Here is a 56,494-nt window from a genome sequence, read left to right as displayed (position 1 = left end):
GATCGAACGACGAAAACGACTGTGTCCCATGATGTCATGCGCCTCCTTTGTCGACGCCGAATGCGTCGTGTTCATTGGACGCACAGAATCCCCGAACGGATCCATCGGATTTCGCGCACAGTCCGGGTGACCGTCCGCACCGCCGGTCACAGCACCGTCGCGGCCAGGCCGATCACGACCGGCACGATCCCCAGACAGACGAAGGCGGGCAGGAAACACAGTCCGAGCGGACCGCTGATGGCCACACCTGCGCGTTCGGCGGCCGCCACCGCGTCGTCGTGCGCTCGCCGCCGAGTGCCGTCGGCCAACTCGGAGAGTCCTTGCGACAGTGATGAACCCGAGCGCGCCGATCGTCGCGCGAGCGTCGCGAGCGCATCGAACCGCTCGACCTCTGCGCGGGCAGGCCGGCGGCCTCCCGAACCGGTGTCGTCGGCGAATCGTCGCCACGCGCGTTCGGGATCCGCACCGAGCGACAGCAACTCGGCGGTCGATCGGAGCGGCCGGGCCAGGCCCGGTGGCGCGGTGTGGGCAACGATATCTGCCGCGGCACCGGTCGGTAGCCCGGCTCGTAGACACACGGCGAACAGGTCGAACGAGGCCGCGACCGCGAACGGGTCGTCGCGCACACCACCGCGCCGCCATCGGCGTTCCGTATCATCCGGCGGGACAACCGTGTCGGCGATGCGCTGCAACGTCCACGCGGGGCCGGGCCAACACCACATCGCCGCAGCGACCAGCAACAACGCACACAGCGTCGGCCCACTCATGGCTGCGCCGCGCGACCGGTGATCCGCTCCGCCCAGACCAGTCCCGCAATCGACAACCCGGTCCCGGCGACCAGGAGAACGCCGCCGAGCCCGGTGTCCGTCAACACACCGAGGGGATGGGCTCCCATGGCCTCGCCCAGCAGGATGCCCAGCACCGGCAGGCCGGCCAGAACAGCGGCCGTTGCGCGAGGACCCGCGAGGCCGGCGCGTGTCCGGTCGGCGAACTGACGTCGGGCAAGCAGGTCGGCCCGCACCGATTCGAGCAGTTCCCCCAACGGCAGACCGTGACGTTCCGCGGACTGCCAGGCGACCCCGATGCGGTGGGCAACCGGCCCGTCGTCGGCGGCGGTCAGTACTTCGCCACCCAGTTCGGCACGTCCGGCCATCGTCGAGAGTTCCGCAGCGACCGGAGAATCCGCGCGCTGCGCGGCGAGCTCGCGGGCCGCCGATCCCGCCGCACGCGCGGGCGGGGCGCCGACGGACAGTTCGGCGATCAACACCGCGAGCGCGAGCAGCAGATCGCGGTCCCTACGGTCGTCGACCTCACGCCGGGCAGTTGCACGCCACCGCCAGCCGAGGGTCGCCGCGACCATGGCGGTCGCCGCCGCCGACGGCGCTCCGATCATCACCAGAGCGGCCACCGGTGCCGCCCACAGCCCGACGACGCGCATCGAGAGGTGACGCGAACGCGTCCGGTGACCGCCCAGTACCGCGAGCCGGTACTCGGCGCGCGTGGTCGGCCACCAGGTGAGGGCGACCGCCAGCGACATCAACACCGCACTCACTGCGCGCCCCGCTGCCGCAGCAGGAGTTCGAAGTCGCCCATCGCATCGGTGAACCCGGTGCTGCGCAACCACAGGGGACGGACTCCGACAAGCCCGTCGAGACCGCGGACCACCAGACCGATCTCCACCAGTCCGCGAGCACCGCCGGGAGTCCGCGCGACGCCGAGAACCAGATGCACAGCGGCCGAAAGCTGACTGTGCAGGGCGGCCCGGTCCATGCCGCCGAGCGCGGCCAAGGCCTCCATCCGGGCCGGCACCTCCATCGGCGAGTTCGCATGAACCGTGCCTGCGCATCCCTCGTGCCCGGTGTTGAGGGCGGTCAGCAGGTCGATCACCTCTGCGCCCCGCACCTCGCCGACCACGATCCGGTCCGGCCTCATCCGCAATGCCTGGCGCACAAGCGCCCGGACCGGGACTTCCCCGACGCCCTCGACGTTCGGCGAGCGGGCCACCAACCGCACCACATGCGGGTGTGGCGGATCGAGTTCCAGCGCATCCTCGACGATGAGAATCCGCTCGCTCGCCGCCATCTCGCCGATCAGGGAGCCGATCAATGTCGTCTTTCCCGATCCGGTTCCGCCGGTGACGAGGAACGCCAACCGTGCTCGGAGCATGGCCTGCAACAGATCCACGATCTCCGCCGGAATCGTGCCCAGTGCCACCAACTCGTCGAAATCCCTGGTGGCCGTGCGTAGTACACGCAGTGAGATGCAGGTGCCGTCGGTGGCCACGGGTGGGATGATCGCGTGCAGCCGCACGGTGAGGCCACGCTTGCCGAGATCGGCGAGTTGGCCGTCCACCCACGGTGCAGCGTCGTCGAGACGCTTGCCCGCCCCGGCCGCCAGCCGTCCGGCGAGTCGCCGCACCGACGCCTCGTCCTCGAACCGGATCTCGGTCGGCTCCAAGCCGTTCCCACGGTCCACCCACACCCGTTTCGCTCCCACGACGAGGATGTCTGCGATGTCGGGTTCCGCGAGCAGGTGCTCGAGCCGCCCCGCACCGACGAGCTCGGTCTGCAGGAAGCGCAAGGCGGCCAGCACATCCGTGTCGCCGAGCATGCCACGCGATTCGGCCCGGATGGCGTCTGCGATGACCTCGGCCGTGGGCTCCGACGCCGAAGCGGCCAGACGATCCCGCACTCGGTCGAGCAGAACCTCCTGGTCGGCGGCGGTCATCCGACGCGCCCCGGGCCATCGCCGAGACGGCGCCCGACGGCCCGCGCCGCGCGGCGCAGACCGCTGCGCGCGGACATCGGCAGCCGCCCGGAATCCATGCGCGTCGGCAGACCCGGATCGGATCGATAGCCGACGATCAGTGGAGCGCCGACCGCAGCTGCGATCTCGGTACACCGCAGCCCGCTCGGCGCCGGACCACGCACGGCGACGCCACCGGTCGCCGCATGTCCGGATACCCAGGTGTGCACCGTGCGCGACGCAGCGACACCGGAAACGGTTGCCGTGGTGACGATCACGACGAGATCGACGGAATCGAGGACGGCATCGGCGACCGCCCCGGTGGCGCGGGGCAGGTCCACCACGACGATGTCGCCGTGGACGCGTCCGGCGTCCATCGTCGCGAGCACCGCGTCCACACCGATCCGTCGTGCACCGTCGCGACGGGGAGCGAGCACCGACAATCGGTCGTGGACATGCGGCAACGCGCTGTGCAACGTGTCCCCGCGGACCGCGCCACCCTCCAACGTCAGGTCTTGCCAACGCAATCCGCCGGTGTTCTCGATCCCGAGCGCGAGGTCGATGCCCGCACCGAATTCGTCGACGTCGAGGAGCAGGACCCGACCGGCGCGGTCGGCGCACTCCAGGGCCACCGCCGCGGCGAGCGTGGTGGCCCCGGCGCCACCGTGTCCACCCACCACCGCGACCGCACCGGCGGGATTGCGCTGCGGCGCACGAAAGTCGGTGAGGATACCGACGAGTCGCGCCTCGTCGTCGGGTAGCGCGACCACGTGTTCGGCGCCGAGGTCGACCGCCGACCTCCAGATGGCCGTGGGCGGTTCGGCATCGGTGATCACCACGACCCCGTCGCGGCGCGGCGGGCGTAGGTCGCGCAGGAGCTCGAGCGCATGGAGGTCCACGGCGACGGCGTCGGACCGCAACCATTCCCGTCGACACCGCGCGGGCTCCGCGGTCACCAACCGGTAGCCGGCGGCCGCGGCGCATCGGGCGACGTCGTCGTGGCGACCGGGGCCCACGAGCGCGAGGAGTTCGTCTGTCACGGTCACATCGTGACTGCGTCCACCGTCACGAATGCACCGTCACCACACCGTCATCGAGATCTGGGGATGGATCCACCACTTGTGGACAGCGACCTGCGCGTCACCCGGTGAACGGAGGTACGACCTCACAGGGCACGGTCACCGGATGCTGCGGATCGAGTGCGTTGAGCACCATGTGAGCCGCCCTTCGCGAACCCGCGATCGCCAGGTGATCGCTGTAATCCTGTGCGCACGAGTCCTGTACGACGATATTGCGTACGTGCTGACCGCGCCCCCCTCGAACCTGTCCACTCGTGTACGGGAGCACGAGCTCGTCATACCGGGTGGAGATGTTCGTGTAGTCGATACCGGGGACGTAGGGACTGCCACCGCGCCACAGGAGTTCGTTCATCGCACTGCCCCCGGTCATCTGGGTGCAGGCGGCACAGATCGGCAGGTCGGCACCGCCGAGCAGCGCCTTGCTGATCGGGAGGATGGGCGAACCGTCTAGGGTGCCCCGCCACAGCGGCGCGAGGGAGACGTACTTCGAGACCTTCTGCGCGCCGCCGAGGTATTTCACGTAGTACGTGGGCATGTAGGTGCCCTGCGAGTGCCCGACGATGTCGACCTTCTCGGCGCCGGTGGCCGCGAGCACGCGGTCGACGAAGCGGGACAGTTGCGCCGCACTGGATTCGATGCGGCCCATACCGCCGATCGCGGACACCGGCCATGGCGCGCCGGGCAATGCCCCATAGGTCAATGCGAAGACGCAGTACCCACGGTTGGCGAGCATCGGCACATACGCACCCCAGTTGGTCTGCTGCGAGCCGCCCGTGCCGTGCACGAGGACCACCGGACGCGGATGTTGCGCAGTCGGTTTGCAGGAGAAGTCGTTCGACCCGGGCAGAGATCCGCCCGGGTGGGTGAGTTCGCCCGGGATTCCCGAGAAGAAACCGTAGGTCTCGGGCAACGGTTGTGGCGCGCCCTGGGCGGTTCCGGCTCCGACGAACGCGACCAGGCATGCAACCAGGACGGCGGTCACCCCGCCGACGAATCCGATCCGTCGACTCCCGACGACTGACATTGCAGACCTCCCCTGCGCTCGGTATCCGATACGTCCGCACGGAACCTAGCAAGTGCTTGGTCAAGCGTCCCAGTTTTCGACAAACTGTGCCCGAGCCGCAGGCAGAGCGAGGATTTCGGCGACAAAACGCCTGTAGACAGAGGACGACCCCGGCCAGGGGGGGGAGGAGGCCGGGGTCATCGCGTTTCAGCCCCGGGGGGTCGGGCTGAAAGGCACCGGTCTAAACCGGTTACTGGCGACTATACACAGCGCTCTCAAAGCTTCGCAACCACATGAAAGAGGGTCGGCAGGTCACGTTTTCATATCGCTGCCTGCACTTTCAGGCTGCAATGACGTTGCATCGGAGCCTACACCAAGGTCCGCCCAGGCCGTAGTCTGACTGCGTGACCCACACCTCACCGGAGGACGTCTCGACACTTCCGTCGGCCTCCCCGCGGTCGGATCGGCCCACACGTGTCGCCGCATTCTTCGATCTCGACAAGACCGTCATCGCCAAATCCAGCGCCCTCGTCTTCTCGCGTCCGTTCTTCGACGAAGGGCTCGTCAACCGCCGGGCAGTGCTCAAGTCGACCTACGCCCAATTCCTGTTCCTGCTGACCGCCGCCGACCACGACCAGGTCGAGAACCTGCGACGGCACATCACCGACATGTGTCGCGGCTGGGACGTCGAGCAGGTGCGCGGCATCGTCAACGAGACGCTGCGCGACATCGTCAATCCCCTGGTCTTCTCCGAGGCCGCCGAGCTGATCGCCGGCCATCGCGCCCGCGGTCACGACGTGGTCCTGATCTCCGCGTCCGGTCTCGAGATGGTCGAACCGATCGGCGAGCTGCTCGGCGTCGACCACGTGGAGGCGAGCGTCATGAAGGTCGCCGACGGCCGCTACACCGGTGAGATGGAGTTCTACTGCTACGGCGAGAACAAGGCCGCAGCGATGACGGCTCTGGCCGAGACCCACGGCTACGACCTCACCGAGAGCCACGCGTACTCCGATTCGATCACCGATCTGCCGATGCTCTCGGCCGTCGGCCACCCGGTGGCGGTGAACCCGGACCGACAACTGCGCAAGCACGCCGTGGCACAGGGATGGCCGGTGCTGAGTTTCCATCGGCCGGTGCCGCTGCGCGAGCGGATCCCCACACCGTCGGCACGGATGGCGGCGGCACTGGCGCTGGGGGCGGGAGCCGCAGCGGCAGGCGGAATGGGCGTGTACTCGCTGCTGAGTCGTCGAAATCGGCCATCACGCGGCTGATCGGAACTCCACGGACCCCACGACGCAGGCCGACAAATGTTGGCACAAGAGACCCTTGATGTGACCGCGGTCACGGTGTACAAAAGGGGTTACGGAATCTCGGAAGGCAACGTCCGATCCGGAAGAGAAGGAACGGACCCCCACGCCGAGCACTTCCCAGCACGGGCGGCAAGCACCCACGCGGAGCGCGCCGCAATAAGGCAAAAGCGTTGTGCGCCTGCGACATCGTAGGTCGGCACGGAACGATCCGGTGGAGACACACGGGCCGTAGACGGAGAACCCGAGGAGTTCTCAGTCGAGCCGGACGAATCGATCCGATCAACAACGAACCATTGTTTGTTCGCGAGACGGAACGAATCGATCCGAACACGCTCGATACGACTGCACGGCACCGACATTCGATACTGTGTCACACCGAGGAGAACCGACCGGCAGACGGTCCCTCGCCGAGGCGATCCCCACAACCCACCAAGCACGCTTGGTAACTTGAGTCCGTGCTTCGCGGGCGGCAACCCGACCAGCAATGGTCGAGGGGCCGCCCGCAGTACTGTGTCCGGACGCTCGAAATTGCTTGCGCCCGTGTCAGATTCAGCCGGCCCGCGCCGCATCCGCGATCGAGCGGGCCTCGGCGGCACCCGCCTCGAGCGCCTCACAGCACAGCAGGATCCAGTCCCGGACGCCGTCGGCGGCGCCCGTGCCGAACTGCGTGGACAGCGCACGGTAGTCGTCGACGCGGCGCAGCCACGTCACCTCCGGCACGCCGAGATTGTGCGGGTCGAGTCCGGACGCCGCGCACACCAGCCGCGAGGCCGCACGGGCCACCACCCCGTTGGCGGACCCGAACGCCTCGAGCGCGAGCAGTTCTCCGTGCACCACCGCCGCCAGCACGGGCGCAGGCACCGATGTCGCACCGGTGATCAGCTGACCGAGGAGATCCAGACGTCCGGCCACCCCGGGCCTCGCGCTCGGTCGGCCCAGTGTGTCGGGATCGGTCACCAGATCGGCGGCGGCCAGCATGTGCAGCCGGGCGAAGGCCTGCGCGGGTGCCCGGCGGAACACCCCGGTGAGTTGCTCCAGAGAATCGCCGTCGAGAGCCTGGGCCACCCGCATCGCGCCGGCCAGGATCGGATCGTCGTAGTCGCCGTCGCGACGCAACTCCACACTTCCACCGTCGATCGCCGCCGAGGATCGTCCGGCACGCCACGACGCCTCCGTCGCGGTCTTGTCCCAACCACGCAGGTTCGCGGGATGTCGGTGCACGGCACTCAGGGCGTCGCGCGCCCGGTCGGCGGCATCGGCGACACCGGGTAGATCGAGCAGCGGCGCCAGTGGATCGTCGGTCACGTCCTCCCACGATAATGACCCGACCATCGGTACATGTGGTCGGTGAGGGTTTCGCCGCTCGTCGCGGCTGGGCAACCATTCGCCGCGGATACGCGGTGGCCGGGCGGACCGGCACCTGCAACGAGCTTCCAACGTGACTACCCTCACAATGTGTAACCGGCCTGACCATGCGTCACGCCGCTTGTCCGTCGATCGTGAAAGGCACTGCTGACCGATGTCTCCCGCCACCACCCCGTCTGCACCAGCCCAGGGTTTCCCGCCGTCGGAAGAGTTCGTCGCGCAGGCCAATGCCGGTGCCGAGTTGTATGACCGTGCCGCTGCCGATCGTCTGGAGTTCTGGGCCGAACAGGCTCGGCGTCTGGAGTGGGAGACCGATTTCGACCAGGTGTTGGATTGGTCGGATGCGCCGTTCGCGAAGTGGTTCGTCGGCGGCAAGCTCAATGTGGCGGTGAACTGTGTGGATCGCCATGTGGCCGCCGGTAAGGGTGATCGGGTGGCGATCCACTGGGTCGGTGAGCCCGGCGATTCGCGGGACATCACCTATCGCGAGTTGTTGGCGGAGGTGTCGCGTGCGGCCAATTATTTCGCCTCGATCGGGCTGCAGGCCGGGGATCGGGTGGCGATCTACATGCCGATGGTGCCCGAGGCACTGATCTCGATGCTGGCGTGTGCCCGCCTCGGGTTGACCCATTCGGTGGTGTTCGCCGGGTTCTCGGCCGGCGCGCTGCGGTCACGGGTCGACGACGCGCAGGCCAAGCTGGTCATCACCACCGACGGCCAGTACCGTCGCGGCAAGCCGGCACCGCTGAAGGCTGCCGTCGACGAGGCGCTCGGTACCGGCGCCGATGCCGCACAGTCGGTGCAGAAGGTGTTGGTGGTCAACCGCACCAACGCCTTCGACGATCTCAACTGGGTGCCGGACCGCGACGTGTGGTGGGACGACACCGTCGCCGAACAGTCCGACGTCCACGAACCCGAGGCCTTCGATGCCGAGCACCCACTGTTCCTGCTCTACACCTCGGGAACGACCGGAAAGCCCAAGGGCATCGTGCATTCCTCCGGTGGTTACCTCACGCAGACGTCGTACACCTTCCACTACGTGTTCGACCACAAGGAGGGCTCGGATGTCTTCTGGTGCGGCGCCGACATCGGGTGGGTGACCGGCCACTCCTATCTTGTCTACGGGCCGCTGTCCAACGGTGCCACCGAGGTCGTCTACGAGGGCACCCCCAACTCGCCAAACGAACACCGCCACTTCGAGGTCATCGAGAAGTACGGCGTCACCATCTATTACATCGCCCCCACGTTGATCCGCACCTTCATGAAATGGGGCCGCGAGATCCCCGACGCCCACGACCTGTCCTCGCTGCGCCTGCTCGGCAGCGTCGGCGAGCCGATCAACCCCGAGGCATGGAAGTGGTATCGCGAGGTCATCGGTTCGGGCACCGCACCCATCGTCGACACCTGGTGGCAGACCGAAACCGGATCGATCATGATCTCCCCGCTACCCGGGGTCACCGTGGCAAAGCCCGGTTCGGCGATGACACCGCTGCCCGGCATCTCCGCGAACATCGTCGACGACCAGGGCAAACCCGTCGGCGCAGGCGAACAGGGCTACCTCGTCCTCGACCAACCGTGGCCGTCGATGCTGCGCGGTATCTGGGGCGACGAGGACCGTTTCCGCGAAACCTACTGGTCCCGATTCGCCGAACAGGGCTGGTATTTCGCCGGTGACGGCGCCCGCTACGACGACGACCACGCCCTGTGGGTCCTCGGCCGCGTCGACGACGTCATGAACATCTCCGGACACCGCATCTCCACCGCCGAGGTCGAGTCCGCACTCGTCGGTCACTCCGGTGTCGCCGAGGCCGCCGTCATCGGCGCCGCCGACGAGACCACCGGCCAGGGCATCGTCGCCTTCGTCATCCTGCGCGAAGGCGTCACCGACACCGGCGAACAACTCATCGCCGAACTGCGCCAACAGGTCTCGGTCGAGATCTCACCGATCGCCAAACCCCGCGAGATCAACGTCGTCCCCGAGCTGCCCAAGACCCGCTCCGGCAAGATCATGCGCCGCCTCCTCAAAGACGTCGCAGAAGGACGCGAACTCGGCGACACCTCCACCCTCGTCGACCCCTCGGTCTTCGAAGCCATCCGCGCACGCAAGGCCTGACCACCAGCCGAGTGGGTGCCGTCGCCGGCCGACCGGGCGCGAGTCCGTGTCGACCGGAATCGGCACCCACTCGGCCGGTGCGGGACCCGCCCGGCGGGTGGCCACCGCCCACTGGGGGTCGGGCATGGCAACATAGGCTCTCGACACCGAGCTACGGAGGATGCTGTGAGCCGCAACGAGCACGGCCAACCCGAACACGGCACGGGATCGGTCCCGTCGATTCCGCTGTCGGATCCGAATCTCGGCCGGGACGGCGAGCCGACCATCGGCAATCTGGTGAAGGACGCCACGGCGAGTGTCTCCACCCTGTTCCGGTCCGAGGTCGCTCTGGCCAAGGCCGAGATCGTCGGGGAGGCGAAGAAGGCCGGTGCCGGTACCGGCATGCTGATCGTCGCGGGCGTGATGGCGCTCTACTCGAGTTTCTTCTTTTTCTTCTTCCTCGCCGAACTGCTCGACTCCTGGCTGCCGCGGTGGTTGGCCTTCCTGATCGTGTTCGCGATCCTGGTGGTCCTCACCATCGCCGTCGCCATCGGCGGATACGTGCTGTTCCGCAAGGTACGTGGGCCCAAGAAGACGATCGCGAGCGTCCAGGAGGTGCGCACCGTGCTGCCCGGCAGCCATTCGACCGGTGGCGCGTCGTCGGCGGGCGCATCGGGCTCCGATCACCCGGAAATCCCCCGGGCGCGCGATCCGCGTCGAGGCTGAGCCGAGCCTTGGCGGCACCGCCTGACCCCTCGAGCGTCCGGATACCCGGGGCATGGCACCACTTCGACGTCCGCGCCAACGGGATGCGGTTTCACGCGGTCGAGGCGGACGGGCGGTGGCATGGCGACCGCCCACTCGTTCTGCTCCTGCACGGTTTCGGCGAGTTCTGGTGGAGCTGGCGTCATCAGGTCACGGCGCTGGCCGAGGCCGGGTTCCGTGCGGTGGCCGTCGATCTCCGCGGTTACGGCGACACCGACAAACCGCCGCGCGGCTACGACGGTTGGACACTCGCGGGCGACACCAACGGCCTGGTCCGCGCGCTCGGCCACACCGACGCGACGCTGGTCGGCCACGCCGACGGTGGGTTGGTGTGCTGGGCGACCGCCACGCTGCACCCGCGGGTGGTGTCGCGGATCGCGGTCGTCGCCTCGCCACATCCCCGGGCCTTACGACACGAGGTGCTCCGCGACCGGGCACAGCGATCGGCATTCCTCGGCGGGTTTCTGCACAATCAGTTGCCACGCATCGGTGAGCGCCGACTGACGCGCCGCGACGGCGCCTTCATCGAAGAGTTCTTCGCCGAGCGCGCCGCTCCCGACTGGCAGCTGACCGAGGACTATGCCGACACCGTCCGCCGCAATCGGTCCGCCATCCAGATCCCCTATGTCGCCCACAGCAGCCTGGAGTACCGGCGTTGGGCGTTCCGGTCCCAGTTCCGGCCCGACGGTGCGCGCTTCATGGAGTTGATGAACCAGCGACTGCACATCCCGGTCCTCGCCCTGCGAGGTCGCGAAGACCCGTTCATCCTCGATCACCTGATGGCCGCGAGCCATCGCTGGGCCGCGCACATGGACTATCACCAGATCGACGGCAGCGGTCATTTCGCACACCAGGAACGGCCGGATGACGTGACCGCGCGGCTCGTCGAACTGTTGGCCACCGACCTCGTCTGACCATCGCCGATCAGGCGTGTACGCACGCCTCGGTGCTGACCCGCGAGGACCGACCTTCCGAGTCGGCCAGATTCGGTTGAACCTGCTTGGCGGTCAACACGAATCCGGTCTGGTCGGTCGTGTCCTCGGCGGCACCGAAGACCACACCGAGCACCTCGCCGTCGGCGTTGATCATCGGACCGCCGGAGTTGCCCTGCCGGATCGAACCCCGGACGGTGTACACCTGCCGCAGGATCTGTCCGGTCCGGTAGATGTCCTGGCCCGACAGGTTGATCACCTCACGAACACGAACCGCGGTCGCCGAGAACGGTCCGGCCTCGGGGTATCCGAGCACCACCGCGTCCTGTCCGGTGTCGGCCTGTCCGTCGGCGAATCTCAGTGCCGGGGCGTCCAATCCGGGCACGTCCAGGACAGCGATGTCGTTGGACGGGTCGAACAGCACGACCCGTGCGGTGAGGCTCTGACCGTCGGGCGAGGACACCACGAGCTGACGGGTGCCGGCCACCACGTGGGCATTGGTCATGACCCGTTCCGGCGACACGACGAACCCGCTGCCCTCGAGCGCCTGCCGACAACTCGGTGCGGTGCCCTCGATCTTCATCACGCTCGACTCGACCTGTTGCACCACCGGCAGTTGCAGCACCGCGGTGTCCGGCGGCCCGACGTCGGTGATCGGAGTGCGACCGAACGGGCCGATCACCTCCGGAAGCCCCGAGTTGTCGAGCAGCGCACTGAAATCCTTGGGCAGGTCGCGTAGCCACTGCGGCGCCACCTTGTCGACGCCGCCGAGCACCGCCGAGCCGCGGACCGCGGACGCGACCTGAGTCTCGGTGGCGCTGCTCAGCGGGATCGCGAGCAGCCACGCGGCCGACAGGACCGCGATCACCTGCAGCGCCGACCCAATGACGCTGTCCACCCGTCGCACCCCGGCCGACCGGATACCGCTGCGCGCGGCACGTCCCAGGATCATGCCCGAGACCTCGCCGACGACGATCAGACCGACCAGCAGCACCACACCGATCAGCAACCGCGCCGTGCGGTCGTCGAAGTTCGAGATGAGGTGCGGTGCGAGCAGGATTCCGGCGACGGCACCGAGGATGACGCCGAGGAACGCCAGCGCGGAGGCCACCGCACCCTGCCGGAAGCCGCTCGCGGCGGCCAGCACCGCGACGACCACGACGATCAGATCCACCCAGGCGGACCCGCTCACCGACGATGATCCTGACGCCGGTCACGCTCCTCGATCGGTGCGCGGATGGCCTCGGGGAGCACCGACGCGACACCGATCTGCTGATTGCTGCCCGCGGCCTCGATGGCTTCTTCCAGCGGCCGGACGTCCGCCTTGTCCCAGTCGATCTCCCACCCGGCGGCCTCGCCCATCGCGGCGATGATGCCGGCGGTGAAGCCCCAGACGAACAGACCGTCGACCATGAAGGCGGGCCCGCGGTAGGCGTTCGCCCCCAGCACGTTTCGCTGGACCTGGAATCGGTTGGCCGGGTCGAACAGGGTACGCAGCGACACCCGCGCCACACGCGCGGTCTCACCGGTGTCGACCACCCGTACGGCTCCCGGTCGGCGCCAATGCGCGAGGACCGGCGTGACGTCGAAACCCGACACCGGCACCGGGAACGACGGCAGATTCGCGAGCACGTCGACGCCCTCGACCTCGAGACCGGTTTCCTCGGTCGCCTCACGCAGGGCGGTGCCGACCGGATACTCGTCGCCGGGATCCATCGCGCCACCCGGAAAGGCCACCTGGCCGCTGTGCTGACGCAATGTGGGTGCGCGTTCGGTCAGCAGGATGTCCGCGTCGGCGGGCAACCCGCCGGGATGATCGAGCGCCGCATCCCAACTGCCCGCGATCAACACCAGCACGGCTGCGTCGCGCTTGCGCCTGCCCAGCATCGACGCCCATCGGGTACGGTCCCCGCCCCTGTTGAGCACGGCTTCACGCACGGCCTCGACGTCGTCGGTCAGGGTGCGCATCCACGGCGGGATGTGTGCGGTGGGAACCAGCGGTCCCGGGGTCACCGCAGGCAGGTCGTCACGGCCCTCGTCGGTCATGTCGCGACCCCCAGATACTGCTGAACGGCCGCGGCGACCTCGTCCGGGTCGTCGAAGATCTGCGGGAGCACCTTGGCGACGGTGCCGTCGGCGCGGACCAGAATCGTCGACGGGAAGACGCGCGGCGCGCCGAGCGCACCTGCGACTTTCGCATCGGTGTCGAGGACCACCGGCAAACGAACTCCGTTCTCGATGAGGAACTGCAGCACCAGGTACGGATTCCGGGCGCCCTCCTGAGCGTGCACGGCCACCACGTCGAGCTTGTCACCGGCCCGCTCGGCGTACGCGGCCATCTCCGGCAGTTCATGCCGACAGGGCAGACACCAGACTGCCCACATGTTGATCACCAGGGGCTTACCGGCAGTGGCGGCACCGATGTCGTAAGCGCTGCCATCGGAGAGACACGGGACGGTGATCCCCGCCAACGCCGACTGCGGGGACACGGGCGCACCGGTCGTCGGGCACGCAGGCAGATCCGCTTCCTGACGGGCCTTGGCCAACTGGGCATCGTCGACCTGCGCATCGGTGGCCCGTGGACCGGTCGCGGTGACACCGTCATCGGCGCCGCTGGGGGCCGGGTCGTCGCCGCGCGGCCAGATCGCCACCACCATCGCGATGATCACGACGATGAAGACGAGCGTCCAGCGGGCGGTGGCCGGAAATCTGCTGTGCCGACGGTGCGGCGGCTGCGGGGGGTCGGAGCCGGCGTCGGGTGGACTGGAGCCGGCACTGGTCGGGGTGGGATTCACTTCGTCGGGAGTCCTGCCAATTCCAGGAGATGGTCGGTCTCGGGCCCCTTCACCAACTTCGCCGCCTCCGCCTTGTCCATCGGCCCGGTGCCCACCGACGGGCAGTCCTTGGCCAGGACGCAGACACCGCACGCCGGCTTACGGGCGTGACAGACACGGCGACCGTGGAAGATCACGCGATGCGACAGGTCGGTCCATTCCTTGCGTTCGATGAGTTCGCCGACCGCGTGCTCGATCTTCACCGGGTCCGTCTCGTCGGTCCACTTCCAGCGTTGGACAAGACGTGAGAAATGCGTGTCGACCGTGATGCCAGGCACACCGAAAGCGTTGCCGAGCACCACATTGGCCGTCTTGCGCCCGAATCCGGGCAATGTCACGAGTTCCTTCAGTGTGTGGGGTACCTCACCGTCGAACCGCTCCACCAGCGCCTGTCCGAGGCCGATGATCGAGGTCGCCTTGTTCCGGTAGAAGCCCGTCGAACGGATCATCTCCTCGAGCTCGACTCGGTTGGCCCCCGCGTAGGAAGCGGCGGTCGGGTACTTCGCGAACAATGCCGGGGTCACCTGGTTGACGCGCACGTCGGTGCACTGCGCGGACAGGATCGTCGCCACCGACAGCTCGAGCGGTGTGGTGAAGTCCAACTCGCAGTACACATGCGGGAATGCCACCTGCAGCGAACGGTTCATCCGTCGGGCGCGACGGACCAGACCGAGGTGGGTCTCGCCGGCCCGGTCACGACGAGAACGGGCCCTCGACGCGGGAGGCTGGATCTCCGTGGACTTACGTGCGCTCACCTGATTCAGGTTAGCCAGATGTCGTCGGGAAGTGCCGCCGGTGTCGCGGAGACCGCATGCCCGAGGTCAACTCGCGACCGTCGAACGGCTTGGTAACAAGTCGGTGAAGGGGGGCCCTCCGGTTGGCGACGGGTCCCGCGGATTGTGTTTACTGTTCCTCATGCAAGGTCTTGCCGCGTTGCTGTTCCCGGCTGTCCTGATGCTTTTCGCTCTCGCGATGGAGAAGGTTCAGGCCCGGATCGACCGCCTCGCCGTCTCCCGTGATCACGTCGAGGAATTCTTGGAATCCGCTGATGCCAGCCATGTCGACACCCTGGCCAAACAGGGTTTTCCGGCAGCGCTCGACGAGTTCCGCAATCGACGCGACAAGAGCGACCCGACCGTCGCCGACGACTCCTCGATGTTGTCGACCTCGCCGCAGCGTGCCAGCTGAGCAGGGACCGATCATCATGCACCGACCATCGGCGACTCGCCGCCATTGGTGCGGTCAGTGACCCATTCAACACTTATGCTTGACGCGAGAGTAGCGTTGCACAGGGCAACACTGCTGTCGATGGCACCGCAGCGCGGGTGAACCTGTGCAGATGAGCCGGTGTGAGTGCGGACGGCGGCAGTAGTTGTCACGCGAGTGTGGTTTGGACGAGAAAGGTTCCTAGGTGGAAGACGTACTGGCGCGGGCGGGCATATTCCAGGGCGTCGAGCCCTCGGCCGTCGCGGCTCTGACCAAGCAGCTTCAACCGGTCGATTTCCCTCGCGGGCACGTCATCTTCCACGAGGGCGAACCCGGTGACCGGCTCTACATCATCCTGTCGGGCAAGGTGAAGGTCGGACGGCGTTCTCCCGACGGTCGGGAGAACCTCCTGACGATCATGGGCCCGTCGGACATGTTCGGTGAGCTCTCGATCTTCGACCCCGGTCCGCGGACGTCGTCGGCGACGACGGTCACCGAGGTCCGCGCGGTGTCGATGGATCGCGACGCCCTGCGTGCCTGGATCAAGGACCGTCCCGAGATCGCCGAGCAGTTGCTGCGCGTGCTCGCGCGTCGTCTGCGTCGCACCAACAACAACCTCGCGGACCTCATCTTCACCGACGTGCCCGGCCGTGTGGCCAAGCAGCTCCTGCAGCTCGCACAGCGCTTCGGCACCCAGGAGGGTGGCGCACTGCGCGTCACGCACGACCTCACCCAGGAAGAGATCGCGCAGCTCGTCGGCGCCTCACGCGAGACCGTCAACAAGGCGCTCGCCGACTTCGCGCAGCGCGGGTGGCTGCGACTCGAGGGCAAGAGCGTCCTCATCGCCGATTCCGAGCGGCTCGCACGCCGCGCTCGCTGAGTCGTCCCTACGTGACGCTGACCCCTCGGGCGCGTGGCGCGAGCGCCGCGAACCCGGGGGGTCAGCTGTTGTGTCGTAGGTATTCGAGCTGCGCCTTGACCGACATCCGGGCGGCAGGCCAGAGCTTCTTGTCGACGTCGGAGTAGACGCGTCGAACCACCTTCATCGGTTTCGCCTTGTGCGCCGAAACCCCCATGTCGTCGAGCGCCGCCCGGATCTGGTCGATCCGTTCCTCCCGATGTGACTTGTAGTAGCGCGCGACCGGGATGAGCTCGGGATGGTCGGGCCCGTGCGCCGGCAGCAGCGCGCAGTCGTCGCCCTCGACGATGAGCCGGTTGAGCGAGTTCATGTAGTCGTTGAGACTGCCGTCGCTCGGGTCGAGCACCGTGGTCCCGCTCCCGAGGATCGTGTCGCCGGTCAGGATCGCGCGTGCTCCGTCGTGTTCGACGAGGAAACTGACCGAGTCACCGGTGTGGCCGGGCGTGAACAACACCGTGATCCGCAGTCCGGCGACCTCGATGACCTCACGATCGTGGAGCGGCCGTGCGTCGCGTGAGTACGCGCGATCGCGGGCGCGCACCGGAGCCCCGGTGCGCTTGTGCAACCGGTTGATGCCGCCCGTGTGGTCGAAATGGCGGTGGGTGATCAGGACCAGCGCCACGTCGGTGTCGGCGAGCAACCTGGCGTGTTTCTTGTGCTTGGGCGGGCCCGGGTCGACGATCACGCATTGCTCGCTGTCCGGCGCACGCAGAATCCACGTGTTGGTGCCGTCGAGCTCCATCACACCCGGGTTGTCGCACAACAGCACCGACGCGAACGGCGTGACCTCACGGACCATGCCGTAGGCGGGGTGGGTGGGGGCGGCCACCGGACTGTCCATGGCAGAACCATTGTCGGTCATGGGATCCGACCCTACCCACCGCCTGCCGACGACCGATGGTTGCGGTCACCGGTGTGCGAACACCGATCAGGCCGAGCGGTCCACGCCGTCGACGACGTCCTCGACCACCTTGGGTGCGAACTCCGACTGCAGACTCTTGAGCAGGGACGCACCCTGTGTCACGACACCGGTCATCAGCTCGTTGACCCCCTCGGCACCATTGAAGACGGTGAGGTTCGACGACCCGAGTCCCTTGGCGATCTCACCGACGAGGGCAGGCAGCTGCTCGATGATCTGCTGGTCGAGTGCGATCCGGTTGTTCTTCGCCGCCGCCTCGGACTGGATCTCCACCGCACGTGCGTCCGCCTCGGCGATGATCTGGGTGCGCCTCGCCTCGGCCTCGGCGGGCTTGACCACCTCCGAGATCAGCTGCTGTTCACGCAATTCGGCCTGCGCCTGCGCCAACAACGACTGCTCTCGGGTGATCTCCTGGTTCACCCGGGCCTCGGCGAGCGGCCCCGCCTGCGACGCCTCGGCGTTCGCCTTGTCGGTCTCGCCCTTGATCTCGGCCCGCTTGATCGCGGTCTCCCGCTCGTAGTCGGCCTGGTTGCGCAGCGACTCCTGCTGCGCCTTTGCCGATTCCTGGTCGGCGCGGGCCTTTTCCACCGCGGCCTCCCGCTGCACCTTGGCGATGTTGGGTGCGGCCAGAGCGTTGATGTAGCCCGAGTCCATGTCGTCGATGGACTGGATCTGGAACGAGTCCACGACCAGACCGATCGACCCCATCTCCCGTTTGGAGGCCTCGAGCACCTGCCGTGCCAGGGTGTCGCGTTCGCGGATGATCTCCTCGACGGTCATCGAACCGACGATCGACCGGAGATGACCCGAGAAGATCTGTCCGGTCAGCTGATTCATCTCGGTCTCCTGTTCGGAGATGAAACGCTGCCCTGCGTTCACGATCGACCCCTGATCGCCACCGACCTTGTGCGCGATCACCGCTCGGACGTCGAGTTGGATGCCCTGCGTGGTCACGCAGACCTCACGAATCGACGCCTCGTGCATCGCCATCGACAGGAATCGCACCTTGCGGAAGAACGGCATGACCCATTTGCCGTGGCCCACGACGACGACGAACGGGGCACCGCCCTCGGCGGCCTTCTTTCCCGAGATCAACATGGCTTCATCGGGTTCGGGGACGTTGTAACCGAGCATGGGTTCTCCTCAGATCGCCTCGTGTCGATACGACTCGACTGTCGAGGCCACATGCTACGTGGTCGTCGACCCGTGTCACCCGGCCGAACGACAAGCTCAGCGCGGCATCGCCACCCAGCGTTCGACGTCGACGACCCGGCCCGGCCGCACCCCCACCACCAGCACCGTCTCGTCGATCGCGATCGGCTCGGTGGCGACGGCGAGGAACCGCTCACTGCCACCGGCCAGGCTCAGCTCGACCTCGCCCATCGACTCGCCACCGCCGATCGCGAGGGTGACCACCCCGGTCGTCCCGATCACGCGCGTCCCTCTCGTCACCCGCGAGCTCGCGGTCAGTCGGTCACCATGTCGTACCCCAGTTTGCCGACCATCACCACCACCACGGCCAGCAACACCCACCGGACGAACCGACTGCCGCGTCCGATGGCCATGTGCGCTCCGAGCTGGGCGCCTGCGACGTTCGCCACCGCCAGGCCGAGACCCAGCAACCAGAGGATGTTCCCCTGCCACGCGAACACGGCCAACGCGCCGAGGTTGGTGCCGGTGTTGATGACCTTGGCCATCGCCGAACTCTCCAGGAAACCGGTGCCGACGAGCGCGGTCAGACTGATGATCAGAAAGGTCCCGGTGCCGGGACCCATCACACCGTCGTAGAACGCGATCACCACGCCGGCCAGACCCAGCCCGAGCAGCACCGACCATCGGGGTCGGGACACCGCTGCACCCGAACCGAACCCGGGGTTGAGCGCGACGAACAACCCGACTCCGACGAGCAGGCACAGCACGATCGGCGTGAAGATCTCGGCGGGCAGACGACTGGCGGTGTACGCACCCAGCCCCGAGAACACCACCGCGCAGACGAACACCGGCGCCAGCCGACGCACGTCGAGCCGCAGGCGCCGCACGAACGCGAATGCCGCCGATGCGGTGCCGCAGACCGCGGCGAGTTTGTTGGTACCCAGCGCGGTCGCGGGCGCCATCGACGGGAAGACGATCATCAGCGCCGGGATCATCACCAGTCCGCCGCCACCCACCACGGCGTCGACCCAGCCGGCCGCCGCCGCAGCGGCGATCAAGACGGCGATGTCCATCAGCGAACCGCGGGGAGGCGGTGCGCCGGATCGCTCACCGAGTCAGACGACTTCGACGATGAGCTCGACCTCGACCGCTGCACCCATCGGCAGCTCGGCGACGCCGACCGCGGAGCGCGCATGCCTGCCTGCCTCGCCGAAGAGCTCGTCGAGGAGGTCAGACGCGCCGTTGATCACCCCTGGCTGTCCGGTGAACCCGTGTGCGGAGGCCACGAATCCGACGACCTTGACGATCCGCACCACCGAGTCGATGCCGACGAGGGCGTCCACGGCGGCGAGCGCATTGAGCCCGCATTTGCGGGCCGCCTCGTAGGCCTGTTCCGGATCCACCACGCCCTCGGCGCCCTCGTGCACCTTGCCTGCGACATCGAGAGTTCCGTCGACGATGGGCAGCTGCCCCGCCGTGTAGACCAGGTTGCCGGTACGCACCGCCGGGACGTAGCTGGCGACCGGGGCCACCACCGGAGGTAGCTGGATACCGAGTTCGGTCAGCCGCGCCGACCATGTGCCCGCCATCAGCTCAGACCTTCGGACGCTTCAGATATGCGACATGCTGTTCACCGGTCGGACCAGCCAGAACACTGACCAGCTCCCATCCGTCGGCGCCCCACTGATCGAGGATCTGCTTGGTGGCATGGGTCAACAGCGGCACGGTCACGTACTCCCACGCGGTCACTTCAGTCATGGACTCAGACTAACGGTTGGATCGTTGTCGATAAGGTGATGCCGTGGTGAACGAGACACCGCCCGACGACACCGGGCACACCAACGAATGGCCCGACGCCGCCGGACGGGCACGCCTACACTTCGTTTCCGGCAAGGGCGGGACCGGCAAGACCACCGTCGCCGCCGCCCTGGCACTGGCGTTGGCTGCCGAGGGCAAGAAGGTCCTGCTGGTGGAATGCGAAGGCCGCCAAGGCATTGCGCAGATCTTCGACATCCCGCCACTGCCCCCGACAGATACCCGGATCGCCACCTCGTCCGGTGGCGGCGAGGTCTCGGCGCTCGCGCTCGACATCGAGCACGCGCTCCTGGAATACCTCGACATGTTCTACAACCTCGGGTTCGCGGGCCGGGCGATGAAGCGGATCGGCGCGATCGACTTCGTCACCACCGTGGCGCCGGGTCTGCGCGATGTCCTGATCACCGGGAAGATCAAGGAACGCATCATCCACACCGACAAGCAGGGCAACCGGGTCTACGACGCCGTCGTCGTCGACGCCCCGCCGACCGGACGCATCGGCAATTTCCTCGACGTCACTCAGGCGATGGCCGATCTGGCCAAGACCGGCCCGATCCGCAACCAGAGCGACGGCGTGGTGAAGCTGCTGCACTCCGAGGACACCGTCGTCCACCTGGTCACCCTGCTCGAGGCGATGCCCATCCAGGAGACCGTCGAGGCGATCGACGAACTGCGCGCCAAGAACCTGACCATCGGCACGCTGATGATCAACCGGGTCAGCCCCACCCACCTGCCCGTCGGCTCGATCGACGACATCGCCGAGGGCGTGATCGACGCACCCCGCGTGATGGAGAATCTGGCCGCAGCCGGGTTGAAGGTGTCCCAGGACGACCTGGCGGGCCTGCTCACCGAGACCATCGAACATGCGTCACGCCTGCAGGCCCAGCAGGTCGCCAAGGCCCAGCTCGACGACGTCGAGCTGCCCACACTCGAACTCCCGACGCTCGGCGAAGGCATCGACCTCGGCGGCGTCTACGAACTGGCCAACCTCTTGCAGAAGGCAGGTGCCTGAGCGATGCCGCTGGACCTCAAGATGGGCTCGGTACTGACCGACCCGGCCACGCGCGTGGTGATCTGCTGCGGCGCAGGCGGCGTCGGCAAGACCACGACGGCCGCGGCGATGGCGATGTACGCCGCCGAGCACGGCCGCACCGTCGCGGTGCTGACGATCGACCCGGCCCGCCGGCTCGCCCAGTCCCTGGGCATGTCGGAACTGACCAACGATCCGCAACCGGTCGAGATCGACGGATCGGGCTCGCTGGACGCCATGATGCTCGACATGCGTCGGACCTTCGACGAGATGGTCCTGGAGTACTCCACACCCGAGCGGGCCGCCGCCATCATGGAGAACTCCTTCTATCAGACGATGGCGTCGTCGTTCTCCGGCACGCAGGAGTACATGGCGATGGAGAAGCTCGGCAAGCTGCTCGAGCGCGACCACTGGGACCTGATCGTGGTGGACACCCCGCCGTCCCGGAATGCGTTGGACTTCCTCGACGCCCCGCAGCGACTCGGGTCGTTCCTGTCCGGTCGGCTGATGAAGGTGCTCGTGGGCGGTGGCCGCGGTGTCGGGCGCGTGGTCACCGGAGCGATGAGTCTGGCGATGCGCGGGGTCTCGACGATCATCGGCGGCGACATGCTGCGCGACGTCGCCACCTTCGTCCAGTCGTTGGACTCGATGTTCGGCGGCTTCCAGGACCGCGCGCTCAAGACCTACGAACTGCTCAAGCAGCCCGGTACCCAGTTCACCGTGGTGGCGGCCGCCGAGCCGGATGCCTTGCGGGAGGCCGCGTTCTTCGTCGATCGCCTGTCCGAGGAATCGATGCCGCTGTCCGGCCTGATCCTCAACCGCACCCATCCCAATCTGACGAGCATCTCGGAGTCATCCGCGCGTGCGGCGCTCGAGACGGTCGAGGACGAGCTGACGCGTGGCGTCCTGGAAGTCCACGCCGATCGGGCGGCCACCGGCAAGCGGGAACTGCACCTGCTGCAACGCTTCACCGCCGCACACCCTGCGGTTCCCATCGTCGGGGTGCCGTCGTTGCCGTTCGAGGTGGCCGACGCGGTCGCGCTGCGGGCGGTGGCCGAGCAGATCACGAGCCGCGGCTGACCGCCACGCTCGCCGATCCGGTCCGCCGCCTCTGCCGATCGAGTAGCCGCCGAGCGCAGCGAGGCAGCGTATCGAGATCAACACACGGTGGCCGGGCGACCGCTCGACGCCACCCGCTCCGATCGAGTAGCCACCGAGGCCCTGGCCGAGGCAGCGTATCGAGATCGACGGAGATCACCCTGGACCCCTGAGCACGACGGTGGCCGACCCACTTCGGGTCGGCCACCGTCGTCATGTATCGCTGTTCACCCGCGAAGGCTCACACCGCGTCGGCACGCTGCCTGCGACGTTGCGCATCGAAGAACTGTGCCCACGAGGTGACCTCGGGATGCTGGCGCAGCAGAGCCCTGCGCTGACGCTCGGTCATACCGCCCCACACCCCGAACTCCACCCTGTTGTCGAGGGCATCGGCACCGCATTCGAGTTGTACCGGGCAGTGCCGGCAGATCGTCGCGGCCTTGCGCTGGGCCGCTCCGCGAACGAACAGGTCGTCGGGGTTCCCTCCCCGGCACCGAGCTTGTGACACCCACGCCAACCGAGCTTCTTCTCCGGAGGAAACTGCCGCCATCGCCATCCGCCGACCCCTGTCTGTCGTTGTGTCCCGCCGAGCCGCACGGTGTTCCGCGCTCCCGACGCTTCTGACGGTGAATGCGCTCGCCTTTGACGTGTTCACGACCTCAACTCGTCATCTGTCGGTCAAGTGTGATTCACATCGCGTACAGACTGTTAGGTGAGTCACATTCTGCACTCAATTTAAGGATCTGTGTATGCGCGCGCAACCCCTGCGGCGAAGAAAATGGCACCACCGTGCAAACACGCCGTGTTAACGCAGGTCACGGCGTTTGATACGTGAATGCAACCCTCCCGACGTCACGGTCGGGCGATGTTGCGTCGCGCACACGTACTCTGTGCGTGTGCCGATGTCCAAGAAGTTGTGGCCACTCGCCGGCGCCTGCCTGCTGGCCGGTGTGCTCGTCGCAGGTCTGCTCTACCCCGTCGCCAGTGGACTGGGCGTGGTGTCCAACCGTGCCGCCGCGGCCGTCGAGAACGTGTCGTCGGAGCTGCTGAACGGAACGTTGCCCGAGGTCACCACCATGACCGACGCCAGCGGTAAGCCGATCGCGCAGCTGTTCGACCAGTACCGCTACCAGGTGGGCTACAACGACATCTCCCCGGACATGATCCGAGCGATCATCTCCATCGAGGACCGTCGGTTCCTCGAGCACGACGGCGTCGACTGGAAGGGCACGATCCGCGCGGCGCTGAAGAACTCGTCGTCGGGTGAGGTGCAGCAGGGCGCATCGACACTCGACCAGCAGTACATCAAGAACTACCAACTGCTGGTGCTCGCCCGGACCGAGGCCGATCGTCAGGCCGCCATCGAGACCACCCCGGCGCGCAAGCTCCGCGAGGTGCGGATGGCGCTCACGATGGAACAGTCGTTGATCGATCAGGCCAAGCGCGACAAGGGCCTCAGCGATGCACAGGCCAAGCAGGAGGCCAAGAAACAGATCGTCACCCGGTACCTCAACGTCGTCCCGTTCGGCAACAACGCGTACGGGATCGAGGCGGCCGCCCAGACCTATTTCGGCATACCCGCGAAGGACCTGAAGGTCGAGCAGGCTGCCCTGCTCGCCGGCATGGTGCAATCGAGTTCGGCGCTGAATCCCTACGCCAACCCCGAGAACGCCACCAAGCGGCGTAACACCGTGCTGGACACGATGATCGACAACTTCCCGGATCGTCGGGCCGAACTGGTGGCCGCCAAGGCCGCCCCGCTGGGTGTGCTCCCGGAGCCGCGCACACCCACCCAGGGCTGCATCGCAGCCGGCAACAACGGGTTCTTCTGCGACTATGCACTGCAGTTCCTCGCCGAGAACGGCATGTCTCGCGACTCGGTGCTGCGCGGTGGATATCTGATCCGGACCACCCTCGATCCCGAGGTGCAGGATTCGACGACCCGCGCCGTCCACGCCCAGGCCGATTCGGACGCCGACGGAATCGCCGACGTGATGAGCGCCATCAAGCCCGGCAAGAAGTCCCACGACGTCCTCGCGATGGCCTCGAGCCGCGACTACGGGCTCGATCAGAAGGCCAACCACACTGTGCAGCCGCAGCCGTTCTCCATGGTCGGCGACGGCGCGGGATCGGTCTTCAAGATCTTCACCACCGCTGCGGCGATGGAAAAGGGGCTCGGCCTGGGGTCGAGCATCCCGGTGCCGGGCTTCGTGGCCGTCGAGGGCATGGGTAACAGCGGCGGTACCTTCGGCTGTCCCGCCAACTCGTACTGCGTCAAGAACGACGGCAAATATCCGGCGTCCATGTCGGTCACCCAGGCACTCGCGCAGTCGCCGAACACGGCGTTCGTGAAGCTGCTGCAGCAGGTCGGCGTCAAGCCCGCCGTCGACATGGCCGTGCGGTTGGGGCTGCGTTCCTACACGGTTCCCGGGTCGTCGGGGTATGGCGACAAGAGCATGGCGCAGTTCGTGAAGGACGGAAACTTCGGTTCGTTCACGCTCGGCCCGCTGCCCGTCAACGGCCTGGAACTGTCCAACGTCGCGGCCACACTGGCGTCCGGCGGCACGTGGTGCCCGCCGAATCCCATCGCCTCGATCAGCCGCATCAAGCGTGACCAGTACGGCAACCCCGTGATGGACCAGAACGGGCAGCCGGCACTGACCGCGGTGCCGTTCAATGCGCCCAAGTGCGAGCAGGTCGTCGAGGAGGGCCTGGCTAACACTCTGGCCAACGGGATGAGCCAGGACGACAAGGGCGGCGGCACGTCTGCGGGCGCCGCCGGTTCGCAGGGGTGGACGCTCCCGGTCTCGGGTAAGACGGGCACCACCGAGGCGCACCGGTCCTCGGCGTTCCTCGGATTCACCAACCAGATCGCCGGCTCGGCCTATGTCTACAATGACGGGCCGACCCCGACCGGCATCTGCAGCAGCCCGCTACGCCAGTGCTACGACGGCAATCTCTACGGCGGCATGGAACCGGCCCGCACCTGGTATCAGGCGATCAAACCGGTGGCCACCAAATTCGGGCCGGTGAAACTACCGCCGACCGACCCGTCCTACATGTCGGGAAGCGACCGAGGTCGGATCCCGAAGGTCAGTGGGCTGCCCGCGAGTGCCGCGACGTCTCGGTTGCAGGCGGCCGGGTTCAAGGTCAACCAGCTCGACGTCGACAGCAGTCGCCCGCAGGGCACCGTCGTGTTCACCGCCCCGTCGGATTCGGCGATGCCGGGCAGTGTGATCACCATCTATGTGAGCAACGGCCGACGCTCCGAAGACCAGAGCGGCGGCGGACCAACGGAGACCACCGTGCAGGTACCCGGCGTGGGCCCGGTGGTGATCCCGCTACCCGGCTGACCCTCGCGTGACGCCCACTGTGAGAAAACCCCTGGGCGTCACGCACCCGTGACTGCGTATCCTGGGTGAATGGTTCACGTCGACACTGCACTGCACCGCCGGGTCGTCCAGGGAGGGTTGTCTTCCGCTGCGACCGCACGCACGCTCGGTGGTCTCGCCGGTCTGGCGGCCGCAGGACTGTTCTATTCGACGGTGATCGAACGCAACGCCTTCACTCTGCGCCACGACACCCTGGCGGTGTTGGAGCCAGGAGCCGCACCGCTACGTGTGCTGCACATCAGCGACCTGCACATGACACCGCATCAGCGGCTCAAGCAGGCGTGGGTGTCGGAGCTGGAGGCACTGGAACCGGACCTGGTGATCAACACCGGCGACAATCTGGCGCACCCTCAAGCGGTCCCGTCGGTCATCCAGTCGCTGGGCGGGCTGCTGTCGCGGCCGGGTCTGTTCGTCTTCGGTTCCAATGACTACTTCGGTCCCCGACCGAAGAATCCGTTCCAGTACTTCAAGACCGACCACCGGCGCACCTTCGGCGACCCGCTGCCGTGGCAGGATCTGCGCGCGGCGTTCACCGAGCGCGGGTGGCTCGACGCCACCCACACGGTGCGCGAACTCGAGGTCGGTGGCGTCCGGGTCGTCGCGGCCGGAGTCGACGACCCGCACATCGAGCGCGACCGCTACGACACCGTTGCGGGTCGGCCCAATCCGCTCGCCCATCTGCGCCTGGGGCTGACGCATTCTCCCGAGCCGCGCGTACTCGACCGCTTCGCCGAGGACGGCTACGACCTCGTGCTGGCGGGGCACACGCACGGCGGTCAGCTGTGCTTGCCCGGTATCGGTGCACTGGTCACGAACTGTGAGATCGACCGGTCGCGGGTCAAGGGTGTGTCCAGCTGGGGTTCCACGATGAAGCTGCACGTCAGCGCAGGGTTGGGCACGTCGCCGTATGCGCCCGCGAGGTTCTGCTGCCGCCCGGAGGCCAGCCTGCTCACCCTCACCCCGGTGTCCAACGGCGACGCCGAGTTCGACGAGGAGCACTCGCTCCCGCAGCTGGCCACCGAACGCTCTTGACCGAGCCGACATCGTCACCGTGCCCGGGTACGACGACGTCCGTGTGCTGGCCTTCGACACGTTCGGCACCATCACCGACTGGTTCACCGGCATCTCGGATGCGGTGGGCCTGGAGGTTCCCGCCGTCGATGCGGGTGCGTTCACGCATGACTGGCGCCGACGGTACGCCCCCATCATGGCTCGGGTGGAGTCGGGCGAGTTGCCGTGGCGGCGTCTCGACGACCTGCAGACCGAGACCCTGCACGACGTCGCCACCGCTTTCGGGTTCTCGCTCACCGACGATCAGGCTCGGCGTCTGGTGCGGTCCTGGCGGACCATTCCCGCCTGGCCCGATGCGGCCGCCGGATTGCGCCGCCTCAGGGTTCGGTACGTGGTGTGCGCACTCAGCAACGGCACGGTCGCGCTGCTCACCGACATGGCCAGACACAACGGATTCGACTGGGATGTGATCGGCGGCTCGGATCTGTGGCGCCATTACAAGCCTGCACGCGAAACCTATTGCGGCCTGGCCGATCTGCTCGAGGTCGAACCGAGCCGCGTGATGATGGTCGCCACCCACCAGCACGACCTCGACGCGGCGCGCGGCTTCGGTCTGCGCACGGCATTCATCGAACGTCCGATGGAATGGGGCGGCGATCCGAAAGACGACTCCGGTTCTCCGGCCAACGACGTCCACGCTCGCGATCTGCACGACCTCGCCGATCGGCTCGGCTGCTGAGTCAGCCGTCGAGGCGCAACTGCATCATCGGGACGGCATCGATCGGCAGGCCCGTCGACTCCTCGATAACCCCGGACAGTTCCGCGTAGGCGCGCGGATGCGCCACGCGATACCGGCTCAGCACCACAGCGGTCTCGTCCTCGCCGAGCCTGCTCGCGGTCGCCGCCATGCGATGCCCGAACCCGATGGACACATGGCACGCGGGCTCGGCCTGCAGATTGCGGAACCACTGGGCCCGCTCACCGAATCCGGATGCGACGATCACCCGGGCGGCGTCCGGCCGTTCCACCGTCTCCAGCACCACGTACCGCGGTTCGCCCGACGTGCGACCGACGTGTTCGAGCAGCAGCAGGCGACCGCCGAACAGGAAGCCGAGTCGGGCGCGGAACAGCCAGATCGGAGCACGCACCAGCCAGCGGGTCCGCAACATCGCAGCGGCGACACTCATCGTGACGGGCTCCGCATCTTCTCCGACGACTCCTCCGACGATCCGACACCAACAACATAACCGCACGTGGCGGGTCGGCCACCACACTTCATCGACGCCCGCCGACCGCAGGTGAGACCCCGACCGACGCCAATCACCCATTCCGGGGGATGTGACCCCACGCCGCGGCAGACACCATTCGGATAGACGGCGGCATCATGTCCGATGCCCGTGAGAAGGAGGGATCGCATGACCACACAGCGAAACGACCACCCCGTCCAGCAAGGGTTCGCCGGCGTCACCACCATCGCCGCCGCGGTCTTGCTGCTCGTCGGTGGCATCATCGGGGTCCTGCAGGGGATCTCGGCAGTCGCCGACGACAAGCTCTTCGTCGTCGGCGCGGAGTACGTCTACAAGTTGGACCTCACGACGTGGGGCTGGATCCACATCGTCGTCGGAATCCTCGCGATCATCGTCGCCTTCGGCATGTTCACCACGGCCACGTGGGCCCGCGTCGCCGCGATCATCATCGCATCGTTGTCGATCATCCTGAATTTCCTGTGGATTCCGTACTACCCGTGGTGGTCGATCCTCGTCATCGCGATCGACCTGGTCATCATCTGGGCCGTCGCGACATGGAAAGCCGCCTGACACAGGCTCTCACGGCTCAGACGTTTCGCCGGTGACGTCGGAGTGGCCGCGGTCCCCGAACGACCCGTGCCGCCCCGCGCCACCGGCGAAACGCTGTGCGCCGACGACGGACTCGGCGATCAGGGACGCACGACCGTGCCGGAACTCGTTGGCCATCGCCTCGGCCTCGCCCAGTCCGTCCTGCTCGCGCACCGACATCCGGTCATTGCGCATACACACCTGCGGGAATCCGGCGATCTCGGTGGCCAGCCGGATCGCAGCACTCAACGAAGTCCCCGCCGGGACGACCCGGTTGGCCAGACCGATCGCCAGTGCCTCGGATGCGTCGACCGCACGGCCGGTGAGGATCAGATCCATCGCGCGGCTCTCCCCGATGAGGCGCGGCAGCCGCACTGTGCCGCCGTCGATCAACGGGACACCCCAGCGACGGCAGAACACCCCGAACACCGCATCGTCGTCGACGACACGCAGATCGGCCCACAGCGCGAGTTCGAGCCCACCTGCGACCGCATGCCCGGACACCGCGGCGATCACCGGTTTGGACAGCCTCATCCGCGAGGGCCCCATCGGCCCGTCGCCGTCGTCGTCGATACGGTTCGGCTCCCCGTCGGCGATCGCCCTGAGGTCGGCACCGGCGCAGAAGGTTCCACCTTCGCCGTGCAGCACGGCCACCGAGACGGTGTCGTCGGCGTCGAAGCGTCGGAACGCATCGGCGAGGGCATCCGCCGTGGGTCGGTCGACCGCGTTGCGCCGTTCGCGACGGTCTATCCCGATGACCCGGACCGGGCCCTCGGTGCGTTCGGTTATCGCAGATCTGGTCATCAATTCCTCGGTGCCGCATGGTGTGTGACGGATCGCCTGCACCGACCCGCGGTGAACGACGACGATCCCCGACGGTGTGTACCGTCCATTCCGTGTCTACCGCAGTTCACCACCCGGTGAACACGCGTTCGGCCGCCGGCGATTACTTTGCCCGTCTCGCGAGGTCTTCACCAGCAACCCCGACAAGCACGGACCCGTAGCAGGAGGCATTCATGCGCAAGCTCATCCACTCCGTCCACATTTCGCTGGACGGCATGATCGAAGGACCCAACGGAGAGTTCGACTGGCCCGCGATGGGACCGGAGTTGTCCGCCCACTCCTTCGAACTGGTCGAGCGAGTCGACACCTTCCTGTACGGCCGACGGGTGTGGGAGATGATGGCCGGCTACTGGCCGGACGTGGAATCCATCTCCGACGACCCGCACGATCTGCGTTTCGCGCCGGTCTGGCGCAGCACCCCCAAGGTCGTCTTCTCGCGGACCCTTACCGATCCCGGCCACGGAGCCCGGGTGATCGACGGCGAGCATCTGGTCGACGAGGTGACCGCGCTCAAGTCCGAACCCGGAAAGGATCTCGTGCTGATGGGCGGCGCCGAGATCGCGGGTGTGCTCACCGAGCACGGGCTCGTCGACGAGCACGATGTGGTGGTGCATCCCGTGGTGCTCGGGGGTGGCAAACGGCTCTTCGCGGGCGTCCCGGATCGGTTCGACCTCGAACTCGTGGAGACCCGGACCTTCGATTCGCGTGCGGTGCTGTTGCACTACCGTCGCGCCTGATCCGAGGCAGAAAACGAGGAGGCCCCCGACCGTGACGGTCAGGGGCCTCTACTGCTTCTCAACCAAAGCGTCGGGGTGGCGGGATTCGAACCCACGACCTCTTCGTCCCGAACGAAGCGCGCTACCAAGCTGCGCCACACCCCGTGTGTAGCCTGCGATAGCTTACCCCCACCGCGGCCGCAGAACTAAATCGCCTGGTCATCCCTCGCGATCCGGCCGATCCGGGCCGCGCCACAACTGTTATGTGCAGCTCGCTCGTTTTCGTCCATTCTTCGGGGTACGGAACTTACGATTTACTTGCACGATCGTCCCGATCGATATCGGAAACCGAAAGGACCATCCATGACCACGCCTGACAGGCAGACCGACCCGAGTGCCAAGCAGGGATTCGCCTTCGGCTTCTCCATCGTCGCAGCCGCCCTCCTGTTCGTGGCCGGGCTCGTTGCCGTGTTCCAGGGAATCTCCGCGCTGGCCAAGGACGATCTCTACATCGCCGGTCCGCAGTATGTCTACGAATTCAATCTCACCACGTGGGGCTGGATTCACCTGATCATCGGCATCCTCGCCATCATCGTCGCCGGCGGTCTCGCCGTCGGCTCCGAATGGGCGAGGATCTCGGCGATCATCATTGCCTCGCTGTCGATCATCGCGCAGTTCCTGTGGCTGCCCTACTACCCACTGTGGGCGATCCTGATCATCGCGCTCGATCTGGTCGTCATCTGGGCGGTCGCGACCTGGAAGCCGGGCGCCACCGACTTCTGAGCCCGGCACGCCTTCTCGACTCGATACGCATTCAGGACTCCGTAGGCTGGGCGAGGTGACGATCGACGACGCCGAATCCCGCCGTATCCGTCTCGTCGAGGACGCCTACCGGATCGCCGACGACGTTCTGTTCCCCGGTGCTGCCGAGGTGGATCGCAGTGGACTGATCCCCCGGTCGCACTGGGAGCAGATTGCCGACGCCGGTCTGTTCGGCATCGCGGCCCCCGCCGAATCCGACGGTCCCGGACTGGATTTCAGCCAGGTGATCGAGATCCAGGAGGTCATGGCGAGCGGCTGTCTGCCCACCGCGTTCACCTGGCTGCAGCATCACGGGGTGGTGATCTCACTCGCCGGTTCACTCAATGAGGCGCTGCGTACCGAACTGTTGGAGTCCACGACGACGGGACGGCTGCGCGCCGGAGTCGCCTACGCAGGCGTCGTCCCCACCCCACCGCGCATGCGGGCCACGCGGATCGACGGCGGCTGGCGCCTGGACGGCCGGGCCCCGTTCGTGAGCGGGTGGGGCCTCGTCGACCTGCTGCAGATCTCGGCCCGCGATGTGGTCACCGACGACGTGATCGCCGCGGTCCTGCCGCTCGATCCAGCACCGTCGGCGATCACCGCGACACCTCAACATCTCGGTGTCGCAGACGCGACGAGCACGGTCACGTTGGTCGTGGACGGCCTCACCGTCTCCGACGAGTCCGTGGTGAGCCGAACTCCGCTCGACGACTTCTTCGCCTCCCAGAACATCGGCATCCGGATCAACGGGACACTGCCGCTGGGGCTGGTACGCCGCTGCGCGGCACTGCTCGACACCGGCGGTCACGCCGCCGCGGCGCGCGCCCTGCGTGAACGGGGCGGTGAGATCCGGACCCGCCTCGACAACGCGCTGACCGACACCCGAGCTCTCGTCGCCGCGCGCGCCGACGCGGCACAACTCGCCACCGATGCAGCTGCCACCACAATCGCTGCCGCCGGCGGGGCCGGACTGCTCCGCGGGAACCACCCCGAACGTCTGTCCCGAGAGGCGGCGTTCACCCTGGTGGCCGCCAGTCGTCCGGAATTGAAAGATCTTCTGGTGGAACGCTTCAGCATCGGCTGACAGCTCTCGCGGCGCGGCGTCCACCGTTCGACAGACCCGGTGCAGCAGATGGTGTACCGGGCCCGCTTGCGGGGTCTATCGTCAGAACATCTGCCGGCACTGCACAGGAGCCACCGATGTCCACGTCGGCCGACCGTCCGCCCGGACGATTCGAACTGCTGACCCACGGGGTGAGCGGCACCGACGTGGAGCGACTCCTCGATGTCGATGCGTCCGAAATCCGTCCGGACCCGCGTGCGACGAGATGGGGCCTGCAGGGGCGCGGGATGTTCGGCACGACACCCGACGGAATCCGCGACGACGGTGTGACCCGGGTCGGGTATCGATGGGGCGCGATGACGTCTGGTCTTGCGCTGCAGGCGCTCTGGGCGTTGATGACGCCGTTCGCACTGATCAACGTGGCGGCGTGGATGCTCCCCTCGGCCGGCCGCTGGTGGACGTGGGCGGCACGCTGCGCGTTACGTCTGCTCGGTTTGACCCTCACCGCCATCCTGGTGGCCCAGCTCTCCTTCATCGCCATCGACGTGCTGGGCACCCAGTGCCGGCAGCTGGCCGGCGACAATGATGCGAAATACCGCTGCTGGGACTGGATCGCCACCACCGACGACGGGTGGCGGGCAGTGTGGATCCTGCTGGCCCTGTGCGCCGTCCTGCTGCTGGGGGCGGTGATCAGTCTCACCTGCGACAACGACAAGGACGCACGGGATCGCGAGCCTGCCTACAGGGTGACCGCCGAGGCTGCGCCCGGGGTCGCGTCGGACGGCTTCGTGCACCCGCGTGCGGCACGAGCTCCCGGCCTCCTGACGCCACACGCGATGATCGGGGCGCTCGTCCCCGCGGCCATGATGCTCGGCGGAGGGCCGATGTCCTTCGACGAGCATCCGATCCTCCTGTCATTGACCGTGGGCCTGATCATCCTGTCCGGCCTGGCGGCCGCGTTGTGCGACGATCCGCGCCGGTCACGCTCCCGCCCGAGCAAGGAATCCGACGTTCTGCGGCGACTGTGGATCGGGTCCGGAGATCGGTTGTCACTCGTCTGGCCGGCAGCGGCGCTCGTCGTCCTGGTCCTGGCGACCTGTATCGCGTTGCCCGACCGGCTGTCGGCGCCGGTCGGACCCGACGATGAGCTGATGCTCCTGTCCTTGTTCCTCACGGCGTCGGCGATCATCGCCGTGGTCCTGCTGGTGGTCGCCGTGATGGCGATCCAGGCCACGCGCGCCCGACACCGCCTCGCGACCGACGATCCGGGCCCGTGGTTGGGCGGCATGCACGGGCCCGTCGTCGCCATTCTCGGCACACTGCTCGGTGCAGGCGCAGGGGTTGCACTGACCCGCTTGGTGATCGGCCTGGTGATGAGCCCGGTTTCCTCCCCCGACGAACCGGCCGCGACCGGCCTGGTGAGCATCGTCATGCAGCAGATCCAGCAGCTGTTCCTGACCTCCGCATTGTCCGAAACCGGTGTCCGGCTGCCCGATACGTATGCGGCGACGACCTGGATGTGGGGTACCGCGACGGTTGCGACCGTTGTCTGCGTCGCGGCCACCGGGCTGTGGAACGTGCGTGCAAGCAGACCGCGGCGGCGATGGGCGGCCGAGTTGCAGCGCGCCGCGCATCTGTCACCCCCGCACCCGCCCGCGCCGACGATCCGGACTTCGGGTGTGCCCGACGTCGATCCACCGTCACGGCGGCTGCGGCTCACGTGGTATCTGGCCGGCCTCAAGTGTTTCCTGCCGGGGCTGCTTGCTCAGGTGACCGGCTCGGCAGTCGTCCTCGGGGCACTCGCCTTCTGGATCGTGCACCGCTGGCCAGGCGCAGACTACATCGACAACGCGGTGAACAGCCGAGTCGGACAATGGTTTCAGACGCTCGGCCTGGTGGTGCTGCTGGCGATTGCGTCGGCGTTGCTGCGGGCCATCTACAACGGCATCCGTAAGCCCAAGAGCACCGGACGAAACCTCGGTGTGTTGTGGGACCTCGCATCGTTCTGGCCGCGCGAGGCGCATCCACTCGTCCCTCCCGCCTACGCACCCAGAGCGATTCGCGATCTGACCCAGTACACCGTCACCGCACTCTCCGCCGACGACCCGCCACGCCCGCTCGTCCTGTGCGGGCATTCCCAGGGTTCACTGTTGATGTATGCGGTGGCGAACCGGGTCATCGCCATCGACGAGCGGTACGCGCAGCGACTGAGCCTGATGACCTATGGCTCGCAACTCGGTTGGGCGTACGGGCGAGCCTTCCCCACCGCCCTCGACAACGTGACTCATCGCAGGCTTCTCGAGAAGCTCGACGAGCGGTGGCTGAACCTGGTGCGATTCACCGACTACATCGGCGACGCCGTGTGGAGCCGCCCGGACCCCGACGGAATCCACAGCCGCACAGGTCCCGCCGTCGTGACCGAAACGGCCGGCCTCCCCACCGGACCGCCGATCGACAGGTGGCAGGGGCAGTCCCGCTTTTTCATCGTCTCATCGGCGTCGGGACGCACCAACGAGGTGTGGCTCACCGATCCGACGCCCGGCGACTACCCGATCGACAAGACCGAACAGCACTCGGCGTACACGTCGATCGACTCCTGGGCGCATTGGATGGGCGTACTCACCGACGACTCCGCGAACCACTCAACGCGCCGCGAGACGTGATGCGTACTCCCGCAGGAACAACGCCTCCACGATCGCCATGTTCTCGATCTCGCTCGGATCGACGCTTTCGTTGGGCGCGTGGATCAGGCACCGCGGCTCCTCGACACCGAGCAGCATGATCTCCGCGTCCGGAAACACGTCGGCGAAGACGTTGCACAACGGGATCGACCCGCCCTGCCCCATCTGCAACACGTCGGTCCCGTAAGCGCGCTGCATGGCATCGACCATGGTGTCGTAGCCGGCTCCCGAGGTGGACCCCACGAACGGCGAACCATCGGCCTCGCGCTCGAACGACACCCGCACATTCCATGGTGCGACCGCAGTCAGGTGGTCGATGAGTGCGTCTTGCGCGTGGCCCGCGTCCATGCCCGGGGGTACGCGAAGGTTGATGCGCGCCCGCGCTTTCGGCGCGATGGCAGCCGACGATCCCACCACCGGCGGGCAGTCGATGCCGAGCACGGTCGCGGCCGGGCGCGCCCACACCATGTCCGACACCCGTCCGGAGCCGAGGAGGTCGACGCCGTCGAGCACGTTGGCATCCCGACGAAACGCGTCGGCCGGATAGTCGACTCCCGGCCAGGTGGCGGTCGCGTCCAGCCCGGTGATCGTGGTGTTGCCGTCGGCATCTCGCAGTGATGCGAGCATGGCGATGAGCGCGGCCAGCGCGTCGGGCGCGGCACCACCGAACATGCCCGAATGCATCGCCGAGGACAGGGTCTCGACGGTGACCACGATGTTGGCGATGCCGCGCAGGCTCGTCGTCAGGCTGGGCCGTCCGACCGCGAAGTTGCCCGAGTCGCACACCAGGATGGCATCGGCCCGCATCAGGTCCGGGTTCTTCGGCACGAAGTCCTCGAGGCCCCCCGTGCCCTGTTCTTCGGAGCCCTCGCCGATGATCTTGATGTTCAGCGGGATGTCGCCGCCCAGGGACCGCAATGCCGTCAGGTGCGCGGCGATGTTGCCCTTGCAGTCCGCGGCACCACGCCCGTACCAGCGTCCGTTGCGTTCGGTCAGCGACCACACCGGCGAATCCCATTCGTCGTCACCGAGCGGTGGTTGGACGTCGTGATGGAAGTAGAGCAGCACCGTCGGCGCATCGTCGGGACCGTCGAGGTGGCCGGTCACCGCCTTGCTGCCGTCGGCGGTCTCGTGTGCGTCGACGTCCGCGAATCCGACCGCTTCGAAGGCCTCTCGGACCCAGTCGACCATCTTGTCGCATTCTTCTGGCGGCGCCTGGGCCGGATCGTGCACCGAACGGAACGACACCATCTCGGTGAGATCTGCTTGTGCCTGCGGCATCAACGCCCGGATTCGCTCGCGCAATTCTTCGTCGGTCATCGTCCATCCCTGGGTTTCGGTTGACACGTCCAGACTGTCATGCCCGCCGGTCCGGCACTCGGTGCAGGCGGCGATCAGATCAACTCGTGCGACTCCAGTCGGCCGGTCGCGATCGCGTCGGTGAACCGGTGATGGTCGGCTTCGTTCAGGTCGGCGTACGCCTCGGCGAAGTCCGCGATGGCGGTGGCGAACTTGCCGGGTCCGGAGAGATACTCGGCGATCTGGTGACGACTTGCCGTGCGCGCGTGGGCCTGCGCCAAGGTCCGAGCACACAATCGCGCGTACAGCGACATCTGCTCCGGTGTGAGCGCTTCGACGACGACCGACCCCTTGCCGTCGCGCAACTGTCGGACGTAGAAATCGCGCCGCTCACCGTTCTCGTCGAAACCCCAAGTCCAGCCGAGGAACAGGTCACTCGCCGCCTGCAACAACCGCTGCCCCTCGACCACACGCTGCCCCTGATTCGGGTATCCCGCGGTGTGGATGTGCTCGACGAGCACCGACGGCTGCGCTTCCTTCAGCTGCAGGAACAGTGGGTCGTTCGCATCTCGCCCACACATCAGGACGATCCAGGCACGCATGCCGACACTGCCCACCCCGACGACCTTCCGGGCGACGTCGACCACGCGGAACTGGTCGACCAGAGCGCGGATGTAGTCGGGCAACGCCTTTCGGTACTCATCGAGGCGAGACGCGATCCGCTGCTCGATGATGTCGGCGGCGTCATCGGGGAACAGTTCACGGACCGGCACGAGCAGCGGCGGATCACTGCGGATGTGGGGCCGTCCGGCGTCGTCGATCACACAGAGCTTGCCCACTGCCTGGATGCTGTTGCGGTGGCGAGCCTTTCGCAACCCCTTGGCGGTCCGCTTGGTGGTGGACGAATCCAGCGAATCGCCGAGGTCCGAGAGCATCTCGTCGACGTCGATGCGTGCGTACCAGGTGTCCATGGTGGTCTGCGAGACACTCGAGCGAATCCAGCGCCGATACCAGCGCGCCACCTCGGCTGCGTGATCGCGTGTGGTCGCGGCGTCGAAGCCGTTCTGACGTCCGGCGACCACGAAGCTGGCCGCGAGTCGTTTGACGTCCCATTCGAACGGCCCGGGGCTGGTCTCGTCGAAGTCGTTGAGGTCGAAGATCATCCGACGCTCCGGTGTGTTGAACACCCCGAAATTGCTCAGATGCGCATCGCCGCAGAGTTGCGTGTAGACCCCGGAGCCCGGGGTGCTCGCGAGGTCCGCGGTCATCACGGCGGCGGCACCGCGATAGAACGTGAATGTCGTGGCCGCCATCCGCGCGTTGCGTACGCCGATCAGTTCGGCGACCCGCGAACGCGCCTGGCCCTCGAGGATCGACACCGGGTCGGTACGGCCCGACCGATCCGGACATGCGGACAATTCGGTGATCGCGGCGGCCATCACACCTCCTGTCGCCGTCGTTCACCGAATTCTCCCACCGGTTGCGGTCACCGGGTGACGAATCGAGGCAGTGGCACACCCTCACGCACAGTCGCGTCGCCGCAGACGGAGGACGGCCAGTTCGTCGTCGATACGCCTCCGGTCGATCTCGCCGCCGACGAGCGGGACGCGCGAGATGTGGTCGGTCCGGCGCTCGGAGCGGTACACGGCCACGGCGGCCGGGACGACCACCATGAGCAGGATGGTGATCAGGAGCACTGTGTTCATGACACGAATTGTTCTCTCGCCAATATCCTGCCACCAGTGGCTCGAAAGCCATCTTTCACAAATTTCCTGCCATACTGGGGACGTGTTGAAAACCGTGGCGGCACTGCTCTACGGAAAGGTCGCCCTGTTCGAGTTCGGTGTGGTCAACGAGGTGTTCGGCCTCGACCGCACCGACGACGGGGTGCCCTCGTTCGAGTTCCTGATCGGCTCGACGGAGCCTGGCACCCCGCTCAGCATCGGCAACGGCGCCTACGTGGTGCCACCGCATTCGCTCGACGACTGCCTGCGCGCCGACCTCGTATGCATTCCGGGCGGCAGCACCGGACCGGATTTCCCGCCGGAGATCCTCGCGACGCTTCGCGGGGTGGTCGACAACGGCGGCCGAGTCCTGACCGTGTGTTCGGGCGCATTCGCCGCCGGTGCGGCCGGACTGCTCGACGGGCGTCGCTGCACCACCCATTGGCGCTTCGGCACCGCGCTCGCCGAGGCCTACCCGCAGGCGGTCGTCGACACCGACGTCCTGTTCGTGGACGACGGACCGATCACCACCAGCGCGGGGACCGCAGCGGGTATCGACGCGTCGCTACATCTGGTGCGTGAGGAGTTCGGCCCCGAGGTGGCCAACCGGATCGCGCGGCGGATGGTGGTACCTCCGCATCGCGATGGTGGTCAGCGACAGTTCGTCGAAGCCCCCGTCCCGCAGTGCGACTCGGACGGGTTCGGCGCGACGCTCGCGTGGATGTTGGAGAATCTGGACCAGGACATCTCGGTCGATGCGCTGGCCGAACGGATGCGCATGTCGCCGCGAACCTTCGCCCGGCGTTTCGTCGACGAGGTCGGGGTGTCGCCACACAAGTGGCTCACCGAGCAGCGGGTGCTGCATGCGCGGCGCCTGCTGGAGTCGACATCGCTACCCGTCGACGATGTGGCCGGCCAGGCGGGATTCGCCTCCGCGACTCTGCTGCGTCATCACTTCAACGCCGTCGTCGGGGTGACACCGACGGTCTATCGCAGACGATTCGCGAGCCACTGACGGCTCGGCTCACGGTCTCCCGCGGTCAGGACTCCGCTGCGTAGGACTCCGCGAACGACACCCGCGGCGTCGTGGCCGTGTGATAGACGGCGAGCGCGGCGAACAGGACGGTCGCCACCGCGAACACCACCGCCAGCACTGCGGCCGCCACGGTCACCACCGTGAACGCGAGGCCGTCACCGGCGTTGGCGGCAAGCACCGCGGTCACCGCGAGCGCCGTCCCGAGCAGCGCCCACGCGGCGCTGCGGATGCGCGGGGCAACCACCGACGCATAGAAGAGCCGCTGATAGATGGCCAGTTCGAACTCGTCGACGGCCGCCGCACGCACCTCGTCGGCGCCTGCCAGCTCCCGCAGTTCCCGCGCGAGACCGACGTCTCGTCGCAGGGTCACGGTTTCTCGTTCGCGGTACCGGACGAACGCGATCACCCCGAGGGCGGCCGCGATCAGGCCCAACCCGACAACTACTCCCCAACTGTCCACGGCCCACACGCTACATGCGGGCGCGCGGACACAGTGCGCCCGGTCACACCGAGCACATGAGTGCGGTCAGACCTTCACGGTGACGGTCTGGGCGATGTTGCCGCGGGTCGCCTTGGAGTACGGGCAGAAGGCGTGGGCGCCGTCGGCCAGTTCCTGCGCCTTCGACTCGTCGACGCCCGGGATGTAGGCCTCGATCTGGGCCGTCAACCCAAAGCCACCGTCGGCCGGGTCCTTGCCGATACCGATGGTGACCGTCACCGTCGCCTCGTCGGGGACCGGTGATCCGGCTGCCTTCGACGTCGCGCGCAGAGCACCGAGGAAACATGCGGCGTACCCGGCGGAGAAGAGTTCCTCGGGGTTGCTGCCGTCACCGCTGCCGCCCATCTCCTTCGGCGGACGCAGGTCGAGGTCGATACGTCCCGACTCCGAGACGACTTCTCCGTCGCGGCCGCCGCCGGCCGACTTGGACGAGACTGTGTACACCGGTTCGATTGCCATCGTTTACGTCCTCCACCATCTCGATGTCAGGTCAGATCGTCGTGGGCGCGATCGGTCCGCGGACCCGCATGCCCTCATCCACCTTCTTACCAAGATCTCGGCCGAGGTTCCTCCGGTATCCCGAGACCGGTGACGGACACGACCCGTGCCATCGCGCCTCGCACGTGTCGTCGAGTGGCAGCGCCCGGTCGGCTGCCGTAGCCTGATCGCCACGAGTTCGTATGTAGCAGCGGGCCAGAGTCCTGCTGTTCGCGTCCGCGGTGTCCCTCTCTCAGGCAACGCGTCGAAAAGCGCATGCGAGCTCATCCGGACGAGAGAACTCACATGACCGACATCGCCACCGGCTCCCACGCACACCCCGAGATGACCGAACTCGATCGGGAACGATCGATGGGTGGGGTGGGCACCGAGACCACCGATCGGGAGGTCCGGCGCATCAGCCTCGCCGACTTCGACGAGCGGCGCGACCAGATCGCCGACGAACTCTGGTCGGCCGCAACGGATATCGGATTCTTCCAGGTTGTCGACCACGGCATCGACGTCGCCGAGGTGGAACACGCCTTCGCGATGTCGGCGGCGTTCTTCGCACTGCCCGACGAGATCAAGCAGCAGTATCCACTCCAGAAGGGCCAGAACGCAGGCTGGGAGTTCATGTCCCAGGTGCGGCCCTCGGTCGGCACGCCAGACCAGAAGGAGTCCTACCAGTTCACCCGTCCACGCATGGACGGCCTGTGGCCCACGGACGAGGAACTCGCCGGGTTTCGTCGCACCCTCGAGGATTTCGAGTACCGCTGTTGGCAGATCGCGATGCGGCTCCTGAGCTGTTTCGCCGACCGCCTCGGCCTCGACCGCGATTTCTTCACCCGGGCCCATGATCCGTCGGCCGACAGCTACCAGAGCACCCTGCGACTGCTGCACTACTATCCGTTCCCCGACGAACTCCTCGATGCGGAAAACATCTGGCGCGCAGGTGCACACACCGATTTCGACGTGTTGACCCTGCTGTTCCAGCGGTCCGGACAAGGGGGGTTGCAGGTGCTGCCGGGCGCGGAGGTGCAAGGACAGGCATGGACCTCGGTTGAGCCGTCCGACGATGCCATCACCTGCAACATCGGCGACATGTTGATGCGCTGGTCGGATGATCGCCTGCCGTCGAACTTCCACCGGGTGCGCGCGCCGCGCCGCGACGAATACCGCGGGGCGCGATACACCATCGCCTACTTCGCGCAGGCCAATACCGATGTCCTGATCGAGAGCGCCGCGGGCACCTACCCACCGATCACGGCAGCCGACTACATCGCCGCGCGCGTCGCGGCCAACTATCGAAAGTAGATGTCGCCCATGATCGCGTTCTCCGATGTCACGGTCTACACCGGCGGCAGGTGGCTGCCCCATCAAGACGTACACGTCGCCGAGGGCGTGGTGACCGCCGTCGACGACACAGCTCACCCCGGTACCGGCACCGGTCATCTCATTCCTGGCTTCGTCAACACCCACACACATCTGCAGCAGTCCCTGATGCGCGGGATCGCCGAGTGCACACCACTTCTCGAGTGGCTCCTGGCCGTCGGCGAGGAGTCGGTCGCGATCACGCCGGAGCGCGCCTACCTGGCCGCGGTATCCGCATGCCTGGAGGCGCTGCGTTCGGGCACCACCACCGTCGTCGAGCACATGTGGCCGCACCCCTCCGACGAGGTCCACGGTGCGGTGATCCAGGCGTTGCGCGACACCGGGATTCGGGCTGTGCTCGGTCGGGGCGTCGCCGACCGGCCCGATGCCACCCGTCGGTGGGGATTCGAGCCGCGCCTGATGCAGCCACTCGGGGAGGTCCTCGACCACATCGACCACCTGCGCGGTCAAGTCGATCGGTCTCGGATCAGTGTGGCACTGGCGGTGCCGAATCCACGATCGGTGACCGAGTCCGGGATGGCGACGTTGCGCGAGTTCGCCCGGTCGCGGGACATGCCGGTCTCCATCCATCTGTTGGAGACGCCGACCGACGACCGGATGTGCCTGGAACACGTCGGGATCGGGGCCGTCGAGTACCTGGACAGCAATGGCTTCCTGTGGGATCGGGTACTCGCGGTGCACTGTGTGGAACTCGACGACGTCGGGCAGCGCATCCTCGCCGAGCGCGGCGTCGCCGTGTCGCACAACCCGTTGTCGAACATGCGGCTGGGCAGCGGCGTGGCTCCGGTACCGGCGATGTTGGACCGCGGCTTGATGGTCGGTCTCGGCGTCGACGGTGCTGCCTCCAACGACACCCAGGACATGCTCGAGACCTTCCGCATCGCCGCGTATGTGCAGCGCGCGGTGCACAAACGCGCCGATCTGCTGGGCTTCGGCGAGATGCTCGACATCGCCTGCGGTGGCGCCAACACCGCGCTCGGTCTTCCCGAGGTCGTCGGCGGGGTGAGTGTCGGCGGCCCGGCCGACCTCACGCTGATCCGGTTCGACCGCGATCATGCGACGCTGCCGGTGCGCGATGCCGGCGCCTCACTGCTGACCACGGGATCGCGGTCCATCGTCGACACGGTGATGGTCGACGGCGAGGTCGTCGTCGCCGACGGTCGCAGTACGCGCGTCGACGAGGCGTCGATCGTCAAGGAGTTGTTGTCGCTCTGAGGGTGTGCGGACGCGAGTCGTCGGCGACGCGGATGCTCCACGCACCCGCAGATGTAGCAGCACACATCTTTGCTCGCAGGTTCCGCGGATGCGCGCCGATATTCGGTGGCGCGGCGCCGACTACTCGCTCACTTTCCTCGAAGCATCCGAGTGGGCCGCATGCGGGTCGATGGCGGCAGCCACTGATTGACGTTTCGACGCAGGGAGAACAGGCCCGCGAGGATCAGCAGGGCGAACTGGATCCAGGCGATCACCGTCATCGACGACGACACCTCCGGATAGGCGAAGAGCAGGTCGATGCCGATGGGTATGCACAGTAGGTTCACCACCACCGCCGCCAGGAAGAAGTTCCGGCAATTGCGGCTGTGGTGGTTGGCCGCCGCCACCAGCAGTGCGTACTCCACGGCGAGGAAGACCACGATCATGATCAACATGAACGGTGGGAAGAAACCGGCGAGCGAGTCGACGCGGTCCTCCGGGCTGGCGTTGTTCGGGTCGTTCACGACCCCTTCCATCAGACGCGCACGAAGCAGGTCGGTGATGCTGCCCAGGTTGACGAACCCATAGATCACACTGACCAGGCCTGCGATCGCCGCGCCCCACCATGCGACCCGTGCGTGCAGGGTCAGTGACCTCGGCGGCGCACCCGGGTCCTCGAGGCGGGACGGGTAGAGCACGGACTCGTCGCGCTCCCGAGAACTGCGCTCGATCTCCGCCAGGTCCTCCGCGTCGAGTTCGGCCTGGGTGGGGATGCGATCAGGGTCGTCGGGATCGGTCATGTCCCCGATTGTCGCACCTACCGTCACCGACCGATCTTGAGCATGCGGCCCACCGTCGCCTGCCACATCGTGCCGTCACGGGCGATGGTGCCGGTCAGCTCAAGCGGCTCGTCCACCGGCCCGTGACCGACCTCGAGTGTCCGCACGCGCTTGCCGGTCGCGAAATCGGTCGCCACGTAGTAGATCGGTCCGGCCTGTTGAATCGAACCCGGCACATACGGGCCGTACCCCAGCGCGTGGATCAGTCCGTCGGCTCGGGACAGCCGCGGCAGTGTGGCGATGCGGTCGCGGTTCTCCCACACCCGTCGACACCCTTGCGCCGAGACGTCGATGCGTGTCGATCCCCCGACGAACGGCGCGGTTGCCGGCACGCTCGGGCCGTCGACCGCCATCGGCGGGTACTGATAGCCGTAGGTGCTGGGGATGACCAACGAATCGCCCCAGGCCATCGGTGAGTTCTCGGTCCCCTGCCCGGACCGATCGAACGCCGGCATCCGACACACGGTGTCGCCGGTGTCGCTGTCGTAGACGATGAGTTGTGGGCGAACCGCGTTGTCCACGATCGCCACCCAGCCGTCGCCGCCCGGGCCGAAATAGGTTGGCGTGGTACCTGATCCCCAGGTCAGCTGACCGGGCATACGTGCCCGGCCCCGCTCGTAGGCGCGTCGCCACACCACCAGAGGTGTGCCGTCGGCCCGCACGCGCATCTCATAGAGCGCATGGGTGGTCAGGATCGAGGCTCCCGATGCGCGGACCGACAGTCCGTTGCCGAGGTTCTCTCCCCGCGGCAGGTGCATGGAGCGAACCCGGACCCGGTCGGTTCCAGAACCGTTGGTGGACATGCCGTTGGGGGACACGGTCCCGACCACGCCGTGGGTGGTGGCGAACCAGATGCGTCCGTCATGGTCGGGGGCCAGCCCGGTGACGGAGTCACCGGCCGGGATGTGCCGGGAGATGTCGATGCGGTCGTCGACGTACACCTGCCACCCGGCCCGTGTCTTGCGATGGCCCACACGCAGGATCGCACCGGAACCGTCCGCGACGACGACGCGGTCACGACCGTCGAGGTAACCGTAGACACCGCCGAGCAGCCCACCCTTGGTGAGTTGCCGACGGGCCAGCGGTGCCGCGGTGACCGGATCGAAGAGCGTCACCGTCGCGACGGCGACGGTCGGTGGCGAGGTACCGACGAACTGCGTGCACAGGGAGATCGGCATGCCGTCACGGCCGACGAATGTCGCGGCACAGGCACCGCCCGGCACCGACGATGCCACCAACCGCGCCGACCGACCCGGGCCCGGAAAGGGCGTCGAGTCGGTCGAGCCAAGGTCGCCGTGCATCAACGAGGTACCCGTGGGCCCGAGGCCCGGTGTCTCCGCCGGCGCCGCAGCAACCACACCGCCACCGAGCATCCCGAGCCCCAGAACCGTTGCGGCCATCACCGCCCAGAAACGCACCATCCCAACAGGATTACAGGTTCGTGGCCGAGCACACACCGCGAGGGTCGGTTACGCCGTGTCGAACGAGATCAGCTGTTGAACTCGCCGAGCAGGAATTCCATCCCCGGGAGCAGGGTCGCCAGCATCGGGACGACGTGGTTGACGATCGTCTTGGTCATGATCGGCGGGGTCGGGTTGGTGACGAATCGGACGTCGGCACCCTGGGCGCGCCAGTCACGAGCGAGCTGTTCGACCTGGCCGTACGGGATCACGTCGTCGTTGAGCCCGCCCTCGAGGAACACCGGCGCATTCGGTGCGAGTCGTCCGATTCGTTGTTCGTCGACGACCTTCCCGACCTCCGGATGACGGTTGATGACGGCGCTCAGCGGCTCACCGGTGCGGGTCCAGCTGTTGGTGCGCTGGAAGGCGTACTGCAGGATGATGTCGCCGATGCAGTCCTGGCTGATCCGCCGCAGCGCGGCTTTACCCGCGGGGTTGGTTTCGTGCTGCACCACCTTGGCGACCTCGGGGTAGCGCGCGGTCAGTCCGTTGATGGCGAATCCGATGGCACCGGAGATCGTGGTCCCGTCGATGGCATCGATGACCTTGGACAGGTCGGCGGGCGGGGCACCTGCGTAAGTGCCCTTGACGTTCAGGTCGGGTGCGTAGGTCTCGGCGAGTTCGGCGGCCGACGCGGCGGCCCCGCCGCCCTGCGAGTAGCCGGCGAAGCCGACGGGCGAATCCGCCGGGGCACCCGATGCGTGGAGCGCCGCCCGGGCGCCGTCGAGCATCGCGTAGCCGGTCTCACGCCGGTTCACGTATGTGTGGATGCCCGGCGTGCCCATCCCGATGTAGTCGGCGACGAACACCCGCACCCCGTGGGTGAGCAGGTAGTACATCTCCGGCGCCGTGTAGTTCACACCGACACTGGGCTTGGACAGATCCACCGACATGGGGAACGCCATCATCTTCGACGGCGCGCACTGGTCTGCCTGACCGATCGTGCCCGGACCGACCACGACGGTCGGCCGCGCGCCCTTGCCCTGCCACGGTGCGGTCGGCTCCACGACGGTGCCGGTGGTCGCCGCAGGTTTCCCGTCCTGATAGCGCGAGGTGTACATGACCTTGGTGGCGCTTCCCGGCCACTGATTCGGGGCACCGGGGATCTGCAGCAGCAGCGGGCTGGCCTCGCTCTTGATGACCGAGCCCGGCGTCGCCGAAAAGGTGCTCGGCGGCGTGTAGAAGTCCGTTGCCGCCGAGGCCGTCGCGGTCGCCACGGTGAGTGCCGAGCCGACGACGAGGCCGCTGGTCACGACGGCCGCCAGACGACGGACCAGTCGCGACCGCCGACCCGCCTTCGTTGAGATGATCCCCGAATCTTGTGTCATGAACACGTAAGCTACCCCACAGTAACTTTGCGGTGGTGACCCGGGTCATCATGACTGCGGATACAAAGAATTGCCCTCCCGCTCGCGCAGCGAGCGAAAGGGCAATCCGATGGTTCGAACGGGTCGCGCGGGTGACTCAGACCAGGAGTTCGGCGATCTGAATCGTGTTGAGCGCAGCGCCCTTTCGCAGGTTGTCGCCGGAGACGAACAGGGCCAGACCCCGACCGTCGGGAACGCCCGGATCCTGACGGATGCGACCGACGAGCGAGTTGTCCTTGCCTGCGGCCGCCAGCGGGGTCGGCACGTCGACGAGGTCGACACCGGTCGCAGCGGCGAGGATCTCCTGTGCCCGCTGTACCGACAACGGGTTGGCGAACTCGGCGTTGATCGACAGCGAGTGCCCGGTGAAGACCGGCACCCGCACGCAGGTCCCGCTGACCAGTAGCTCGGGGATGTCGAGGATCTTGCGGGATTCGTTGCGCAGCTTCTGATCTTCGTCCGTCTCGCCGGAACCGTCGTCGACGAGCGACCCGGCCAAGGCGACGACGTTGAACGCGATCGGCGCCACGTATTTGTCGGGCGCCGGGAAATCGACGGCACTTCCGTCGTGCACGAGCTTCTCGGCATCGCCGACCACGGCACGCGCCTGCGATGCGAGTTCCTCCACCCCGGCCAGCCCGCTACCGGAGACGGCCTGATAGCTGGAGATGATGAGACGCTGCAGTCCCGCCTCGTCGTGCAGCGGCTTGAGCACCGGCATCGCGGCCATCGTGGTGCAGTTCGGGTTCGCGATGATGCCCTTCGGCGGGTTCTTCGCGAGTTCACCGTTGACCTCGGAGACCACCAGCGGGACCTCGGGGTCCTTACGCCACGCCGACGAGTTGTCGATGACCGTCACGCCCGCGGCAGCGAAGCGTGGGGCCTGTTCCTTCGACATCGTCCCGCCCGCGGAGAACAGCGCGATGTCGAGGCCGGACGGATCCGCGGTGGCAGCATCCTCGACGACGATCTCGCCGTCGCCCCACGGCAGCGTCTTGCCCGCCGACCGTGACGATGCGAAGAATCGGACATTGTCCGCGGGGAACTTGCGCTGCGCCAACAGGGTTCGCATCACGGCGCCGACCTGACCGGTCGCGCCGACGACTCCGATGTTCACCATGTCATCGCCCCGTTCCGGCGTAGACGACGGCTTCTTCTTCGCCACCGAGATCGAATGCCTCGTGCAGCACGCGGACGGCGTCGTCGAGTTCGGTGTCCCGGCACAGCACCGAGATCCGGATCTCCGAGGTGGAGATCAGCTCGATGTTGATGCCCGCCCGGCTCAGGGCCTCACAGAAGGTGGCGGTCACGCCGGGATGCGACTTCATCCCCGCGCCGACGAGGGACACCTTGCCGATGTGGTCGTCGTACAGCAGATCGGTGAAGCCGATCTCGGCCTGCAGCTTGGCGAGCTTCTCCATACCCACCGGGCCGAGTTCACGCGGCAGGGTGAAGGTGATGTCGGTCTTGCCGGTCTCGACCTTGGAGATGTTCTGCAACACCATGTCGATGTTGATCTCGGCCTCGGCGACCGCACGGAACACCTTGGCGGCGTAGCCCGGCTGGTCGGGAAGTCCGACGACGGTGATCTTGGCCTCGCTGCGATCGTGTGCGACGCCGGTGAGAATGGCTTCTTCCACGGGGATGTCCTCCATCGATCCGGCGACCATGGTGCCGGGTTTTGTCGAGTACGACGAGCGCACGTGAACGGGAACGTTGTACCGACGGGCGTACTCCACGCAACGCAGCATCAGCACCTTGGCGCCACATGCCGCCATCTCCAACATCTCCTCGAAGGAGACCGTCTCGAGTCTTCGGGCGTCGGAGACGATGCGCGGGTCGGCCGTGTACACGCCGTCGACGTCGGTGTAGATCTCGCAGACGTCGGCCTTCAGCGCCGCCGCCAACGCGACGGCCGTGGTGTCGGAACCACCGCGACCGAGCGTGGTGATGTCCTTGGTGTCCTGGGAGACGCCTTGGAATCCGGCGACCAGAACGATCTTTCCCTCGTCGAGCGCGCTGCGGACGCGGCCGGGCGTGACGTCGATGATCTTCGCCTTGCCGTGGCTGCTCGTCGTGATCACGCCGGCCTGCGAGCCGGTGAACGACTGGGCATGCGCACCGAGCGAGCTGATAGCCATCGCGACCAGCGCGTTGGAGATCCGCTCACCCGAGGTGAGCAGCATGTCCATCTCACGCGCCGGCGGCGTCGGGTTCACCTGCTGAGCGAGGTCCAGCAATTCGTCGGTGGTGTCGCCCATCGCGGACACCACCACGACCACGTCGTTTCCCTGCTTCTTCGTCTCGACGATGCGCTCGGCGACTCGGCGAATACGCTCGGCCGTGCCGACCGAGGATCCGCCGTATTTCTGCACAACGAGTGCCACGTCGGAACCACCTTCCGGGGTTGTCGAATGCATCGACCCTGCTCGCGCATCGTTCATCGACGCGACGAACAGGGGATCCTTGCGGGGATCACCTTACCGGCGCGGCCCAGTCGACCCGAATCGACCGTTGCGACGCCCGTGAGCTGGGTCACGATTTCGACCCCGGTCCGACGGGAGCTTTCGGCGCGGCTCCTCGACGGAATGTGGTGCGCCCCGACATGGCCCGGCGATGTGGTGGTCGCCACTACGCGACGCGACCTACCATCGCTGAGGTGGCCACCGGAACCGACGTCGGCGCGACCCCGCGTGAAGACCGCCCTCGACGCGTCCCCGCCCGCCGGCCGACACACGTGACCGGTCGACGCCCCCGCCCGACCTCGAGCATCCGGCAGTTCTCGACCCGCCCCTGGCTCGAGCCGATCCTCGTCTTCCTGACCATCCGCGCCATCGGGATTCTCGTCTTGGCCCGGTTCACCGACCTGCGAGGGACGACGCTCGGCAACGCCCTGTCCCTCTGGGACGGCAAGTGGATGGTGGCGATCGCCCAGTACGGCTACGCCGACGTGCCGTATACCCAGACCGATGCACGCGGCCTGCACACGGCCGACACCGCCTACGCGTTCTTTCCCGGCTATCCGATGCTCGTCGGCGCGGTCGCGAAACTGCCGTTGATCAGTCCGTTCGGCGCCTCGCTCGCAGTGAACCTGATCCTCGGCTGCATCGGCGCGGTCGGAGCCGCGCGGCTCGGGGCGATCTGCGCGACGATGATGGCCCGCCGATCGCCCATCGGCCCGGCCAACCCCCGTCGCACGGGCTTGTTCCTGGTGGCATTGTTCGCCGCGACACCGATGTCGGTGGTCCTCAACATGGCCTACACCGAGGCGCTGTTCTGCGCGTTGTCGGTGTGGGCACTGGTCGGGGTGTTGCGCCGACAATGGCTGCTCGCCGGCATCTGCGCATGTCTGGCGGGAGCGAGCCGACCGACGGCGATCGTGTTGATCGGCGTCGTCGTGCTGGCCGCGATCCTGGCGCGGCGCGACGGATGGCGAGCGTGGGCCGCCGTGGTGCTCAGCCCGCTGGGTTATCTCGGTTATCTCGCCGTTGTGTGGGCGCACACCGGATCACCGACGGGATGGTTCCGCATCCAGACCGATGGCTGGGGAACGGAGTTCGACTGGGGTCGTTCCACCTTCTCCTTCATCAACGAGACACTCGTGCACTCGGGTGAGGTGGCCCCGGTCGCATCGGCGTGGATCATCCTCTCGACGCTGGCGATGCTCGTGGTGGCCGCGTGGTCGCGGTTGCCGTGGCCGGTGTTGCTCTACGGCGCCCTGGTGGTGGCGTCCATCGTGTTGTCGAGCGGGTTGATGATGAGCCGGGCCCGACTGTTGCTGCCCGCATTCGTACTGTTGGTGCCGGTGGCGCTGGTGCTGGCACGGTGGCGGCCCGGCGTTGCGATCGCCGCGATGGTCCCCGTGGTCTTCGGTAGTGCCTGGTTCGGCGCCCACATGCTCACCGTGTATCCACACGCAATGTGACCGTGTATCCACACGCAATGTGACCGCCGTTCTCGGCGACGACCCGACCCGGTCGGGTCGATCTCCTGCGGACATCGAATCGAACGGGACCGAGCGCGTGGCATGCCAGTACGTCCACGCGGGCCCGGCGATGGTTCAGCCCTGGGGCCGCAGTCCGTCGAGCACCACCCGGATGAGCCGTCTGCGCGTCTCGGCGGTGTCGTCGACGGCGCAGGTCATGGACAGACCGCCCATCAACCGCGACACGTCGTCGGGCTCGACGTCATCGCGGAACGAACCGTCGGCGCGACCGGCCGCCAGGATCGCGGTCATCAGTTGCCGCGAATCGGTGCGCGTCTCCTCGAACACCTGGGTGTGGTCACCGACGGCGGCCAGGATGGCCTCCTTCATCCCCTTCTTGGTGCTCGCCGTCGACATGTATGCGGCGAACATCGCCTCGAGCGCCGCGGTCGCCGACTCTGTCTCCAACAGTCGTCTGCCGTCGGCGACGATCTGGGCGGAATAGCTGCGGAAGGTCGCCTCCAGCAACGCCGTGCGGTTCGGGAAGTGCCGGTAGAGAGTGCCGACCCCGACTCCGGCCTCGGCGGCCACCTTGTCGAGGGCGACGTCGACACCGTCGGTGTGGAACAGCTCCTGGGCTGCGGCCACGAGCTTCTCGTAATTGCGTGCGGCATCGGCACGACGAGCTCCGGCGGCCACGTCATCCTCCTCAGGTCCACGGCGCGTGACGGCATCGTCGAACACACCCTTGCTATCCGGAGGAATCCTCCGTATATTAATCGGAGGAAGCTTCCGTTTCAGCGTCGAGTGTACGCCACGCTCACGCATCGTCCATCACAACGCGTCGCACGCCCCGGCGGCCCCGCCCGCGTACGACCGGAGATGATCCCTACCGAAGAGAGTCCGTACATGTCTCTTTCGTCATCGATCGCGCAGCCCGCGACACCGGGTCAGATCCCCCGGACGGCCCGGCTGCGCGCCCGGATCAACACCGACATCCTCGTTTTGGTCGCCGTTCTCGGCTGCCAGCTGATGGTGGTGGTCGACGCCACCATCGTCAACGTCGCATTACCGAACATCCAACAGTCCCTTGGCTTCTCCACATCCGATCTGTCCTGGGTGCTCAACGCGTACACCCTCACGTTCGGCGGTTTGCTGTTACTCGGCGCCCGCCTCGGCGACATCCTGGGACGTCGCAGCACCTTCCTCGGCGGATTGACGCTGTTCGTGTCCGCCTCGATCTTCGGCGGGTTCGCCACCGACACCTCGATGCTGTTGGTGGCCAGGGCATTCCAGGGCATCGGAGCCGCCGTCGCCGCGCCCGCCGCGCTGGCCCTGCTGATGACGCGGTTCCCGGAGGGCCAGGCACGCACTCGCGCCCTGGCGCTGTTCACGGCCGTGTCCATCGGAGGTTTCTCCATCGGACTCGTGGTCGGCGGCGGACTCGTCCAATGGCTCGACTGGCGCTGGGTGTTCTTCGTCAACGTCCCCATCGGCCTGGTGGTGATCGTGGCCGGGCTGATGTCACTACCGCGCCTGACCGCCACGAGCGGATCCTTCGATCTCCAGGGCGCCGTGTATTCGACGGCGGGCGTCGGCGCCATCGTCTATGGACTCGTCAACGCCGCCGAACACGGCTGGTCGGCGTCGGTGACGATCGTCGCGCTCGCTGTCGGCGTCGCCCTGCTGGCGGCCTTCGTCTACACCGAGAACCGTGTGCCACAACCCATCACGCCACTGCGCCTGTTCGCGAGCACGTCGCGCAGCGCAGCCCATCTCGGACGGTTGGTGATGGTGGCCGGATTCATGGGCATCATGTTCTTCCTCACCCAGTACATGCAGGAGGTGCTGCACTACGGCCCGCTCGAGACCGGACTCGCCTACCTGCCGATGACCGCGGCGACATTCGCGGCCTCGCAACTGAGCGCGCGCGTACTGGTGGCCCGATTCAGCACGCGGGCCCTGCTCATCGTGGCGTTCTCGATCGCGGCGGCCGGCCTGTACTGGTTGGGCACACTCGATGCGAGCACCCCGTACCTCCGACTGCTCGGCCCGTTGATCCTGATCGGCGCCGGTGGCGGTATGGCCTTCCTGTCGCTGACCACGGCGGCGTTGCGTGGGGTCCATCCCGACGACGCGGGGGCGGCATCCGGGTTGGTCAACACCGCCCAGCAACTCGGCGGCACGGTCGGACTGGCCATCATGGTCGCGATCTTCGGCGCATCGACCCGGGGCATGACGCCGTCGGACACAACCTTCGCACACGGTATGACGGTGACCGTGCTGGCCGCCGCGGTGTTATTGAGCGCAGGCGGTGTCCTGATGGCACTCACCCAGGGTGAACGAGTTCAGGAACGCACGGCTCTGGCCTCGAATCCCGCACAGAGATAATCGATTCCGTCCTCGACCCGAGCGCGGGGATCACGCAGGCGGGGCGCCGCACCGTAGTCGGAGAGCGACTCCAGGTGCGGCGCCCCGACCGTGCTGCGTCCGTCGATCAGGTCCTCGAGTCCATCCGGACGATCCGAGGGTTTCTCCGCGCGCAGCAGGTCATCACTGACCGCCACGAGGGCGACACCGTGCACGTGGCTCCACACCGTCAACGCCATCCCGGTCGCCTCGACGATGTCGACACCGAGTTCGAGGAACCCCGCAGCGAACCAGTCCAGGCAGCGCAGCGACTCGTCGCCGAAGCTGTGCCGCGGCGAGGAGTACGCCAGCACCACCCACGGGTGGCGCTGATACAGCTCCCAGTCGATGTCGACGGCCGCGCGGACACGTTCTCGCCACGAGCCGATTCCGGGATCATCGACCGGATACGGGAAACGACGACCGATCTCTTCGGACATCTGCTGCAGCAGCGTGTCCTTGTCGTCGACGTGGCGATAGAGCGACATCGCACCGACGCCGAGTTCGTCGGCGATGCGTCGCATCGACAGTGCACCGATCCCGTCGCGGTCGGCGACATCGATGGCGGCATCGACGATCGCCGAGAGGGTGAGTTTCGCCCCACCGGTGTCCGCGCCCTTCTCCACCCGCGCCATCTGCTCCCCTCCGGCCCGCACACTGCGGGGAATATTTCGCTTGCGTACAGCGTACCCAATCTCGTAGCCTTCCAGCGTACGGCGTACGCGACGAGACCGGTCGACGTGCGCCTGATGCATTTCGACCGAACCAGGAGCAGTCATGTCCACCGTCACCCCATCGTCGGATCAGCGCCACGGCCAGACGCCGGGCACTGAGCGACGTATGTGGTGGGGCCTGGCGGTGCTGACGCTGCCGGTGCTGCTCGTCTCGATGGACTTCTCGGTGCTCTACCTGGCCATCCCGGCGATCACGGACGCCCTCGACCCGTCGGCCACCCAGCAGTTGTGGATTCTGGACATCTACGGCTTCCTGATCGCCGGCCTGCTCATCACGATGGGCAACGTCGGTGACCGGGTGGGCCGTCGGCGCATCCTGCTCGCGGGTGCGGCACTGTTCGGCGTGGCGTCGGTGATCGCGGCGTTCGCACCCAACGCCGCCGTGCTGGTCGCGGCACGCGCGTTGATGGGGGTCGGCGGCGCGACGCTGATGCCGTCGAGTCTGTCGCTGATCGCCAACATGTTTCCCAACGCCCGCGACCGCGCGAAGGCCATCGGCGTGTGGACCGCAGCGTTCGCCGGCGGCAGCGCGATCGGCCCGGTCATCGGCGGGGTCCTCCTGCACCATTTCTGGTGGGGCGCCGTGTTTCTCATCAACGTGCCGGTCCTCGCCATTCTGTTCCTCGCCGGTCCCCGGCTGGTCCCCGAATACCGAGCGGGCAGTTCGGCTCCGTTCGACGTGACCGGTGTGGTGCTCTCGATGCTGGGCATCCTCCCGCTGGTGTACGCCGTCAAGACCCTCGCGGCCGAGGGCGCGAGCCCCACGGTGTTCGTCATCGGCGCGTTCGGCGTGCTGATGCTGGCGCTGTTCCTCGCCCAGCAGCGCCGGGCGGCGGCACCGCTGCTCGACCTCGCGCTGTTCCGCAACCCGCTGTTCTCCTCGGCGGTCTCGGTCGCGCTGGTGGGCATGATGGCGCTGGGCGGTATGTCGTACCTGACCGGCGTGTACCTGCAGTCGGTGCGCGGTTTCGACGTGTTGTCGGCAGCACTGGCCGGCCTACCGATGGCGGTCGCCGTGGCGGTCTTCTCCATCGGTGCGTCCCGGGTCGTCGCGGCGGTGGGGCTACGGACCGCATTCGTCGGTTCGGTGTTGCTCGCCGCGGCAGGCAACCTCGGGCTGCTCATGCTGGACATGTCCAGCCCGCTGTGGATCTATCTGGTGTTCACCTCGATCGCCGGTATCGGCTACGGCGTGCAGTTCAGCGTGGTGTCCGACGTCGTGGTCGGGTCGGTCCCGGTCGAACGATCCGGTGCCGCCTCGGGAATCTCGGAGACGAGCTTCGAACTCGGCACCGCACTGGGACTGGCGCTGCTCGGGTCGTTGGCGACCCTGGTGTTCCGCGAGAACTCCGGCGGGTGGTCGTTCGGTGACACCCTGGGCGAGACGCTGCACCGCGCACTCGGCATGGGTGACGACGGCACCGCGCTGGCGTCGGCCGCGCGCGCCGCCTACGTCGACGGCATGCACGCGGCGTCGTTGGCCAGCGTGATCCTGCTCGGAGTACTCGCCGTGGTGCTGACGCTCGTCATGCGTACGCGCCGGACCTCGCGTCCGAACAGTCCGCAGGAAGTGTCGCCGACGATGCCCTAGCCTGGGCCGTGTGCATGAGCTGATCGAAAACCGCTGGAGCGCACGGGGCTACGATCCCGCCGCCACCATTTCCACCACCGACCTGACGACCATCCTGGAGGCCGGGCGTTGGGCGCCGACATGGGGACGGGTGCAGCCGATCCGCTTCATCGTCGGCATGCGTGGCGACGAGACGTTCGGCAAGATCTCCGAGACACTCACCCGCGGCAACGCGGGCTGGGCGCCCGCCTCGGCGGCCCTGATCTTGGTCTGCACCGCCGACGAGCCCGACGACGAGAAAGCCCGCACCTACGCCGACGTGGACACCGGACTCGCTGTCGCACAGATGATCCTGCAAGCCGGATCGCTGGGATTCAACGGCCACCCGATGGCCGGATTCGATCCGGAGAAGGCGCGCGCCGCGTTCGCCATCCCGGCCGATCGGCGTGCCCTGGTCCTGCTCGGCATCGGGCGCCTCGCCGACCCCACCACCGTCGCCGACGACATCCGGGAGCGCGACCAACGCCCCCGCACCAGACTGCCGCTGGATCAGGTGGCATTTGCCGGGAGTTGGGGACAGCCGTTCTGATGTGGGGCGTCAGCGCACATCGGCATCGTGGGTGACGGCGGAACGGTCGTCCGAGCGATACCAGTTGACGTAGTCCGCCACCCCGTAGGCCGTCAACCGTCGCAACGAGGTGTGCACCACCGCACGCTTCGACAGTGCGATGCCCCGCGCGCCGGTGAGCGCTCGCACACGCTGCTGGAGTATCGCGTCCTCGTCGGCCTCGCCGATACTCGTACGGGGGAAACCGCCACTGCACTCGTACATTTCGGCATCGATCGCGAGGTTGTTGCCGACAACCGCGAAACTGCGCCGTCGCTCGTCTGACTCGGACCTGGTGCGCCACCACTGCGCCGCATGCCCCAGACGCCACAGTCGGCCCGCCAGGTTGAACAGCGTCGCCGACGACCCGGCCTCCGGCCGGGCCAGGACCCGACCACCCACGAGCCGCTTCCCGCCGAGCAGTGGCACCAACAGTGCCGCAAGCCAGTTGGCCGTGGGGAGGGTGTCGGCATCGGTTCGGGCAAGATAGACGGCGCCGGTGTCGATCGCGTGACGGCAGGCCGTGTCGGCGGCGCAGCCGGTACCGGCCTGTTTCTCGGTGACCAGCTCGATCGGCACCGAGGGCTCGGCGGACGCGAACTCCCGCACGATCTCTGCCGTCCGGTCCGTGCTGTTGTTGTCGCAGACGATGATCCGATAACCGTTGAGAACGTCGCGGTGGACCACGTCGTCGAAACACTGCCCGCACACCGCGGCCAGTGTCTCGCTGATGTACTTCTCCTCGTTGAACGCCGGGATGACGACGGCGACCAACGGTCTGGTTCCGTCGGGGGCCATAGTCCCATTGCAGCACGACTTCTGCGAAGTGCCCACCGATGTGGCAGATTTGTGGTGGTGCGCACCGCCTCGAGTCGCGACCTCATGCCACCCCGCTCCCACGATCCGAAAAGCGCTCCCCGACTGCGACGATCCGGCTTGCGCCCTCTGCTGATCGCCGTCGCCGCAGCCGCGTTGACCGTGACGACCATCACTGTGCCGACCACCGCTCGTGCGGCGGAATCGTTGACCGACGAGTTCGATGGCGCCGCAGGCGCGGCACCCGATTCCGCGCTGTGGCGGTACGACACCGGTGGTGGCGGATGGGGGAACAACGAGAAGCAGACGTACACGAACTCGCGCGAGAACTCCCGACTCGACGGCAACGGGAATCTACTGATCCAGGCACGTGGGTCGGGCAACTCGTGGACCTCGGCACGGCTGACCACCAAGGGCACCTTTTCGTTCACCTACGGCACGGTCGCCGCCCGGATCGCGATCCCGCACGGCCAGGGACTGCACACGGGATTCTGGACGCTCGGCACCGACCACGACCTGGTGGGCTTCCCCCGCTCC

The 56,494-nt window shown here is 67.3% G+C and carries 57 protein-coding genes and 1 tRNA gene (2 of these 58 only partly in view); 24 read left to right on the top strand and 34 right to left on the bottom strand.

Annotated elements, in window-relative coordinates:
- From AAFP35_RS18970 to AAFP35_RS18945, 6 genes are all read right to left on the bottom strand, one after another.
- On the bottom strand, positions 1–30 hold the 5' portion of the coding sequence (locus AAFP35_RS18970; protein WP_419223190.1) for a DUF4244 domain-containing protein. It extends 189 nt beyond the left edge of the window; the window shows 30 of its 219 coding nt (coding positions 1–30); its start codon is at positions 28–30; its stop codon lies off the left edge, out of view.
- 116 nt (positions 31–146) lie between these two features.
- Complete coding sequence (locus tag AAFP35_RS18965) at positions 147–767, bottom strand: type II secretion system F family protein (RefSeq protein WP_419223189.1); 621 nt, start codon at positions 765–767, stop codon at positions 147–149.
- On the bottom strand, positions 764–1,552 hold the full coding sequence (locus AAFP35_RS18960) for a type II secretion system F family protein (RefSeq protein ID WP_419223188.1): 789 nt from the start codon (positions 1,550–1,552) through the stop codon (positions 764–766). The genes AAFP35_RS18965 and AAFP35_RS18960 overlap by 4 nt, the downstream gene beginning before the upstream one ends.
- Positions 1,549–2,727, bottom strand: a complete 1,179-nt coding sequence (locus AAFP35_RS18955; RefSeq protein ID WP_419223187.1) for a TadA family conjugal transfer-associated ATPase — start codon at positions 2,725–2,727, stop codon at positions 1,549–1,551. Before AAFP35_RS18955 ends, AAFP35_RS18960 begins: the two co-directional genes overlap by 4 nt.
- Positions 2,724–3,785 (bottom strand): septum site-determining protein Ssd, encoded by a 1,062-nt coding sequence (ssd, locus tag AAFP35_RS18950; RefSeq protein ID WP_419223186.1) that lies wholly within the window; start codon positions 3,783–3,785, stop codon positions 2,724–2,726. Before ssd ends, AAFP35_RS18955 begins: the two co-directional genes overlap by 4 nt.
- A gap of 100 nt (positions 3,786–3,885) precedes the next feature.
- Positions 3,886–4,848, bottom strand: a complete 963-nt coding sequence (locus tag AAFP35_RS18945; protein WP_419223185.1) for an esterase/lipase family protein — start codon at positions 4,846–4,848, stop codon at positions 3,886–3,888.
- Positions 4,849–5,231: 383 nt separating this feature from the next.
- Here AAFP35_RS18945 and AAFP35_RS18940 point away from each other — a divergent pair, with 383 nt between their 5' ends.
- Positions 5,232–6,098: an HAD family hydrolase gene (locus AAFP35_RS18940; RefSeq protein WP_419223184.1), complete on the top strand. Its 867-nt coding sequence runs from the start codon at positions 5,232–5,234 to the stop codon at positions 6,096–6,098.
- Positions 6,099–6,686: 588 nt separating this feature from the next.
- Here AAFP35_RS18940 and AAFP35_RS18935 read toward each other — a convergent pair.
- The gene (locus AAFP35_RS18935; RefSeq protein ID WP_419223183.1) at positions 6,687–7,442 is read right to left on the bottom strand and encodes an oxidoreductase; all 756 of its coding nucleotides are present in this window, start codon (positions 7,440–7,442) and stop codon (positions 6,687–6,689) included.
- Positions 7,443–7,656: 214 nt separating this feature from the next.
- Between AAFP35_RS18935 and acs the strand changes: the two genes are divergently transcribed.
- The 3 genes from acs (at position 7,657) to AAFP35_RS18920 (ending at position 11,273) form a co-directional block, all read left to right on the top strand.
- On the top strand, positions 7,657–9,615 hold the full coding sequence (gene acs / locus AAFP35_RS18930) for an acetate--CoA ligase (protein ID WP_419223182.1): 1,959 nt from the start codon (positions 7,657–7,659) through the stop codon (positions 9,613–9,615).
- A gap of 165 nt (positions 9,616–9,780) precedes the next feature.
- A complete protein-coding gene (locus AAFP35_RS18925; protein ID WP_419223181.1) occupies positions 9,781–10,320 on the top strand; it encodes a phage holin family protein in 540 nt (179 codons plus the stop codon).
- Positions 10,321–10,328: 8 nt separating this feature from the next.
- Complete coding sequence (locus AAFP35_RS18920) at positions 10,329–11,273, top strand: alpha/beta fold hydrolase (protein ID WP_419223180.1); 945 nt, start codon at positions 10,329–10,331, stop codon at positions 11,271–11,273.
- Between the two features lie 10 nt (positions 11,274–11,283).
- On the opposite strand, the gene AAFP35_RS18915 is transcribed toward AAFP35_RS18920, so the two are convergent.
- From AAFP35_RS18915 to nth, 4 genes are read right to left on the bottom strand one after another with little or no spacing between them, the layout of a single operon-like run.
- Positions 11,284–12,483, bottom strand: a complete 1,200-nt coding sequence (locus tag AAFP35_RS18915; RefSeq protein WP_419223179.1) for a MarP family serine protease — start codon at positions 12,481–12,483, stop codon at positions 11,284–11,286.
- Positions 12,480–13,337, bottom strand: coding sequence for an NUDIX hydrolase (locus AAFP35_RS18910; protein ID WP_419223178.1), 858 nt, complete (start codon positions 13,335–13,337; stop codon positions 12,480–12,482). Before AAFP35_RS18910 ends, AAFP35_RS18915 begins: the two co-directional genes overlap by 4 nt.
- Positions 13,334–14,086 carry a redoxin family protein gene (locus AAFP35_RS18905; RefSeq protein WP_419223177.1) on the bottom strand — a complete coding sequence of 251 codons (753 nt, stop codon included), beginning with the start codon at positions 14,084–14,086 and terminating at the stop codon, positions 13,334–13,336. The genes AAFP35_RS18910 and AAFP35_RS18905 overlap by 4 nt, the downstream gene beginning before the upstream one ends.
- Positions 14,083–14,880, bottom strand: coding sequence for an endonuclease III (gene nth, locus AAFP35_RS18900; RefSeq protein WP_419223176.1), 798 nt, complete (start codon positions 14,878–14,880; stop codon positions 14,083–14,085). The genes AAFP35_RS18905 and nth overlap by 4 nt, the downstream gene beginning before the upstream one ends.
- Before the next feature lie 160 nt (positions 14,881–15,040).
- Between nth and AAFP35_RS18895 the strand changes: the two genes are divergently transcribed.
- Complete coding sequence (locus tag AAFP35_RS18895) at positions 15,041–15,313, top strand: hypothetical protein (RefSeq protein WP_419223175.1); 273 nt, start codon at positions 15,041–15,043, stop codon at positions 15,311–15,313.
- A gap of 223 nt (positions 15,314–15,536) precedes the next feature.
- Positions 15,537–16,211, top strand: coding sequence for a Crp/Fnr family transcriptional regulator (locus AAFP35_RS18890; RefSeq protein ID WP_006330855.1), 675 nt, complete (start codon positions 15,537–15,539; stop codon positions 16,209–16,211).
- Between the two features lie 61 nt (positions 16,212–16,272).
- On the opposite strand, the gene AAFP35_RS18885 is transcribed toward AAFP35_RS18890, so the two are convergent.
- The 6 genes from AAFP35_RS18885 to AAFP35_RS18860 all read right to left on the bottom strand — a co-directional run bounded on the left by AAFP35_RS18885 (position 16,273) and on the right by AAFP35_RS18860 (position 20,079).
- Positions 16,273–17,091 carry an MBL fold metallo-hydrolase gene (locus tag AAFP35_RS18885; protein ID WP_419223243.1) on the bottom strand — a complete coding sequence of 273 codons (819 nt, stop codon included), beginning with the start codon at positions 17,089–17,091 and terminating at the stop codon, positions 16,273–16,275.
- Between the two features lie 87 nt (positions 17,092–17,178).
- The gene (locus AAFP35_RS18880) at positions 17,179–18,303 is read right to left on the bottom strand and encodes an SPFH domain-containing protein (protein WP_419223174.1); all 1,125 of its coding nucleotides are present in this window, start codon (positions 18,301–18,303) and stop codon (positions 17,179–17,181) included.
- A 96-nt stretch (positions 18,304–18,399) separates the two neighbouring features.
- Complete coding sequence (locus AAFP35_RS18875; protein WP_419223249.1) at positions 18,400–18,603, bottom strand: hypothetical protein; 204 nt, start codon at positions 18,601–18,603, stop codon at positions 18,400–18,402.
- A gap of 32 nt (positions 18,604–18,635) precedes the next feature.
- The gene (locus tag AAFP35_RS18870; protein WP_419223173.1) at positions 18,636–19,394 is read right to left on the bottom strand and encodes a TSUP family transporter; all 759 of its coding nucleotides are present in this window, start codon (positions 19,392–19,394) and stop codon (positions 18,636–18,638) included.
- Between the two features lie 42 nt (positions 19,395–19,436).
- Positions 19,437–19,910 carry a RidA family protein gene (locus tag AAFP35_RS18865; RefSeq protein ID WP_419223172.1) on the bottom strand — a complete coding sequence of 158 codons (474 nt, stop codon included), beginning with the start codon at positions 19,908–19,910 and terminating at the stop codon, positions 19,437–19,439.
- Positions 19,911–19,914: 4 nt separating this feature from the next.
- On the bottom strand, positions 19,915–20,079 hold the full coding sequence (locus AAFP35_RS18860; RefSeq protein WP_419223171.1) for a hypothetical protein: 165 nt from the start codon (positions 20,077–20,079) through the stop codon (positions 19,915–19,917).
- Between the two features lie 43 nt (positions 20,080–20,122).
- Here AAFP35_RS18860 and AAFP35_RS18855 point away from each other — a divergent pair, with 43 nt between their 5' ends.
- Positions 20,123–21,148 carry an ArsA-related P-loop ATPase gene (locus AAFP35_RS18855; protein ID WP_419223170.1) on the top strand — a complete coding sequence of 342 codons (1,026 nt, stop codon included), beginning with the start codon at positions 20,123–20,125 and terminating at the stop codon, positions 21,146–21,148.
- A gap of 3 nt (positions 21,149–21,151) precedes the next feature.
- Positions 21,152–22,246, top strand: a complete 1,095-nt coding sequence (locus AAFP35_RS18850) for an ArsA family ATPase (RefSeq protein ID WP_419223169.1) — start codon at positions 21,152–21,154, stop codon at positions 22,244–22,246.
- Between the two features lie 259 nt (positions 22,247–22,505).
- Here AAFP35_RS18850 and AAFP35_RS18845 read toward each other — a convergent pair whose 3' ends face one another.
- Positions 22,506–22,820 (bottom strand): WhiB family transcriptional regulator, encoded by a 315-nt coding sequence (locus AAFP35_RS18845; protein WP_419223168.1) that lies wholly within the window; start codon positions 22,818–22,820, stop codon positions 22,506–22,508.
- A 346-nt stretch (positions 22,821–23,166) separates the two neighbouring features.
- Here AAFP35_RS18845 and AAFP35_RS18840 point away from each other — a divergent pair, with 346 nt between their 5' ends.
- The 3 genes from AAFP35_RS18840 to AAFP35_RS18830 all read left to right on the top strand — a co-directional run bounded on the left by AAFP35_RS18840 (position 23,167) and on the right by AAFP35_RS18830 (position 27,406).
- Positions 23,167–25,617 (top strand): penicillin-binding protein, encoded by a 2,451-nt coding sequence (locus AAFP35_RS18840; protein ID WP_419223167.1) that lies wholly within the window; start codon positions 23,167–23,169, stop codon positions 25,615–25,617.
- 69 nt (positions 25,618–25,686) lie between these two features.
- Complete coding sequence (locus AAFP35_RS18835; protein WP_419223166.1) at positions 25,687–26,688, top strand: metallophosphoesterase; 1,002 nt, start codon at positions 25,687–25,689, stop codon at positions 26,686–26,688.
- Positions 26,689–26,707: 19 nt separating this feature from the next.
- Positions 26,708–27,406 (top strand): haloacid dehalogenase type II, encoded by a 699-nt coding sequence (locus AAFP35_RS18830; RefSeq protein ID WP_419223165.1) that lies wholly within the window; start codon positions 26,708–26,710, stop codon positions 27,404–27,406.
- Between the two features lies 1 nt (position 27,407).
- Here the strand turns inward: AAFP35_RS18830 and AAFP35_RS18825 are convergent, their stop codons facing one another.
- Complete coding sequence (locus AAFP35_RS18825) at positions 27,408–27,854, bottom strand: nitroreductase family deazaflavin-dependent oxidoreductase (protein ID WP_419223164.1); 447 nt, start codon at positions 27,852–27,854, stop codon at positions 27,408–27,410.
- 228 nt (positions 27,855–28,082) lie between these two features.
- Between AAFP35_RS18825 and AAFP35_RS18820 the strand changes: the two genes are divergently transcribed.
- The gene (locus AAFP35_RS18820; RefSeq protein ID WP_419223163.1) at positions 28,083–28,484 is read left to right on the top strand and encodes a DUF7144 family membrane protein; all 402 of its coding nucleotides are present in this window, start codon (positions 28,083–28,085) and stop codon (positions 28,482–28,484) included.
- 9 nt (positions 28,485–28,493) lie between these two features.
- On the opposite strand, the gene AAFP35_RS18815 is transcribed toward AAFP35_RS18820, so the two are convergent.
- A complete protein-coding gene (locus AAFP35_RS18815) occupies positions 28,494–29,306 on the bottom strand; it encodes a crotonase/enoyl-CoA hydratase family protein (RefSeq protein ID WP_419223162.1) in 813 nt (270 codons plus the stop codon).
- Positions 29,307–29,518: 212 nt separating this feature from the next.
- Here AAFP35_RS18815 and AAFP35_RS18810 point away from each other — a divergent pair, with 212 nt between their 5' ends.
- The gene (locus AAFP35_RS18810) at positions 29,519–30,082 is read left to right on the top strand and encodes a dihydrofolate reductase family protein (RefSeq protein WP_419223161.1); all 564 of its coding nucleotides are present in this window, start codon (positions 29,519–29,521) and stop codon (positions 30,080–30,082) included.
- Positions 30,083–30,152: 70 nt separating this feature from the next.
- Here the strand turns inward: AAFP35_RS18810 and AAFP35_RS18805 are convergent.
- A tRNA-Pro gene (locus AAFP35_RS18805) sits at positions 30,153–30,226 on the bottom strand.
- Positions 30,227–30,424: 198 nt separating this feature from the next.
- On the opposite strand from AAFP35_RS18805, the gene AAFP35_RS18800 reads away from it, so the two are divergent.
- The 3 genes from AAFP35_RS18800 (at position 30,425) to AAFP35_RS18790 (ending at position 34,591) form a co-directional block, all read left to right on the top strand.
- On the top strand, positions 30,425–30,844 hold the full coding sequence (locus AAFP35_RS18800) for a DUF7144 family membrane protein (protein ID WP_419223160.1): 420 nt from the start codon (positions 30,425–30,427) through the stop codon (positions 30,842–30,844).
- Between the two features lie 55 nt (positions 30,845–30,899).
- Positions 30,900–31,949, top strand: a complete 1,050-nt coding sequence (locus AAFP35_RS18795; protein WP_419223159.1) for an acyl-CoA dehydrogenase family protein — start codon at positions 30,900–30,902, stop codon at positions 31,947–31,949.
- A gap of 116 nt (positions 31,950–32,065) precedes the next feature.
- The gene (locus AAFP35_RS18790) at positions 32,066–34,591 is read left to right on the top strand and encodes a hypothetical protein (RefSeq protein ID WP_419223158.1); all 2,526 of its coding nucleotides are present in this window, start codon (positions 32,066–32,068) and stop codon (positions 34,589–34,591) included.
- Here AAFP35_RS18790 and AAFP35_RS18785 read toward each other — a convergent pair.
- The 3 genes from AAFP35_RS18785 to AAFP35_RS18775 form a co-directional block, all read right to left on the bottom strand.
- Positions 34,571–35,929: a dipeptidase gene (locus tag AAFP35_RS18785; protein ID WP_419223242.1), complete on the bottom strand. Its 1,359-nt coding sequence runs from the start codon at positions 35,927–35,929 to the stop codon at positions 34,571–34,573. The genes AAFP35_RS18790 and AAFP35_RS18785 overlap by 21 nt on opposite strands.
- A 74-nt stretch (positions 35,930–36,003) precedes the next feature.
- A complete protein-coding gene (locus AAFP35_RS18780) occupies positions 36,004–37,347 on the bottom strand; it encodes a DUF2252 domain-containing protein (RefSeq protein ID WP_419223157.1) in 1,344 nt (447 codons plus the stop codon).
- An 81-nt stretch (positions 37,348–37,428) separates the two neighbouring features.
- Positions 37,429–37,614, bottom strand: coding sequence for a hypothetical protein (locus tag AAFP35_RS18775; RefSeq protein WP_419223156.1), 186 nt, complete (start codon positions 37,612–37,614; stop codon positions 37,429–37,431).
- Between the two features lie 82 nt (positions 37,615–37,696).
- Here AAFP35_RS18775 and AAFP35_RS18770 point away from each other — a divergent pair, with 82 nt between their 5' ends.
- Positions 37,697–38,647: a helix-turn-helix domain-containing protein gene (locus tag AAFP35_RS18770; RefSeq protein ID WP_419223155.1), complete on the top strand. Its 951-nt coding sequence runs from the start codon at positions 37,697–37,699 to the stop codon at positions 38,645–38,647.
- A 25-nt stretch (positions 38,648–38,672) separates the two neighbouring features.
- Here the strand turns inward: AAFP35_RS18770 and AAFP35_RS18765 are convergent, their stop codons facing one another.
- Together AAFP35_RS18765 and AAFP35_RS18760 are read right to left on the bottom strand one after the other, a co-directional pair.
- Positions 38,673–39,137 (bottom strand): hypothetical protein, encoded by a 465-nt coding sequence (locus AAFP35_RS18765; RefSeq protein ID WP_419223154.1) that lies wholly within the window; start codon positions 39,135–39,137, stop codon positions 38,673–38,675.
- A 57-nt stretch (positions 39,138–39,194) separates the two neighbouring features.
- The gene (locus tag AAFP35_RS18760) at positions 39,195–39,626 is read right to left on the bottom strand and encodes an organic hydroperoxide resistance protein (protein ID WP_419223153.1); all 432 of its coding nucleotides are present in this window, start codon (positions 39,624–39,626) and stop codon (positions 39,195–39,197) included.
- A 324-nt stretch (positions 39,627–39,950) separates the two neighbouring features.
- Here AAFP35_RS18760 and AAFP35_RS18755 point away from each other — a divergent pair, with 324 nt between their 5' ends.
- Together AAFP35_RS18755 and AAFP35_RS18750 are read left to right on the top strand one after the other, a co-directional pair.
- Entirely contained in the window at positions 39,951–40,958 is a 1,008-nt protein-coding gene (locus AAFP35_RS18755; RefSeq protein WP_419223152.1) for a 2OG-Fe(II) oxygenase family protein, read from the top strand.
- A complete protein-coding gene (locus tag AAFP35_RS18750; RefSeq protein ID WP_419223151.1) occupies positions 40,959–42,251 on the top strand; it encodes an amidohydrolase family protein in 1,293 nt (430 codons plus the stop codon). It begins immediately after the preceding gene.
- Between the two features lie 128 nt (positions 42,252–42,379).
- On the opposite strand, the gene AAFP35_RS18745 is transcribed toward AAFP35_RS18750, so the two are convergent.
- The 5 genes from AAFP35_RS18745 to AAFP35_RS18725 all read right to left on the bottom strand — a co-directional run bounded on the left by AAFP35_RS18745 (position 42,380) and on the right by AAFP35_RS18725 (position 48,283).
- On the bottom strand, positions 42,380–43,030 hold the full coding sequence (locus AAFP35_RS18745; protein ID WP_419223150.1) for a hypothetical protein: 651 nt from the start codon (positions 43,028–43,030) through the stop codon (positions 42,380–42,382).
- Positions 43,031–43,053: 23 nt separating this feature from the next.
- Complete coding sequence (locus AAFP35_RS18740) at positions 43,054–44,490, bottom strand: two-component regulator propeller domain-containing protein (protein WP_419223149.1); 1,437 nt, start codon at positions 44,488–44,490, stop codon at positions 43,054–43,056.
- A gap of 68 nt (positions 44,491–44,558) precedes the next feature.
- A complete protein-coding gene (locus AAFP35_RS18735) occupies positions 44,559–45,857 on the bottom strand; it encodes a lipase family protein (RefSeq protein WP_419223148.1) in 1,299 nt (432 codons plus the stop codon).
- 136 nt (positions 45,858–45,993) lie between these two features.
- Positions 45,994–47,016: an aspartate-semialdehyde dehydrogenase gene (locus tag AAFP35_RS18730; protein ID WP_419223147.1), complete on the bottom strand. Its 1,023-nt coding sequence runs from the start codon at positions 47,014–47,016 to the stop codon at positions 45,994–45,996.
- A gap of 1 nt (position 47,017) precedes the next feature.
- Entirely contained in the window at positions 47,018–48,283 is a 1,266-nt protein-coding gene (locus tag AAFP35_RS18725; protein ID WP_419223146.1) for an aspartate kinase, read from the bottom strand.
- Between the two features lie 272 nt (positions 48,284–48,555).
- On the opposite strand from AAFP35_RS18725, the gene AAFP35_RS18720 reads away from it, so the two are divergent.
- Entirely contained in the window at positions 48,556–49,821 is a 1,266-nt protein-coding gene (locus tag AAFP35_RS18720; RefSeq protein ID WP_419223145.1) for a hypothetical protein, read from the top strand.
- A gap of 135 nt (positions 49,822–49,956) precedes the next feature.
- Here AAFP35_RS18720 and AAFP35_RS18715 read toward each other — a convergent pair whose 3' ends face one another.
- Positions 49,957–50,520, bottom strand: coding sequence for a TetR/AcrR family transcriptional regulator (locus AAFP35_RS18715; RefSeq protein WP_419223144.1), 564 nt, complete (start codon positions 50,518–50,520; stop codon positions 49,957–49,959).
- 210 nt (positions 50,521–50,730) lie between these two features.
- Here AAFP35_RS18715 and AAFP35_RS18710 point away from each other — a divergent pair, with 210 nt between their 5' ends.
- Positions 50,731–52,212, top strand: coding sequence for an MFS transporter (locus tag AAFP35_RS18710; protein WP_419223143.1), 1,482 nt, complete (start codon positions 50,731–50,733; stop codon positions 52,210–52,212).
- On the opposite strand, the gene AAFP35_RS18705 is transcribed toward AAFP35_RS18710, so the two are convergent.
- Positions 52,170–52,865, bottom strand: a complete 696-nt coding sequence (locus AAFP35_RS18705; RefSeq protein WP_419223142.1) for a TetR/AcrR family transcriptional regulator — start codon at positions 52,863–52,865, stop codon at positions 52,170–52,172. The two genes, AAFP35_RS18710 and AAFP35_RS18705, sit on opposite strands and share 43 nt — an antisense overlap.
- Before the next feature lie 142 nt (positions 52,866–53,007).
- Here AAFP35_RS18705 and AAFP35_RS18700 point away from each other — a divergent pair, with 142 nt between their 5' ends.
- Together AAFP35_RS18700 and AAFP35_RS18695 are read left to right on the top strand one after the other, a co-directional pair.
- A complete protein-coding gene (locus AAFP35_RS18700) occupies positions 53,008–54,555 on the top strand; it encodes an MFS transporter (protein WP_419223141.1) in 1,548 nt (515 codons plus the stop codon).
- A 10-nt stretch (positions 54,556–54,565) separates the two neighbouring features.
- Positions 54,566–55,123, top strand: a complete 558-nt coding sequence (locus AAFP35_RS18695; protein WP_419223140.1) for a nitroreductase family protein — start codon at positions 54,566–54,568, stop codon at positions 55,121–55,123.
- Between the two features lie 9 nt (positions 55,124–55,132).
- Here AAFP35_RS18695 and AAFP35_RS18690 read toward each other — a convergent pair whose 3' ends face one another.
- A complete protein-coding gene (locus AAFP35_RS18690; RefSeq protein WP_419223139.1) occupies positions 55,133–55,939 on the bottom strand; it encodes a glycosyltransferase in 807 nt (268 codons plus the stop codon).
- Positions 55,940–56,077: 138 nt separating this feature from the next.
- Here AAFP35_RS18690 and AAFP35_RS18685 point away from each other — a divergent pair, with 138 nt between their 5' ends.
- A protein-coding gene (locus tag AAFP35_RS18685; protein ID WP_419223138.1) for a glycoside hydrolase family 16 protein crosses the window boundary here: on the top strand, positions 56,078–56,494 show its 5' portion. Its footprint extends 441 nt past the window's final position; only the first 417 of its 858 coding nucleotides appear in the window; its start codon is at positions 56,078–56,080; its stop codon lies beyond the right edge, outside the window.

Source organism: Gordonia sp. CPCC 206044, assembly GCF_048537895.1.
Lineage (GTDB): Bacteria > Actinomycetota > Actinomycetes > Mycobacteriales > Mycobacteriaceae > Gordonia.
This window is presented reverse-complemented; position numbering and strand designations above follow the sequence as displayed.

Bases quoted from the DNA above. Each gene is read 5' to 3' on its own strand.
- AAFP35_RS18965 (WP_419223189.1), bottom strand. From the start codon at position 767: ATGAGTGGGCCGACGCTGTGTGCGTTGTTGCTGGTCGCTGCGGCGATG.
- AAFP35_RS18955 (WP_419223187.1), bottom strand. From the start codon at position 2,727: ATGACCGCCGCCGACCAGGAGGTTCTGCTCGACCGAGTGCGGGATCGT.
- AAFP35_RS18945 (WP_419223185.1), bottom strand. From the start codon at position 4,848: ATGTCAGTCGTCGGGAGTCGACGGATCGGATTCGTCGGCGGGGTGACC.
- acs (WP_419223182.1), top strand. From the start codon at position 7,657: ATGTCTCCCGCCACCACCCCGTCTGCACCAGCCCAGGGTTTCCCGCCG.
- AAFP35_RS18910 (WP_419223178.1), bottom strand. From the start codon at position 13,337: ATGACCGACGAGGGCCGTGACGACCTGCCTGCGGTGACCCCGGGACCG.
- AAFP35_RS18895 (WP_419223175.1), top strand. From the start codon at position 15,041: ATGCAAGGTCTTGCCGCGTTGCTGTTCCCGGCTGTCCTGATGCTTTTC.
- AAFP35_RS18885 (WP_419223243.1), bottom strand. From the start codon at position 17,091: ATGGACAGTCCGGTGGCCGCCCCCACCCACCCCGCCTACGGCATGGTC.
- AAFP35_RS18880 (WP_419223174.1), bottom strand. From the start codon at position 18,303: ATGCTCGGTTACAACGTCCCCGAACCCGATGAAGCCATGTTGATCTCG.
- AAFP35_RS18870 (WP_419223173.1), bottom strand. From the start codon at position 19,394: ATGGACATCGCCGTCTTGATCGCCGCTGCGGCGGCGGCCGGCTGGGTC.
- AAFP35_RS18865 (WP_419223172.1), bottom strand. From the start codon at position 19,910: ATGGCGGGCACATGGTCGGCGCGGCTGACCGAACTCGGTATCCAGCTA.
- AAFP35_RS18860 (WP_419223171.1), bottom strand. From the start codon at position 20,079: ATGACTGAAGTGACCGCGTGGGAGTACGTGACCGTGCCGCTGTTGACC.
- AAFP35_RS18850 (WP_419223169.1), top strand. From the start codon at position 21,152: ATGCCGCTGGACCTCAAGATGGGCTCGGTACTGACCGACCCGGCCACG.
- AAFP35_RS18845 (WP_419223168.1), bottom strand. From the start codon at position 22,820: ATGGCGATGGCGGCAGTTTCCTCCGGAGAAGAAGCTCGGTTGGCGTGG.
- AAFP35_RS18840 (WP_419223167.1), top strand. From the start codon at position 23,167: ATGTCCAAGAAGTTGTGGCCACTCGCCGGCGCCTGCCTGCTGGCCGGT.
- AAFP35_RS18835 (WP_419223166.1), top strand. From the start codon at position 25,687: ATGGTTCACGTCGACACTGCACTGCACCGCCGGGTCGTCCAGGGAGGG.
- AAFP35_RS18825 (WP_419223164.1), bottom strand. From the start codon at position 27,854: ATGAGTGTCGCCGCTGCGATGTTGCGGACCCGCTGGCTGGTGCGTGCT.
- AAFP35_RS18820 (WP_419223163.1), top strand. From the start codon at position 28,083: ATGACCACACAGCGAAACGACCACCCCGTCCAGCAAGGGTTCGCCGGC.
- AAFP35_RS18815 (WP_419223162.1), bottom strand. From the start codon at position 29,306: ATGACCAGATCTGCGATAACCGAACGCACCGAGGGCCCGGTCCGGGTC.
- AAFP35_RS18810 (WP_419223161.1), top strand. From the start codon at position 29,519: ATGCGCAAGCTCATCCACTCCGTCCACATTTCGCTGGACGGCATGATC.
- AAFP35_RS18800 (WP_419223160.1), top strand. From the start codon at position 30,425: ATGACCACGCCTGACAGGCAGACCGACCCGAGTGCCAAGCAGGGATTC.
- AAFP35_RS18790 (WP_419223158.1), top strand. From the start codon at position 32,066: ATGTCCACGTCGGCCGACCGTCCGCCCGGACGATTCGAACTGCTGACC.
- AAFP35_RS18785 (WP_419223242.1), bottom strand. From the start codon at position 35,929: ATGACCGACGAAGAATTGCGCGAGCGAATCCGGGCGTTGATGCCGCAG.
- AAFP35_RS18780 (WP_419223157.1), bottom strand. From the start codon at position 37,347: ATGGCCGCCGCGATCACCGAATTGTCCGCATGTCCGGATCGGTCGGGC.
- AAFP35_RS18775 (WP_419223156.1), bottom strand. From the start codon at position 37,614: ATGAACACAGTGCTCCTGATCACCATCCTGCTCATGGTGGTCGTCCCG.
- AAFP35_RS18760 (WP_419223153.1), bottom strand. From the start codon at position 39,626: ATGGCAATCGAACCGGTGTACACAGTCTCGTCCAAGTCGGCCGGCGGC.
- AAFP35_RS18755 (WP_419223152.1), top strand. From the start codon at position 39,951: ATGACCGACATCGCCACCGGCTCCCACGCACACCCCGAGATGACCGAA.
- AAFP35_RS18750 (WP_419223151.1), top strand. From the start codon at position 40,959: ATGTCGCCCATGATCGCGTTCTCCGATGTCACGGTCTACACCGGCGGC.
- AAFP35_RS18745 (WP_419223150.1), bottom strand. From the start codon at position 43,030: ATGACCGATCCCGACGACCCTGATCGCATCCCCACCCAGGCCGAACTC.
- AAFP35_RS18740 (WP_419223149.1), bottom strand. From the start codon at position 44,490: ATGGTGCGTTTCTGGGCGGTGATGGCCGCAACGGTTCTGGGGCTCGGG.
- AAFP35_RS18735 (WP_419223148.1), bottom strand. From the start codon at position 45,857: ATGACACAAGATTCGGGGATCATCTCAACGAAGGCGGGTCGGCGGTCG.
- AAFP35_RS18730 (WP_419223147.1), bottom strand. From the start codon at position 47,016: ATGGTGAACATCGGAGTCGTCGGCGCGACCGGTCAGGTCGGCGCCGTG.
- AAFP35_RS18710 (WP_419223143.1), top strand. From the start codon at position 50,731: ATGTCTCTTTCGTCATCGATCGCGCAGCCCGCGACACCGGGTCAGATC.
- AAFP35_RS18705 (WP_419223142.1), bottom strand. From the start codon at position 52,865: ATGGCGCGGGTGGAGAAGGGCGCGGACACCGGTGGGGCGAAACTCACC.
- AAFP35_RS18700 (WP_419223141.1), top strand. From the start codon at position 53,008: ATGTCCACCGTCACCCCATCGTCGGATCAGCGCCACGGCCAGACGCCG.
- AAFP35_RS18690 (WP_419223139.1), bottom strand. From the start codon at position 55,939: ATGGCCCCCGACGGAACCAGACCGTTGGTCGCCGTCGTCATCCCGGCG.